Origin of the sequence: Methylomonas sp. LL1 (assembly GCF_015711015.1) — a bacterium.
Classification (GTDB): domain Bacteria; phylum Pseudomonadota; class Gammaproteobacteria; order Methylococcales; family Methylomonadaceae; genus Methylomonas.
On the sequence record NZ_CP064653.1, the window covers coordinates 2,880,532 to 2,938,202 of the forward strand.

Here is a 57,671-nt window from a genome sequence, read left to right on the forward strand (position 1 = left end):
TTGACGGCTTTATCCAAGGTTTTGACAGAACCGTTATGGAAATACGGCGCGGTCAAAGCGATATTACGCAGGGTCGGCACCTTGAACATATGCTCGTCGCTTTCTTTCTTGGTGACTTCCGCCAGACCTTTATCCTTGCCAATGTGATACTGCGCTTCGAAATAGCCGCTAGAATGAACCGGGAATTTTTGGAACGCCCCGGGACCATTGAAAGCCGGTCCGCTATGGCAACTAGTACAACCCAATTCCACCGCTTTTTGCATGCCGCGCACCTGCTGGGCCGTCATGGCATCTTTATCGCCTTCGACATATTTGTCGTAAGGGCTGTTGGGGGTAATCAGAGTTCTTTCGTAAGCGGCAATGGCTTTGGTGGCATTGTCCTTGGTGATGGTCTCGCTGTCGCTGCCGAAGGCCAGATCGAACGCCTGACGGTAACCCTTGATGGTTTTCAAACGAGCGACTACGTCATCCCAGCTTTTCATACCCATTTCGATCGGGTTGGTGACGGGACCGGCGGCTTGTTCTTCCAGACTGCCGGCGCGGCCGTCCCAGAACTGGACTTTATTGAAAGCGGCGTTCCAGACGGTAGGCGCGCTACGACCGCCGGTTTGGCCATTTACGCCCATCGAGTTGGGGCGATTATCTTCGCCGCCCAACATGGTGTTATGGCAGGACGCGCAAGCCACGGTACCGGTCGAAGACAAGCGGGGATCGTGATACAGCATCTTACCCAACTCCACTTTTTCCGGCGTGGTGGGATTATCGGCCGGAGCCGGTGCAGTGGTTGGCAAGGCTTCCGCCGCCATCACGGAAAGTGAACCGGTCAATGCTATCGCAGCGACCAGCATACGCAATTTAAACATGTCATCCTCCGAAGTTGTTATTATTAGTAACGAGCTTGAATTGTAAGGTAAAGCTAGTCGTCAGGTAAATTTTATTACGCGGGAACTAATTCGTTTACCTAGCATCCACCGTTAGCATTTTTTTGATGCACTCATAAAAAGCACAACCGATTCCGGCGCTGATATGGCCGGACGAGTTGCGAAAAGGCATTTGCGGCCTGTCCCACCATGCGTCGAATCCTACCTATCGTTTCAACCCAGGGGGAGTCATGAACAAGCTAACACTTTTAACCGGTAGCCTATTATTATTGTTCGGCAGTGCCGTATTGGCCGAACCGCATGCGGACGCTGCCTTGACTCATGCCAAGGAAGCCGTGGAACACGGTAAGGCCGGTCACTCGGTGGTACTGGTGGAACACGCGGAAACCGCGCTGGATCACGCTCAAAAAGCCGCCGAAGCTGCCAAGGGCGACGCCAAGCACCATATGCACGAAGCAGTCACTTCGCTGAAGGAAGCCATCGAACACGGTAAGCTGGAACATGCCGACAAGGCTACTCATTCGGCCGAAGACGCGGTAGAGCACCTGAAAGCAGGCAATAAATAATTGTCTAATTAACAAAAACGGGCTGAGGCTTGGTTAAGCATCAGCCCGTTTTTGCACCATCTCGCCCAAGGCCACGGCTAATCGGGCATCGGATTAGGATCTCGCTACAAATAGCGCCCCCTTCTACGGCTTGCCAAGCGCCAACCTTGCATAACTCCAACCATAGTATGCAATATAGACATAACATAACGCCGGGATAAAGAAGGCATGCTGTATGCCTAAACGGTCGGCAAATGCGCCTTGTATCACGGGCAAAACCGCTCCTCCGACAATGGCCGCGCACAAAATACCCGAGCCTTGGCCGGTATGCCGGCCCAGACCACCGACCGCCAGCGAAAAAATGGTGGGGAACATGATCGAATTGCATAAACCGACCGCCAGTATGCTCCACATAGCCAGCTGGCCGCTGCCGAGCATGGTCAGCACCACCAACGATGCCGCGCTAACGGCGTTAAACGCCAAGGCCTTTGCCGGGCGAACCTTTTGCATCACCAGCGAACCGGCGAATCGGCCCAGCATGGCTCCGCCCCAATAAAACGACACATATTTGCCGGCATCCTGCTCGGCCAGTCCGGCGATGGCCGGCTCGCCGAGGAAATTGACCAAAAAACTGCCGATGGATACTTCACCACCGACATAGACAAAAATCGCCACCGCACCCAGTACCAGATGCGGATAATGCCAAGCGCTGCCTCTATCCTGTTCGGCATTTATTGCGGTTTCCCGCGTTTCCGGATTGATTTTCGGCAGTTTCAGCAGCGCAAACACCGCCGCCATCAAAAACAACACCGCCGCCAAAAACAAATAGGGATTCTGCACCGCCGCCGCTTCCGCCGCCTGATATGCCGACAATGCTTCGGGATTCAGCAGCTTGAGTTCATCTACACTTTTCACCGCCGTGGACAGTATCAACAGCGCCCCGAAATACGGCGCCAGCGTGGTGCCCAGCGAATTGAAGGCCTGGGTCAGCGTCAACCGGCTGGATGCGGTTTCCGGGGCGCCGAGTACGGTCACATAGGGATTGGCGGCTACCTGTAATAGAGTAATGCCGGAAGCCAGCACGAAAAACGCCGTCAGAAACAGCGGATAGGAATGTAGGCCAGCAGACGGATAAAACAGCAGGCAGCCGCAACCCGCTATCGCCAAACCAACGACAATACCGCCCTTGTAACCAATCTTCTCGACCAGATAGCCGCTGGGTAGCGACACCACGAAATAGGCGGTGAAGAAACAAAATTGAATCAACATCGCCTGGGTATAGCTCAAGGTAAATACCGCTTTCAGATGCGGAATCAAAATGTCGTTCAGACAGGTGATAAAACCCCAGATGAAAAACAGCGAGGTAAGAATGGTCAACGAGCCCAAGTAATACTGTTGACCGGCATCATTTCGATAAACCATAACTTACCTCGCAATCGGTTTAATTTGGCATGACATTGAAAGGAACGCTCTCGTTACCCACCATCACCTTGAACTCGCCCGGCTCCACGATACGCTTCATGTCCAGCCCGATGAACGACATGTCTTGCGCCGTCAACGTGAAGTGCAGAGTTTCCTGTTGACCGGGTTTAAGTTCAACCTTCTTAAAGGCCTTCAGTTGCTTGACCGGACGTGTCACCGAGGCGGCCACATCGTTCAAATACACCAGCACGGCTTCCTTGCCGGTTAAAGTCCCGCTATTTTTGAGGTTGACGCTGACTTCGACGGATTCGCCCAAGGCGATTTTGTCCTTATTCAAACGTAAACCGCTGGTTTCGAATGACGTGTAACTCAAGCCGTGGCCGAACGTATATAAGGGCCGATATTGATTGCTTTCAAAAGCCTCGATCGGTTTATGGTCGTACAGGGTCACATCGTTGCTGTTGCGCGGATAGGAAATCGGCAATTTGCCGCTGGGATTGACGTCGCCGAACAAAATGTCCGCCATCGCTAAACCGCCTTCCATGCCCGGCAAAAAGCCCAACACCACCGCATTAGCCTTGTCGGCGATTTCGGTGATGATGCGTGGCCGACCGCCGAAAGTGACCAGCACCACCGGTTTGCCGATCTCGAATAGCGCTCTGGCCAATTGCAGTTGGACCGGGTCAAGATTCAGTGACTCGATATTGCCCATGGTTTCGGTATAGGGTTTTTCGCCCAAGGCCAAAACCACCAGGTCGTGGTTGCGGGCTTCCGTTACCGCCTGTTCGATGTTGATTTCTTCGTTAAAGGATTTTCCACCGACATAAGTCACCTTGCCGCTGGTTTTTTGCCGGATGGCGTCCAGCAAGGTCAATTTGTCTTTTGGATACAACTGTTCGCTGTCGCCCTGCCAGGTAATAGTCCAACCGCCATTCATCACGTTTAGGGTATTGGCGACCGGCCCGGTCACCAGGATGCTGGCTTTTTTGCTTAACGGCAGGATGCGATTATCGTTCTTGGCCAACACGATCGCCTCGCGCGCCGCCTGTTTATTGACCTCGACCGCGGCCTCGGTAACGAAATTACCGGCTACCGGCAAGTCCGGCTCGCGGCGTTCAAACAAACCGCTCTGATATTTGACCCGTAGAATCCGAGCCACCGCCTCGTCGATCCGCGTCATCGGCACTTCGCCGCTTTTGACCAAATCCAACAGTAGATCGTAAAACGAAAAATTAAACGGCACCATGCTCATATCGACGCCGGCCATCACCGCGATTTTTACCGCCTCGCGCGGCGATGCGGCCAATTTATCGCGGCTATACAGGCGGATGATGTCTTCCCAATCCGATACCGTAAAGCCCCTGAATCCCATTTCTCCACGCAGGATTTCGGTCAGGTAGTGATAATTGGCATGACCGGGAATGCCGTCGACTTCGGCGGAATTGATCATCACCGTCGGCGCGCCGGCCATGACACCGGCCTCAAAGCTAGGCAAAAAATACTCACGCAGCGCCCGCTCGCCGATCCAGGCCGGGGTACGGTCCTTACCGTTCAACGGATAGCTGTAGCCGACATAATGTTTCAGGCAAGTCGGTGCCTTGTCGGCGGCGGAAAAATCGCCGCCCTGATGGCCTTGAATATAGGCACTGCCCATCGCGCTAGCCAAATGCACGTCCTCGCCGTAAGTTTCCCACAGTCGCGGCCACAGCGGTTGGCGACCGATGTCCATCACCGGCGAGAAATTCCAATCCAAGCCGGAGGCTTTGACTTCGCGGGCGGTGATTTCGCCTTCCTTAAACGACAACTCGGTATTGAAGGTCGCCGCCATGCTGATCGCTTGCGGAAACAACACCGAATTTTGGGTATAAGTCGCGCCGTGAATCGCATCGATACCGTATATCACCGGGATTTTCAGCCGGCTTTTGGCGGCCGTTTCGCGGACCGCTTGCGTCATCCGCCGCCATTTTTCAATCGGCTGGGCCTTGTTGTTGGGCGTGGTCGGTGTGTTAAGTATCGAGCCGACATGATGATTTAGTATCGCATCGTCCAGCTTGGCCGAGTCGATCGGATTTTCCGCATCCTGGCCGTTTTCAACTGAAATCACGCTAAAGTCGATCTGGGTCATCTGCCCGATTTTTTCCTCCAGCGTCATTTGCGCCAGCAGAGACTGGACTTGGTTTTCAATGGTCTGGTTTGCTTCTAGTGCACTCACGGCAGACTCCGACATCATAAACAGGGAAAGGATTAGAAAATGAGCTTTTGTGTTCAAGGCGTTTGGCTTAGGTATAAAAGTAGTGCCGATCCCCCGATTTGTAAGCGGCGCTCCGATGAATCGGGGGATAATTGGTAGTTAAGAGTAACTGGTTTTCGATTCGGATCGCCGTAATTTTTGCGCGGCCCAGAATCTACTCAAAAGCCGCGACGAGCACCGCCGGATGATTAGGGCAAAGCCTGAAGTGTAACCAAGCGAATCGGTACGGCCAAAATTCGCTTGCTGTTAGACATCAACCGGGAAGGCAGTTCTCAAAACTGGGCATCATGAAATACGTTTTGCACATCATCCAATTCGTTCAACAAATCCAAGAACTTTTCAAACAGCACCACATCTTCGCCGCTAATCTGGGTAGCGCTTTTCGGCAAAAATTGAATCTCGTCCACCTCGAAGTCGATCTCGCCCAATAAATCGTTCAAGGCTTGCTTAGCCTTGAAATAATCGGCCTGCGGCGTGAACACGGTGATTTTACCGTCTTCGCTTTCGACGTCACTGACATCCACATCCGCCGCCAATAAGGCTTCAAGCACGGCGTCCTCGTCATCATGCTTGAACGCCAGAATAGCGGAATGATCGAACATGTGACTGACGGTACCCTGTGTGCCGATTTTGCATTTGGTTTTGGTGAAACACAGGCGCACATCGCCGAAAGTCCGGTTCGGATTGTCGGTCAGGCAATCGACGATCACCATGCAACCGCCGGGGCCGAAGCCCTCATAGCGGGCCGGGGCAAAATCTTCGCCGCCGCCGCCCTTGGCCTTATCGATGGCTTTTTCGATCACATGGGAGGGCACCTGGTCCTTCTTGGCTCGATCGATCAATCCCCGTAATGCCAGGTTTCCGGATGGGTCTATCCCCCCGGCTTTGGCAGCCATATAGATCTCACGGCCATACTTGCTGTAAACCTTGGTTTTAGCATCGGCCGTTTTGGCCATGGACACTTTACGGTTTTGATAGGCTCTACCCATGGGTTTGTTGCTCCATTAACAACGAAGAAAAATCGGGAAATTCTACAGATAAGTTTTTTTAGAGGGAATCACAAGTTGCGTTATTAAGTCCATTGTTAGAAGCCTTTACCCTGCACATTTAAAAAAATTAAACCATTTTGATAAAACCATGGTAATCCGTCACCTGAATAGGGGGACAAACCAACCGCTACTTTTGTGGTTAATGGTTATTCGAACCGTTCACCAAGTTGGCTAAACCTAGCATCGGCACAATCCATTCCGACCCAGGCACCGTCAGGTGGCCGCCGTCCTTATAAATAGAAATCCCATTCGCCAGCAAAGTTTGACAGCGTCCATTGCTACAGATAATGTCATCAAACCAAACGACATCTACATTGGTGCGGTTGCGTACCTCATTTAGTCCATCGATAATTCCACGTTGGTACGTGCGATACTCTTCAGTCTGAAAATTACAATCGGATCGTCCCATAACGATTAATCCCGCATTTTTTCGCTCCCAACACTCCCCAATATTGAAACCGGCTTTGGGCGGTGGTGCAATCAAGATAGGACGTTTGCCGTTGTCCTTCAGTCGATTTATCGTCGTTATCATTTGTTCTACGGCAATTGACCTGTCTCCGGTCATTTTTTTGCCGTCGTAGAATAGTGTCAGTTCACCATAATTCAAATAACCCGAGTAGGGTGAACCCATGATGACATATTTGATGGAGTTACTATTTATAATAAAGTTAACAGCGTTTTCATTAAATTCCAAACACCCTTTTGCCCAAGTTTCGTTATAATTCGAATCTATAGATGCAACCCCCAAGATGGGCGCGCAAGCTGCTTTCGTAATCTGAATTATTGAATTACCTATTTCTTTTTGCTGCTTAAGACCTGGAATTAAATGCATGGTGTAACTATCGCCCCAGGCAGCATAAACCGGATGCTCCGTGGTTTTGCATTCATCTTGATTGATAAAGACTTTTCCTTCAGCGCAAAACTGCTTAAGCCCATAATTTGGCATATTCAGATAATCGAAATTTACTGAATCATTTAAACCTCTGATAACCGTTGCCGATATTGGAGCAATAACCACAACGAGAGATGCCGCTACAAGCCACTTAAATGTTTTAACTTTATTTGCATGCCAGCCATATCGAAAGCGTTGCTCGATATATTCATATTGCAAATATGCCAATAAAATAGACACGAACACTAATAAAAACTTAACATTTTCCGGAGTTTCGCCTAAATAAGCATTTCTTGCCAATGCAAAAATAGGCCAATGAATCAAATAAAGCGAATACGACCAGTCTCCAATTTTTTCAACCGTTTTAGTTAGCCTGTTTTGAGGAAGCCACCCACTGTTTCCCGCTATCATGACTGCGGTAGCGAAGACTACCAAAATCGCATTTTCTCTAGGATGAACGGTATCCATCGGAAATACGCATAAATAACACACCAAAATAAAAGCCAAATACTTGGCAACATTTGGAGCTCTAAAATTGGCGATATTGATAACAAACCAAGCTAACGCCGAGCCTACTAACAACTCCCAAGCGCGAGTAGGTAACAGAAAGAATGCGGCCGTTTGCGAGTCTATCGTTGGGAATCTCCAATAGGTAAAAGGATAACTAACGAACCCAATACAGATTAATAGGCTAAACAAAATACCAATAGCAAGTGCGGGTAAATGCCATCGAGGCCGAATCAAATAAAGTACCAGCGGTATGCATAAATAATATTGCTCTTCAACAGATAAAGACCAAGCATGGAGCAGGGGCTTACCTTCCGCAGTGGTTTCAAAATAACCGGTTTGAAAAGGCAAGACGATGTTGGCCGTAAACGTAACAGTGCCAATCAACTGTTTGATAAAGTCATCCCACTGCGCATCAGTAAGTATTTTAAAACCGAGAACTGTCGAAAAAATTAATGTGCAATAAGCTGCCGGCAAGAGCCGCTTGGCCCTTCTAGAATAGAACTGAACAAAATAAAATCGATTGTCGTAAATATCTCTTAGTATGATAGAAGTTATTAGGTAACCGGAAATAACAAAAAATACATCTACTCCTAAATATCCGCCCGAAAAGGGAATGATTTCGGCGTGATAAATCAGGACTGCAAGTATTGCAATACCTCGAAGAAACTGAATATCTGGACGCATCGCGGTGTGTTTCATGTCTACCGTGCCTTATATAAACAATGTTTTCGATGAAATTTCAGTCAATTTAGCTGGATAAGTCACGGTTCGCGATAGTGTTACGCACAATTGGCTTCGGGACGCCACATAACCGTTATCGTGGCGACATAATCTCCAATGTTAATCACGGAAACCAGACAATCGCGCTGTGATTCCGACAAGAGTTGGGGCTAAAATTTGGTGACAAACAAAGCGCCCCCCCCTGTTTACCCCTGCAAAGCATCCAACTCATCCCAGCGCCGATAAGCCTCGGCCAATTGGTCTTCGGCGGCTTTCAGCTCTGCCAATGTTGCCGCGACGGCTTCCTGGGACTGCTTGTAAAACTCGGTGCTTCCGATTTTCGCGGTCAAATCGGCTTGCAGGGTTTCCAATTGTTCGATGCATTCCGGCAGTTGCTCCAGTTCGCGTTGATCCTTAAAGCTGAGTTTTTTGGGCGCGGCCGTTTTCGGTTTGTCTTTTTTGGCCGCTTGTTCGGCTATTTTGACGGCGTCGGCTTCGGCTTTTTTGGTTTGCTCCGACAGAGCCAACCAGTCGGCGTAGCCGCCGATGTACTCACCAACCCTACCTTCGCCTTCGAATACCAGCACGCTGGTAACGACGTTATCCAGAAACTCGCGGTCATGGCTGACCAACAATAAAGTGCCTTGATAATCGACCAGTTTTTCCTCCAGGATTTCCAGGGTTTCCAGATCCAGATCGTTGGTCGGTTCGTCCATCACGATCAGATTGGCGGGCTTGGTGAACAAACGCGCCAGCAGCAAGCGATTTTTCTCGCCGCCGGACAAACTTTTGACCGGCGAACGGGCACGAGCCGGCGCAAACAAGAAGTCGGCCAGATAGCTCATCACGTGCCGCCGGCCGCCGGGCAGATCGATGAACTCGCCGCCGTCCAACACACTGTCGGCCACCGTGATGTCGGGGTCGAGCTGCTCGCGCAATTGATCGAAATAGGCAATTTGCAGATTGGTGCCCAATTCGATAGTACCGCTGGTCGGTTGCAACTGGCCCAGCAGTAGCTTCAGCAAGGTGGATTTGCCGGCGCCGTTATTGCCGATCAAACCAATCTTGTCGCCGCGATCGATGCGGATCGAGAAATCACGGACGATGGTTTTGTCGCCGTAACTGAAATTGACATCGACCGCCTCGACCACTTTCTTGCCGGAGATGTCGCCCTTGTTCAGGCTGAGTTTGGCGGTGCCTTGGGTATTGCGGCGTTCGGCCCGTTCGGCTCGCAGTTTTTTCAGCGCCCGCACTCGGCCTTCATTGCGGGTACGGCGGGCCTTGATGCCTTGTCTGATCCAGACCTCTTCCTTGGCCAATTTCTTATCGAATTCGGCATTTTGGTTGGCTTCGTCTTCCAGCGCCGCCGCCTTGCGGGTTAAATAATCCTGATAATTACCAGCCCAAGAAGTCAATTGGCCTCTATCCAGATCGACGATGCGGGTCGCCAGTTTTTGCAAAAAGGCCCGATCGTGAGTGACGAACAACACCGCGCCTTGAAATGCCAGGATTTGCTCTTCCAGCCAACTGATGCTTTCAAAATCCAGATGGTTAGTCGGCTCGTCCAGCAGCAACACTTCCGGATCGATCACCAAGGCTCGCGCCAAGGCTACCCGCCGTTTCCAACCGCCGGACAAACTGCCGACCTTGATGTCGGCCGGCAGCTGTAATTTGCTCAACACTGCCTCGACTCGGGTCTGAAACGCCCAGCCGTTGCCGGCTTCCAGTTTATGCTGCACATCGCCCAAGGCTTGCAGCGATTGTTCGCTGCCGTCCATGTGGGTCAGCAACTCGTGATAGCGGGCGATCAGATGCCCCAAGTCCCCCAGGCCGCCGGCCACCGCCTCATAAATCGTGTCGTTTTCATCCAGATTGGGCGATTGCTCCAGCCAGGCCAGACGCAACTCCGGCTGTCTCCAGATTTCGCCGTGATCGGCATGAATGTCGCCGGCGATGATTTTCATCAAGGTGGACTTGCCCTCGCCGTTGCGGCCCAGCAGGCCCACCCTTTCACCGGCATCGAGTTGAAAATCGGCGTTATCGAGCAAGGCATGAGTGCCGAAGGCGATGGAAACATTAGTTAAGCGGATTAAAGGCATCTGTTTTGTAGTCTGCGTCTGAGTAAGTCCAGGCTCAACAAAGCGGCCTGGTTTTGTTTGGTTTGAGCGGCTCCGGCCAAAGTCTGTTGGCTTTGATAGCTGCCGGTGCCGGTTTGCAGACAATTATAAAGGACTATGCGGCCGTCCTTGCGCCGATAATCGTCTTGCGAACCGACATAAAGCTGTACCAGCGCCAAATCGGTGTTTTGTCGCTGTTTTAATTGGGTTGCCAGAGTTTGAGCGATGGCGGACGGATCGTCTCCGGCGTCGATCTGTAATTGCTGGATGGCATCGGCCATATCCTTGGCGATATAAGCTGTTTCCAGCCAGTCCCGGCCCTGGCATTTGGCCGCCAGCAAGCCGCCGCTGGCCGTTTCCAGCACAGCCAGGCGATAGTTTTTTGCACTGACCAGCCTATCGGTCACGGCCAATAAATCACCGCCCGCCCGGCCTTCCAGACCATCAATGCCGAACACGTAATCGCCGATCAGCTCCTGCGCTTGCCTGGCACAGGCAGCCATTTCGATTGGATCAAAGCCAGCCGGAAACAACAACTTGGTTTGTACTTCATCGACGGCCGCTCGAAAACCCAGCCGCACCCCTTCCGGCAGTTGCAAATCGTCCAGGGATTGCTGGATAGCCGATTCGCCGATGCCGATGCTGCGCAATGTCACCAATTTGCCGGGCTGCAAACTAAAACGCGCCGGCAGTTGTTCGCGCACGCTGCCGAACATGGTTTTCATTTCCGACGGCACGCCGGGCAAAAACACGAACCAGCAGCGTTGGATTAACATTGCAAACCCCGGCGCGGTGCCGCCCGGATTATCGATACGCACGGATTGATCCGGGAAATAAGCTTGTTTGCGATTGATCGCCGGCATCGGCCGTTGCCGCTTGGCGAAATAGGCTTCGATCCGCTCCATGGCATCCGCGTCGAATGTCAGCGGCTGGCCGGCTGCGATAGCGGCAGCCTCGGCGGTCAAGTCGTCGATGGTCGGCCCCAAGCCGCCGCTGCAAATGCAACAATCGGCGCGAACGGCGATTTCCGCTATCAAGCCCACCAGATCGTCGAGCCGGTCGCCGACCGCCGTATGCCGGCTGACCGTAAACCCCAAGTCGGTCAACTGCCCGGACAACCAGGCCGCGTTGCTGTCGACGATCTGCCCGCTGACCACCTCGTCGCCCTGGGAAAAAATTTCCGCGATGATTTTCATAAAACGCCAAACCAGAATGGCAGGCTCAACAAACTCAGCGCGGTAGTCACGGTCACGGCCGTTGCATACAAGGAACTATCCAGGCGGTAGCGATCGCACAACACCACGCCCAGCACCATGCTGGGCATGGCCAGATCCATCACGGCCGCCGCTTTAAATTGGCCTTGCAATTGCACCGCATCGGCAAGATGCAGCGCCAGCCATGGCAACAATAACAGTTTCAGCACAATCACCGGCACGATGTAAGGCAGATTACGGAACCGGATCGCCCGCCAACTCAAGGCCAATCCCAGCGAAAAAATCATCAGCGGCGCCACCGCCGCCGAGAGTTTTTGCAGTAAACCCGCCAGCCAGACCGGTGCCGGAATATGGTTCAGATTTAGCAGCACCGCCAGAAAAGCCGCCCAAAACGGCGGCGCGTTAAAAAAACCCAACCAGGATTTGGGCTTTTCTTCCTGGTCGACGCCATAATAACGAGCCAGCGCGATGCCGACGGTAAACACCATCGGCGCCGCGGCAAACAAATCGATCTGTATCACCACCGACCGCGCCCAGCCGCCAAACGCTTGTTCCAACACCGGCAAGCCCAGATAAGTCACATTGGGGAATGCCGCCGCCAATATCACGGCACCGGTCTGCGAATTCTTGAAGCGTAGCAACTTGGCCAGCAGCCAGCTGAAGAGAATGCCCAATGCAATGGTGGCACATCCCAGCGCGCTATATTGCAAGGATTGCCAGCCGATGTCGGCTTTCCACAGCACATCCAGCACCATGGCCGGCAGAAAAAAGTAGTACACCACGCTGGTCAAAGCCAGCCGGGTCTGATCGGCGGACAGACCTTGCAGCGAAAACAAGCGCCAACCGGCTCCGCACAACATCAGCACGGTCATCTGAATTAGAGTGGTATTCATTTAATTGGCGAAATGCGGTTGATTGGGTAGACGGAATTATACGTTGAGTCGGGTTGGCAACGGATGGTTTTGATGCCGGATTGGCTAGTGGCGACTCGAATAGGGATGCCGAGCGCAATGACTTATCGCTTCGAGCCTATATCGCCCAGTCTAAAGCGCTAGAGACAACGCTGCGCAACATAGGCAAACCAATTACATCCGCATCCTTAACTACTGCCGAAAACCTCCGGTTTGCTATATGATGCCGTCATCAATTAACGAACCATGGGGGCATTATGGATAAGCTACGGGCATTGGGTCTTGGGTCGGAACATCAGGATCAGCATGGCATCAGGCAGCAACTGCATCTCTATATCAACCTGAAGCTGGCGTCCTGCGGCCAACCGACTTGCATCGACACCGAATCCGCCGTGTTCATGGATACCGCGCAGGATTTGCTGAACAGTTATCTGGAAAAAAACCGCCAACTAGCCAGTTCCTCGTTGTACCCGGCCGACCGCAGGATTCAAAATTTCCTGGACCGCTATCTGGCCGATCTGGGCTTGGCAAAAATCCCCACCCTGCCCACCATGACTTTCGAATTGGACAGACACGGCGTCGCCCGCGAGCTGTCACTACCGCTGGGCGCCAACGAGTTCCGTTCCGAAATCGTTTCCAGCTTCCGCGTCAAACAAGGTGTACTGCATAATCCGGCCAGCGACCGGCGCACCACCGAAGGCTCGTTTCATATTGCCGATGGCGGGCTACCGGTACCCGGCGACAAAAAGCAGGTTCCCAAACTGACCTTCGCCAAAATGCTGGAGCAGGCCCTGAAGCCGCCGGCCGACATGATGATCGTGCCGTTTACCGCCAATCAACCGCAACCGGCCCGGATGTTTGCCTCCCTGTTGTTACGGCCTATCGTCTGCCCGGAAATCCCCGGCATCGAAGCCGAAAAATCCATGGAAATCCGTTTTTTTGCACCCGGCAATCTGGTCAGCAACCTGGATTTCGTCGAGAGTATTTTCGGCAACGGCGGCAACCCGGCCCTGCCGGAATGCGACGCCGCTCTGGATGTCGATCACTGGAGCGGCCATAGCGGCTGCGTGATCTTGGCCCCGCATCTGACCAAACTGACAAAAGTCGAGGTAGGCCTGCCGCACTGGAACGATGCGAGCGAACGGCAACGGGCGGACGGCATGTGCTGGCAACAGGAGGACGAACTCTACAATAACGGCCAGGCCTTTAAACTCTGCGCCCGCGATGCGTCGGGCGTGATCATCACGTTGCTGGCCGACAATTATTACGGTTATTGTAAAAAAGAAGTCAAAACCCAAATCAGCTACGCCGCCAACTTGTTCGGTCTGGCCGAAGAGGAACACGCCGGCGGTGCCCTGGCCTTTAGACGCTTCAATCACGGCGACGAATTCGGCGTCGGCAGCCTGACCCGCGAACCCGGCTACGATTTCGACGAAATGGCCTATCACTACGGCCAAATCATGACCGTACAGCCTGAAGGCTACGCTATCGACAACCGTTTTCCGGAAATCGTCTATGTCCCGCAAGACTTGCGGATGAATCTGAACACCCAGAAAATCACCTGGGTCAAAAACGGCCAAAGCCACGGCATCCGCTTGCAACCGGGCAAAATCTATATTCAGCCCAACGGCTATAAAATCGAAATGTGCAAACATCCGGGCGCGCCCTCCTGGCGCCTGGTCGGCACGATGGCCGAAGGCACGTTTTGCCATAAACCTTGCACGGTTTCCGGCGGCGGCAAATCGGAGATTTCCAAGTCGATCGAGGATGCGGTGATTTATGGCCCGCTGTTTGTCGACGATTTGCAACGCGACCTGGATCGGGTGCAAGCCATTTTCGACAAAGACTATACCGACCGTTTCCTGACCCAGCATACCACCGGCACAAGCCGCACCTTGTTGAGCGCCGAACGCAGCCTGGGATCGGTGATCAAGCTGCTGACCCCTTCACCGACTTACAAGCCCGAATTCAACCAATGGCTCAAATCGATTCCGCCCAACATCCTGGCCTTGGTGTTCTTGATCAAACGGTTTTACCGTAGCGAATGGGGCGACCAATGGCGCGACCACTTATCGGTCGACATCATTGACGGCGCGCCGGGGCATGAGCTCAAGCTACATCATCGCAAAATCGTCGCCACCTATTTACGGGTGGGCTTCGATCTGGACGGCGGCTGGCGCACGTTTAAAGTGCGCCAGGATTATCTGGCCTGCGAGAAGGTACAGATGGAAGACGACATTACCGCCTCGGTGGTGGTACCTGCCGCCGCGATAAGGCCTTGGCTGGCCGACAACAGCCATCCGCACAGCGTCAAACTGGTCAGCAACTGCGAATACCGCCTGTTTCAACGGCCCGATGACGCCATCATCCCCGGTTACGACAAACAAACCGAAGCCAACATGGCCGCGCCCGGCAATTTCATGGCCAACTTCGAACCCTTGGACCACGAAAAACTGTCCGACATCGTCGAGGATGTGCTGACGTTTTCCAAGTTCAGCCAACCGATGCATCAGTTGCTGGACCGGGCTTATCGGCAAGGTGAACCTTATGTCGTGTCCTCGGCCCATCCGCGCCTGGTAAACGGCAAACCGTCGAAAAACCCGCGTTACCTGGAAACACGCGTCGACATGGTCAAACCCTTGCGCAAATATGTAGCCGAAATCGGCGCGCGCTTGCATCGAAAAATTCCGTTAAACGATCCGCTGTGCCATCCGGTCGACGCCGTGCTGACCGGCCGCCGCAACAACCCGCCCGACGGCAAAATCCGGGCGCTGGCGGTCTACAATCCAATCCATTATCAGGAGCTGCCGGAACTGTTCATGGACTTTGTCTGCTCATTGACCGGTAAATCGCCTTCGACCACCGGCGCCGGCAGCGAAGGCGCGCTGACCAAGGGACCGTTCAACGCCCTGCGTCCGACCGCCGACCTCAACAACGCCTTGGTATCGTTTATCCTGACCGGTTATCCCGGTTTTTCCAGCTCGGCGGGTTACATCGGCCCCGACATTCGTATCGATCACGATGTCAGCCTGCTGATTCCGGAAATCTGGGCGCGTTTATCTCCTCAAGAACGCCAGCCGGAATTCCTGTTGAAACAAGGCTATCTGGAACCTTTGGCCGACTTTGAACATAACGGCGAAATCGTGTTGGCCAGCCGTCTGGGCTACCGCATCACCAGCCATTTTGTACATGGTTTGATGGGAAAAATCTTCGACAATCCCTATGCGGTGTTTACCGACGAAATTTTGCAGCCGGAGCGGCAAAACCTGGATGTGTTCGTCGACGGCGTCAATAACATCGTCGAAACCCAACAACGGGTAGCCCAACAATATTTGGACGACGGCAGCATAAACGATGCCTGTCCACCGCTGTATGCACTGCTGCATATCATGGCCCAGGGCCATTATCGGGGCATGGACGCGCACCATACTGAAATTCGGGCCATGTTCACCCGCGATTACCTGCTGAGTTCCGATTGGTACCGCGAGCGGCTCGCCATCAAACAACAGCGCGACCTAGCCTTGTGGCAACAGCATCTGGATTATTTGGACAGCCTGTTGCAAGACAGCCGCCATACCACCCGTATCGCCAATATGGACCTACAAAAACGCCGGCAACAAGCCATGCACAAACTGAACAAATTGAAAACGGACGACTATTTAGAATCCTTGGCCGGCACGCTGGGCGCCGATCCGCTGGGACCCTATCAGTCCGTGCGGCAATAAAGATGATGGTAATTGGAACTAACCGCTAAAATGAAAATCACCAGTATGTTGATAGGTTTCTCTGCTCTGCGTGGCGCCGGCGAAGGAACTCCGTGCCGCTTTTCGACTTTCACGCCAACTTTTTAATCAACCCCGCGAGGCTGGATCATGGCTATCGATATTCAAGGTGACAAGAAGTTTGAAGTGGGTCATCCCCGCCTAGACCACGACCATCATATTTTTCTGGATTTGATCAGAAATGTCTCGCAAGCCTCCGAGCGGCAAGAGCCGAAAGAATGGTGCATGCGCTTGCTAAGGGAAGTGAAAAAATTCGCCGACTTTCACTTCTTCAGCGAAGAGAACATCATGCTCAGAACCGGTTATCCCGATTACGCCGAACACCAGCAAAAGCATGTGGAACTGTTAGTCCGACTCGAAGACCGCATGGATGCCTATGCCAGCGACCGCATCAATCTGGATGCGGTGGTGGTATTCATGTTCGACTGGTTTGCCATGCATACTACCCAATCCGATAAAAAGCTGGGCAAATACCTGGAAAAGGAAATGTCCTAGTTTTTTGTCAACTATCCGCGAGCGCATCATATCCGCCGAAAAGCGGGTATCCAAGATCATGGATGGGCAAGCTTAGAGGTCATCCGGCAATCCTGGACCGCAATACCAACATAACTTCACCTTACGACTCGGCGGGATAAGCCTGTCTTCGCATCGAAACCCCATTGCGCGGCGCTTACCCTATGTGGCCTACCGTACATACTTCCACGCGCAACAACAGGATACTATCCACTTTGTTTCGGCACTAGGCGACAACATGTCTGAAAGCCATGCTCATTCCGGTATCGACATACTCCGCGGACGCTGAAATCGACTTATTTCGAACCGGTACTCTAGCACCCCGGCCATCCACCCTGTAATGGGCCAGACGTTATCCAGTCGGCTTAGACAATGGCGGACATTCGCCGACAATGCATTGGATCAGCCGCGCGACGCCTGTATCAATGCCCACTTTTAGAGGACGACAATGAAACCGGCTCAATCTTCCCTAGCCAAGTCACCAGCCAAAGCGCCGAGCGGAATCTCCGGCTTCGACGACATCACCGGCGGAGGCCTGCCGCATGGACGCACGACGCTGCTGGTCGGCGGCCCCGGCTCGGGCAAGACTATCTTCGCGCTGCAATTTTTAGAGCATGGGGCACAGGATTGCCGGGAACCAGGCATCTTTGTGGCTTTCGAGGAGTCATCTCAGCGCATCGTCGCCAATGCCGAAAGCTTCGGCTGGCAGCTGGATGAGTTGCAGAAAAAAAGCCTGTTTTTCGTGGATGCCCAGCCTTCGCCCGACTTGGTCCAGTCGGGCGATTTCGATCTGGGCGGCATGTTGGCGGCATTGGAAGTCCGGATCGGCGAAATGGGCGCGCGGCGCATCGTCTTCGATGCGCTGGATATTTTGTTGGTGCTGCTACCCGATCCGGCGGCCATCAGGCGGGAAATCTACCGCTTACATGAATGGTTATTGGCGCACGAAATGACCGGCCTGATCACCTTGAAGGCCGACGGCGATCAGAGCAGTAGCATAAACCAGCAGCCGTTCGGCTTCATGCAGTTCATGGTGGATTGCGCGGTGATACTCAGCCACAACGTTGAGCTGGGGGTGTCGCAACGTAGTCTGCGGGTGCAGAAATATCGCGGCTCCAGCTTCGATGAAAACGAATCGCCGTTCCTGATCGGCAAAAAAGGTTTCGAGGTGGCCGTCGCCCGCACTCTGGATAGGATGGATGCCAATGTCACCAACGAACGGGTGTCCAGCGGCGTGATACGGCTCGATACCATGTTGGGCGGCGGCTACTACCGTGGCGCCAGCGTGCTGATTACCGGTTTCTCCGGCACCGCCAAAACCACCTTGAGCGGCGCCTTCGCCGAGGCAGCCTGCCGGCGTGGCGAGCGCACGCTGTTCGTCAGTTTCGACTCGGATGGTCCGGAGGTGATCCGCAATCTAGCCTCGGTCGGCATCCGCTTGGACGATTACGTCAAAAACGGCAGTTTGCGGATGGTCTCGGCCCGCGCCATCACCGGCAGTGCCGAAACCTATCTGGTGCGCATCAAAACCCTGGCGCAGGAACATGAGGCGGTTTGCCTGGTCATCGACCCGGTATCCACCTGGTCCAAGTCCGGCAATGACTTGAGCGTGCAAAGCGTGGCGGAACGCCTGATCGACTGGTCGAAGGCCGAAGGCACCACGCTGGTCTGCACCCGCTTGCTCGACGAGATGTCCAGCCTGGTGGAGGCGGGTTCGCCTTTACAGATCTCGTCCATCGTCGACACCTGGATTCACCTTAACTATCTGGTGCAAGCCGGAGAACGCAACCGCGGCTTGTCCATCGTCAAGTCGCGCGGCATGGCGCATTCGAACCAGGTGCGCGAGTTAATTCTCAGCGATGCCGGGGTGACCCTGGCCGACACCTACACCGCCGGCGGCGAGGTGTTGATGGGAACCTTGCGCTGGGAAAAGGAAAGTGCCGAGCGCATTGCCCACGAGGCCCACGACGCCGCCGTCAAGCTGAAGCGCGTCAAACTGGATGCCGAGGAAGCCGATCTTGAGGTGCGCTTGAAGTCTCTACAGGCCGAACTGACGGCAAAACAGACCGAAAAAGCCTTGTTGGTCCGCGCCAACCTCAGTCACGAGGGCGAGTTATCGCAAAGCCGCACCCGGATGCAAGAATTGCGCGGCGCCGATGGCGAAACCGTAACGGGAGTAAAACCGCAATGAGCCAACACCTTATCTTCAATTTCCGGCTCTATGTCGCCGGCGACGCGCTCAACTCCGCACAGGCACTGGCCAACCTGACCAGCCTTTGCCGGGCCCGCCTGCCGGATCGGCACCGGATCGAAGTCGTTGATGTGTATCAGGAGCCGAAACGGGCGCTGGCGGATGGTATTTTCATGACACCGACCCTAATCAAACTCACACCCACCCCTACCCGAAAGATCGTCGGCAGCCTTAACCGGATGCAACCCTTGTTGCTGATTTTGGGACTGGAAACCCCTGCCGCATGAACAGCGGACCTCCAGCGGAGGACGCCAATGAAGAAATTATCGCCTTAATCGAATCGCTACACCGCACAGGCCAACGTCTGGAGGAACTGACCGCGGGCGAGGTGGATACGGTGTCGGACAGTACGGGCCGGACCTTCTTGCTGCAAAGCGCCCAGGAGCACTTGCGACTCAGCGAGGCCGCCAAGCAGGCCGCCATCCTCAATGCATTGCCGGCGAATATCGCTTTGCTCAACACCCAGGGCATTATCATCTCGGTAAACCAAGCCTGGCGGCAATTTGCCAGCCAGAACGCCTTCCCATACATCGGCTTTGGCATCGGCCTCAATTATCTGCAAATTTGCGACAGTGCTCGGGATGACGGCGCGTCCGAGGCTCATCAGGCGGCCGATGCGATTCGCTCGGTGTTGAGTGGCAGCATAAAACAGCTATCGATGGAATATCCTTGTCATTCGCCCACGGAACAACGCTGGTTTCTGATGACGGTGACGCCGATGGGCGACGATCATCCCCTGGGCGCGGTGGTGATGCATTTGGATGTGACGGCACAACGGCAGATCAAGGAAGAGCTGCGTGCCAGCGAATTGCGCTTTCGCCAGATGGCGGAAAACATCGGCGACGCCTTCTTTCTACTGGATGTCGATGTCGGCCGCATGCTGTACGTCAGCCCGGCTTATGAAACAATCTGGGGGCGTAGCTGCGAAAGTCTATATCAAAATCCGCAATCATGGACCGAAGCCGTTCACCCGGACGACCGGGCAGCGACTTACAAGACTTATCGGAAAGCACTGGTGGCGGGCGATGCCGATTTTCAATTCCGAATCGTGCGCCAAGACGGCTCGATTCGCTGGATCGAAGTGAAAGGTTATCCGGTCCGCGACGAGGCAGGCAAGCTGGTTCGCATCGCCGGCCTGGCCAAGGACATCACCCGACGCATGCGGGCCGCGCAAGACTTGCGGGAAAGCGAGCGACGCTTCAGAGACCTGCTGGAAAATGTAGAGCTGGTTTCAATGATGCTAGGCCGAGACGGCTGCATCACCTACTGCAACGACTACCTGCTGCGCCTGAGCGGCTGGCATCGCGACGAACTGCTTGGCCGAAACTGGTTCGAGACATTTATACCGCCCGAGCTTAGCGAGCTAAAAGGTGCCTTTTTTTCGGCTCTGCTCGCCAACCTACCGGAAACCTGGCATCACGAAAACGAGATTCTGACCCGTGCCGGCCAGCGTCGTTTGATTCGCTGGAACAATTCGGTGTTGCGCTCCGGCACCGGCGAGGTGATCGGCACGGCCAGCATCGGCGAAGACATTACCGAACGCAAGGCAGCCGAAGCCAGGGTCGCTTACCTGAACCGGGTCTATGCCATGCTCAGCAGCATCAATATGCTGATTGTGCGGGTGCATGACCGCGACGAACTGTTCCAGGAAGCCTGCCGGATTGCGGTCGAGGTAGGCGGATTCCGCAAGTCTTTGCTGGTCCTCGTGGATCGGGATCTGATGCAGTTTATCCCGGTTGCCTCGGCGGGTGGCGATCAAGCACTCCTGTCCGCCATCAAAAGCATTTTGTCATCGCCGGAGCATGCCCGAAATAGTATGGTGGCGCGGGCGATCCGCGAAAAGGCCGCCGTCGTCTCCAACGACTCGCAAAACGATCCCAAGGTACTGTTGGGCGGGAAGTACGCGGAACTCGGCGTCCGCTCGATGGCTATCCTTCCGTTACTGGTTGCTGGCGAAGCAGTCGGCGTGCTCACGCTGTACGCCAATGAAATTGCCTTCTTCCGGGAAGAAGAGATGACGCTGTTAACGGAACTGGTCGGCGATATCGCCTTCGCCATCGATCACATCGCCAAGCGGGAACGGCTGGATTATCTGGCCTACTACGATGAACTCACGGGGCTGGCGAACCGCAGGCTATTTCTGGAGCGGGTGGCTCAGTACATGAGTAGCGCCGTCAGCGGCGAACACAAACTGGCCGTGCTGCTGATCGATCTTGAGCGCTTCAAGAACATCAACGACAGTCTGGGCCAGTTGGGCGGCGATGAGCTGTTGAAGCAGGTGGCGGCGTGGCTGACCCAAAACGCCGGCGAGGCCAACCTGATTGCCCGGATGGGTGCGGATCACTTTGCGGTGGTGTTGCCTAAAGTGACGCAGGAAGTCGATGTAGCCCGGCTGATCGAGAAAACCATGGCAACCTTTCTGGAGCATCCGTTCCACCTGCATGAGGCCAGTTTCCGGATTGCCATCAAGATTGGCGCGACCTTATTCCCGGACGACGGCGCCAATGCCGACACCTTACTGAGGAACGCCGAGGCCGCGCTGAAAAAAGCCCAGGCCAGCGGCGAACGCTACTTGTTTTACACCCAGAAAATGACCGAGGCCATGGCCCATAAGCTGTCGCTGGAGAATCAGCTGCGCCAGGCACTGGACAACGAAGAATTCGTGCTGCATTACCAACCCAAGGTGAATCTGGCCAGCGGCAAGCTGACCAGTGCCGAGGCGCTAATACGCTGGAACGATCCGCGCACCGGCCTGGTGCCGCCGGCCCGGTTTATCCCTATCCTAGAAGAAACCGGATTGATCAACGAAGTCGGCCGCTGGGCGCTCCACAAAGCCATCGACGACTATCTGCGCTGGCACAACGCGGGGCTGGCCGCCGTGCGCGTCGCGGTCAACGTCTCGCCGTTGCAACTGCGCGATCGCGGTTTTAGCGGTCAAATCCTGCGAGCCATCGACATTCATGCACAGGCCCCGTCCGGCCTGGAACTGGAGATTACCGAAAGCCTGATCATGGCCGATGTCAAACACAGTATCGCCAGCCTGCAAACCATACGCGCCATGGGCATCAGTATCGCCATCGACGACTTCGGCACCGGCTTTTCGTCGCTCAGTTACCTGTCCAAATTACCGGTGGATACCCTGAAAATCGACCGCTCGTTCGTGATCGAGATGACCGAATCGAGCGAGGGACTGTCGCTGGTATCGACCATTATCAATCTGGCGCATTCAATGAAGCTCAAGGTGGTGGCGGAAGGCGTCGAAACCGAAGAGCAGGCCAATCTACTGCGGACGCTGAACTGCGACGAGATGCAGGGCTATTTATTCAGTAAACCGGTGCCTGGCGAGATTTTCGAAACAAGATACCTGTCGCCACTAATGCCGGCTTATCGGGGAGCATGATCATGTTCAAACTGGATGAAGCAAAGTTACAAGCGGTACTGAAGCAATTGCATCAGGCGATTTATAATCATGAGCGTTGGCATAACGACCTGATTCGCACCATCATCTGTCAGCAACCCCACGACCATCACGACATGGCCAAGGATGCCCATCGCCGATGCCGCTTCGGTCAATGGTATTACAACGACGTGCCAACGGAAGTTCGCGATCATCAGGCTTTTCTGGCGATACGCACCGAGCACAAGCACATGCATCAACTAGCCACTCAATTGCTGGCAACCGCGGCGACGAAAGCGGCTATAGCTCCGCACGATTATGATGCCTTCGCCAACGCCCTCGACCGCTTGCGTCTGGAAATACAGACGCTGTCACGCGAGATCGAGGAATCGCTGTATAACCACGACCCGCTGACCGGCGCCTTAAACCGGATCGGCATGTTGACCTCGCTACGCGCGCTGCACGAACTGGTCAAACGCCAGGTTCAACAATGTTGCATCGCCATCATGGATTTGGACCACTTCAAGGTTATCAACGACAGCTATGGCCATGCCGTTGGGGACAAAGTGCTTTCCGCTTCGGTACGCTACCTGATGGATCACCTGCGCCCCTACGACAAGGTGTTTCGCTACGGTGGCGAAGAATTTCTGATCTCGTTGCCGAGTACCGACCTAAAGGCGGGTCACACAATGATCGAGCGCATCCGCGAAGAACTAGGCAAACCCCCTCTGGCTTTCCACGGCAGCAAGCCAATTCCGCTCACCGTATCGTTCGGGCTGGCCATGCTCGATCCAGAGGTTAACGTTGAAGAGACCATCCGTCGAGCCGATAAGGCGTTGTATGCGGCCAAGAGCGCCGGGCGCAACTGTTCCCGGAAATGGGATGCCGTCAATTCCACTCCCTTGGCATAGGATAATCTCGGATAAGCTTGGGTGCGCTAGCGAACAGACCGGAAAGCGATTCGGCGCATCTTTCCGGTAAAGCTCTCAGTCACGAACGGGTCGCATCGCATACCAATTGTCCAACGCCAAACAAGTTCGACCGTATCGATATAAGGTACGCGATGCGTACCCTACCTGGCTGATGATTCAATGTTGAAGCAGACACGGGACGTGTGGTTTCATTATCCGCCAACAGCCATTCCCGATAACCATCAAAATCATGAACGCCTCCCCTCTTGTACTCGAAGCAAAAAACTTGGTCGTCAACTATAAACAACATCGCGCCATCGATTCATTGAATCTCAGTGTGCCCAAAGGCTGTGTCTACGCCTTATTGGGCGGAAATGGCGCCGGCAAATCCACCACCATCAGTACCTTTTTAACCTTTAACCGGCCGAGTGGTGGACAAGTGTTGATAGAAGGTCAATCACCGCATGATCATCCCGATCTGGTGCGTGCCAAAGTCGCTTATCTACCGGAAAACGTGGCGCTGTATGAATTGATGAGCGGCCTGGAAAATTTAAACTTTTTTTGTACGCTGGCCGGCATTCATATTAGTCGCGCCCAAGCCGGCCAATTATTATCCGATAGCGGCCTGCAAGCCGACGCCCACGGCAAACGGGTTGCCACCTATTCCAAGGGTATGCGCCAAAAAGTCGGTTTGGCGATTGCGTCGGCTAAACATGCCACGGCCATGCTGCTGGACGAACCTACTTCGGGCCTGGACCCCAGCGCCGCCAATGACTTCGCTCAACGTATCCGCGCCGCAGCCGACTCCGGCATAGCGGTATTGATGGCCACCCACGACTTGTTTAACGCCAAGCAAGTAGCCGACCGCATAGGCATCATGAAGAATGGGCGTCTGGTGGAGGAATTCGATGCACATACGGTGCAGCATGATGAGCTCGAACAAAAATATCTGGCCCACGCGCGGGGGTTGGCATGATAACGGCCATTATCCGGAAGGAATTCATTTCAACCTTGCGCGATGGCAGGCTGTTGACCCTCGGGGTTTCGGTATTGGCAATCTTTATCGGTTTTTTCCTGACCTCAACCCACGAACTACAACAATTGCGTCTGGAAAAACATAGCGTCGGCATCACCGCCAAGGAGCAATGGAATAGTCAAAGCGTCAAAAATCCGCATTCGGCCGCTCACTACGGCATTTATGTGTTCAAACCCGATTCGCCTGCCGCCGCTTTAGATCCCGGATTAAGGCCTTTTATCGGCCAATCGCTGTGGCTGGAACCGCACAAACGTAATCTGACGCGTTTCAACCCCAGCGCCGATCAAATCGTCGCCAACCGTTTCGGACAGGCCAGCACCAGTTTTGTGCTATACGCTTTGCTGCCTTTAATGATCGTGGCATTAAGCTTTACCTCGATCAGCCAGGAACGGGAGCGCGGAACCTTGCGCATGCTGCATAGCTTGGGAATTGCCGCCAGACAGCTGGTATTCGGAAAGCTGTTGGGGTTGCTCGGCGCATTCATGCTGGTGTTGTCGCCCGCTCTGCTGGTGGCTGTGCCGCTGTTGGGCCAAAATTTCAGCCTCGGCTTGGACGATGTGTTGCGACTGTTCGCATTGTTGCTGCTGTTTTTGATTTATTACGCAATCTTCGCGGCCTTGGCCATCGCCGCTTCGGCCTATTTTCGAACCAGCCGCATCACCCTGTTCTGCCTGTTGGCGTTTTGGCTGGCCAGTGTGTTTGTGGCGCCGCGACTAGGCGCGGTAACCGCCGAAGCGCTCTCCCCCAATCCATCCGCCGGTCAATTTTGGCAAGCGATCAAAACCGATATTGACCAAGGTCTCGAAGGCGACGGCAACCATGAGCAACGTGCCCAGGCTTTTGAAGCAAAAATCCTGGCTCAATATGGTGTCAGCCGTAAGGAAGATTTACCGGTCGGTTTTGTCTCGCTCAACCGCCAGCATAACGATAGCTACTCGGTCCGTGTGCATGCGCTGCATTTTGATCGCCTGCGCGACAATTTTGCTAGGCAGCAGCGTTTGACTCACATTGCCTCGTGGCTGGGCCCCAGTCTTTCCATCCGTTCCTTGTCGATGGCGCTGGCCGGCATGGATTTGGCTCATCAACGAAATTTTGAAGATGCCGCCGAAGATTACCGCCATTACTTTATAGATTTAACCGAAGATTGGGACCGCGAGCGTAGCCACGGTACGGAACGCAGCGCCAAGGGCAAAGAAAGCGATTGGCGTAGTGTCAAGGCCTTTGAATATCAGGCGCCAGACATTGTGTTTGCCTTGAAATCGGCGCGACTCGATTTTATCGTGCTGATGGGCTGGCTGGCTTTCGCGCTCGCTCTATTAACACTTTCGGCAAAGAGATTAAACCCATGATGAAACTGCTGTCCGTTGAATGGATCCGTTTTAGCCGCAACCCGCTGAATATCCGGATCATCGGTTTGTTTTTCTTGTTGATGACTATCAGCGCCGTTTGGTCGGGGCTTGCCGCTCGCGAATTCAGGGCCATGGCCGGAGCGCCGGCAACCCGGCAACCGACGACTAATAAGGCGGAAATGCATGATGCTGCCAAGCCCCCGGAAACCGCCGACAATGCCACGGCATTCTCCGCCAGTTTCGCAGCGCAACCGTTACGCTTACCCGCTTTGGGCGGATTGGCGCTGAATGTCAGCCGGATGGATTTATTGAGTACCGCCATCAAAATCTCGATCCGTAGTCGCCATACCGACGGCCGCGCCGGCGACCAGTTGTTCAATCCCTTGATGCATGAATTGGGTTTGCTGGATTTTGCCACCGTGCTGGCGTTGTTAACGCCGCTGGTTATCATCGCCTTGACCTACGGTCTAGTCCAAGAAGATCGAGAGTCGGGCGTATGGCGGCTGGTTTGCACGCAAACATCCCGGCCGTGGCGATTGGTACACACCGCATTGAGCCTGCGTTATGGATTGTTGCTACTGATCGTAATCATGACATCCCTGCTCGCTTTCGCGCTCGATCCGGGCTCCAGCGCTAGCGCAATCTGGCAATGGTTGCTGATAATATCCCTCTACAACTTGGTATGGTTCAGTATTGCCGGCTTGTTCATGCTGTTGCCGATTTCCTCGGGCGCGGCGGCGATCGCGATGCTCGGCACCTGGCTGGTGATTACTTTTGCAGTCCCCGCCGGCATTAGTTGGGCGGCCGACCGGACCTCGCATATGCCGTCACGCATGAGCGCCATTATCGATATCCGCCAGTTTCAGGAGCAAACCAATCAACAACGTGAAGCCTTGCTTGCCGACTGGTATCAGGCTCATCCCGAGGTCAAACCGGCCGCGCCGCTAAAAAGTCTGCCTCGGGAAATCAATGGCCTACCGGCTACTTTGCAACTCGACAGCCGTGTCCGGCCGCTGATGGTTCAATTCGACGAAGCGCGTAAAAAACAGTTTGAGTTTATGGAACGCTGGTCGGGCTTGTCGCCGGCATTAGGATTGATTCTTATGGCGGATCGACTGGCTGGTATCGATGCGCCACGTTATGCGAATTTTATCCAAACGGTTAATCAATTCGAAGATCAATGGCGTGGTTATTTTGTGCCACTGATCATGGGCAACGCCCCTTGGTCTGAAGAACAGCAAAAATCCGTACCTCAGTTTAATTTTGCCGCGTCCGACAATCCATCAGCATGCTTACGCTTATCGATGACGCAAGCGGCAGCCGCGGTGATTTTACTGGCACTGCTGTTTGCCTTGCGCCGCCGCTTCGCCAAAACGTAATGCCGAAATCCGCATATTCAACCAACTTGCAATACCTTGGCGCCACGAATTTTGCCAGCTTTCAGTTCCAGCAAGGCTTGATTAGCCTGTTCCAATGCAAATACCTGCACGTTAGGCATTAGCCGCATCTCCGCCGCCAACGCCAAAAAATCAATCACGTCGCATCGGGTAATGTTGGCTACGCTCTTTAATTCCTTTTCCAGCCATAGATGCAGAGGATAGTCCAAATCCAGCAGGCAGCTTCGGTCGCTTTGCTTGCGGATGGCGTTGATCACCAGCCTGCCGCCGGCTTCCAGATTGGCCAAGGCTTCGACCACGGGTTCCCAGGCCGGCGTGGTATCGATGATGCAGTCCAATTTGCGCGGTGCCCTGGCCACGGTTTCCCCCGCCCACACCGCGCCCAGTTCCATCGCAAACGCCCTTTCCTCGGCGCTACGGGCAAACACATAAATTTCACTGTCCGGAAATCGGTGCCGCGCCATTTTCAACACCAGATGCGCCGATGCGCCGAAACCGGTCAATCCCAGCCTTTGGCCATTTTGCAGGCCAGTCAGGCGCAGTGAACGGTAACCGATGGCTCCGGCGCATAGCAATGGCGCTGCCTGCACATCGGAAAAAACCTCGGGTATCGCGTAGACGAAATCCGCTCTAACCGTCATGTATTCGGCATAACCGCCATGCGCGTCACGGCCCGTCGCTTGGAAAGCCGGACACAGGTTTTCATGTCCGGCCAGACAAAATTTGCATGTCCCGCAAGCCGCAAAAATCCAGGCCACGCCTACCCTGTCGCCGATTCGCAACGTATCGACTCGGCTACCGATGGCTTCGATACGGCCTATGACCTGATGCCCAAGTATGACCGGCAAATGTGGCGGCGGCGTTCGGCCCTCGATTTCATCCAGCTCGGTATGGCAAACCCCGCAAGCGGATACTTTCAACAACACCTGATTTTCCGCCGGCACCGGCACCGGTAATGCCATCGGCGTCAACGGCGACGGGTTTTCCTGTAGATTACAAAGCCTTTCCAATACCATTGCCTTCATTGCATCCACCTGTTTGGGTTAGCGCTATACTGATTTCGATGAGCCGTTCGGGAAAACTTTTCATAAATCATGAATGGCTCGGAGTCAATCCGCTAGCCAACATTTATCGAGCTTAAACCATGAACGATACGGACAGCATGATAAAGGACATTGAAAACGAAACCCGGTTGACCCGCGATTTTATCGGCAAGGATACTCTGGATGCACGAGTCATGGCGGCGATGAAACAAGTGCCTCGCCATGAATTTTTGCCGGAGGACTTGCGTTACCGGGCCTACCAAAACGGCCCCGCCCCCATCGGTTCCGGGCAAACTATTTCCCAGCCCTATATCGTGGCCTTGATGACAGACTTGCTGCAGACCAAGCCCACGGATGTGGTGCTGGAAATCGGCACCGGTTCTGGCTATCAGTCGGCTATCTTAGCGCAATTGGTTAGCCAGGTTTATTCGATCGAAATCATTGAATGTCTGGCGCTCAATGCCGGCAAGCGCCTCGCCGGCCTTGGCTATCGCAATATCGAGGTTCGTTATGGCAACGGCTGTTTCGGCTGGCCGGAACATGCGCCCTTTGACGGCATCATCGTCACGGCCGCCGCGCCGCATATCCCGCAAGCCTTGATCGATCAACTGCGCGTCGGCGCCCGCTTGGTGATACCGGTCGGCTTACCCTATTGCTATCAGGAACTGATGCTGCTGGAAAAACAGGCCGACGGCCAAATCGATAGCAGCACCATTCTCGGGGTCAGTTTTGTGCCGCTGACCGGCATCCACAACAAACCTCAAACCTGAATCACATGCTATGCTGCTTGCATGAAAATCCATATTGCAACGGAGCAAGCCATGCGTAGACTCACCAGCGTTTTTTTTCTATTGGCCACCCTGCTTTTGCCGGGTTGCGGCTATAACACCTTTCAAAGCCAGGACGAGCAGATCAACGCCGCCTGGGCCGAAGTGCTGAACCAATATCAGCGCCGCGCCGATCTGGTGCCGAATCTGGTCAATACCGTCAAAGGCTATGCCGGACACGAAAAAGAAGTGCTGGAAGCCGTGACCGCTTCCCGCGCCCGAGTCGGCGGGATTCAGGCCACGCCGGAACTGGTCAACGACGAACAGGCTTTCGCCAAATTTCAAGCCGCCCAGGGCGATTTGACTTCGTCCTTGTCGCGCTTGCTGGTGGTAGCGGAAAATTATCCGCAACTGAAGGCCGATGCCAATTTCCGCGATTTACAGGCGCAATTGGAAGGCACCGAGAACCGTATCACCGTGGCTCGCAACCGCTATATCGCCGCCGTAAAAGATTACAACATTACAGTACGTACCTTCCCCAGCAACCTGACCGCGATGCTGTTTAGCTACACGACCAAACCGTCGTTCACCGTCGAGAATGAAAAGGCCATTTCGACCGCGCCCGTGGTCGACTTCGGGAAATAACATGCCGGCTCAACGCCTTAGCTACCGTGGATTGCCGGCCGCATTGTTCATCGTTCTTTTTTGGGGCATGGCCGCGTTTGCCCAGGTGCCGATACCCCAGCTTGAACGGCGCGTCACCGACCTGACCGCCACCTTGAGCAGCGATCAACTGAACGCGTTGGAACAGCGCCTGGCCGCATTCGAGCAACAAAAAGGCAGCCAGATCGCGGTGTTACTGGTACCAACCACTCAACCCGAGGACATCGCTCAATATTCGATTCGAGTGGTTGAACAATGGAAACTGGGCCGCAAGAATGTCGATGACGGCGTGCTATTGCTGCTGGCCAAAAATGACCGCGCCACCCGCATCGAAGTGGGTTATGGGCTAGAAGGCGCCATTACCGACGCGCAGTCCAAACGCATCATCGAGGACATCATGATCCCGTATTTTCGCCAGAGCGACTTTGCCGGCGGGATTAACGCCGGCGTCGATAGCTTGATCGGCCTGATTCAGGGCGAACCGTTACCTGAAGCCGAACCCTCCGCAATCGGTTCCCTACCGGATCAATATTTTTCGTTGCTGCTGTTCCTGGCTGTTATCAGCGGCGGCATTTTGCGCGCGCTGTTGGGCAAATTTCTGGGCGGCTTGGTCACAGGCGGCCTGGTCGGGATAGTGGTTTGGCTATTGGGTGGCGGCTTGATTTTCGCGATTTTTCTAGCGTTAATGGCCTTTGTGATCGCTCAAGGCAATAGCCGTGGCTACCGGGGAGGTGGCGGAGGCGGTTTCGGTGGCGGCGGATTCAGCAGCGGCGGCGGTTTTTCCGGCGGCGGTGGTGGATTTGGCGGCGGCGGCGCGTCAGGGAGATGGTAAGACATGCAAATCGCTAGATACTTCAAACATATCTTCAGCGGCCCCTGGCGAGTCCGGCGGTTTTTTCCCAAGAGTAGCCTGAAAGCCATCGAAGCCGCGATTGCCGCCGGCGAGCGCACCCATCTGGGTGAATTACTGTTTGTCGTGGAAAGCTCCTTGGACATTGGCGATGTCTGGCGCGGAATCGCGCCACGGCAACGCGCGGTCGAGGTATTTTCGCAAAGCCGGGTCTGGGACACCGAACATAATTCCGGCGTACTGATTTATCTGTTATTGGCCGAGCGCCGGGTGGAAATCCTCGCCGATCGTGGCATACATGCCAAAGTCGGCAATGCGGCCTGGGCCGATATTTGCCGCGACATGGAAACCCGATTTCGGGCCGGTGAATTCGAGCGCGGCGCCATCGAAGGTATTACTGCCATCAACCAATTGTTGCAACGGCACTTCCCGGCCCGAAACCGCGAAAACCTCAACGAAATAGCCGACGCGCCCATCATGCGGTAGCACTGGACCCGCCGAAACCGATGAGGCCGGAGACTTTAACCGCCCGGTTTTAACAACATCTTGCGTACATCGCCGACATGAGTTTCCTCCAAGGCGCACATGCGCCGCGCATATTCCTCCAGTAATACGTTGCGGCCGTTCACCAGTTCCAGCAAACGGTAATATTCGGCCAGCGCTTGGGTTTCATGTTCCAGGGACTCGCGCAAAATATCGCCAATATCGTGGCGATGAGTTTCCAGCAAGGGGCCGATCCCCAGCGATGGATGGCCGCCCAGATGAGTGATCATTTCCCCGGCCTGGTTGGCGTGCTGCAAGGACTCGTTGGCTTGGGCGCGCATCCAGGACACGATGGGAATCCGATTGTAACCAAACACCATCAACGCATAGTGAGTGTAACGAACAACGCCGGCCAGTTCGGCTTCCAAAATATTATTCAAAACCGTGATGACCGCATCATGATCTATCTCGTTATTAGCCATGACAGCCTCCTGTTTCAGAATGAAGGGAAGCCCACTATAGGCCTTTTAGCATATCAAGCAAACCGATTGAATCGCTCCAACACATAAAGTCGGCGGCCTGCTTGTTTTCGACACCCAGCCAAAGCCGCCGCCAGCCGGCCGGCAATGCCCACTAAAGTAAATACATCCGATTTATCACGTATTTACGAACAAGCCGCCATGATCAAACACGGTATAATCCGACCCAAATCAAATTTACATAACCAAAGCTGTCAACCATGCAAACCGCCAGAATTCCGCTCTTCGCCATTTTGATCATCATCGTCCATGGCGCGCTCGGATGGTTTGCCAACCAACCTCGGGATGTCGGTGCCGATGTACCCGCCGGGAAATTGAACAGCCTGTCATTTGCGCCCTATCGGGAAGGATTCAGCCCGATCCTGCAAAAATTTCCGCTGCCGGAGCATATCGACCAAGACCTGGGACTGCTGGCGGACAAAACCCACAGCATCCGAACCTATTCCATACTTGGCGGCATGCAACCCACGCCCGATTTCGCCCGTAAACATGGGGTGGATATAATCATGGGCGGCTGGCTGGGCAACGGCCACCAGCAAAACAAAATTGAAGTCGAAGCCTTGATCCAGGCCGCTAATGCCAACCAGGATCAGGTGAAACGGGTGATCGTCGGCAACGAGGTATTGCTGCGCAAGGATATGGATGTCGACAGCCTTATCGGCTATATCCGCCAAGTCAAACAGGCTATCAAACAGCCAGTTACCTACGCCGATGTTTGGTCCAGCTATATCAAATACCCGCAACTCTTCAATGAAGTGGATTTTATTACCATCCACATTTTGCCTTACTGGGAAGACGAGCCGGTTGCGATCGAACACGCCGCCGAGCATGTCGAGAAAATCATACGGCAAATCGAAGACAAGGCCCGCGGCATGGGGGTCAACAAACCGATTCTAATCGGCGAGTCCGGCTGGCCGGCCGCCGGCCGTCAACGCGGCTTGGCGGTGCCGAGCGTCATCAATGAAGCCCGTTACATCCGCGACCTGATCCAGGTCGCCAATCGGCACGGCCTTGATTACAACATCGTCGAAGCCTTCAATCAGCCCTGGAAAAGTAACCACGAAGGCGTGGTGGGCGCCAACTGGGGGCTGCTGACCATAGACCGTCAACCGGTTTTCCCGCTGACCGGCCCCGTCAGCGAAAATCCCGACTGGCCGTTACATTTTGGCTGGGCAACGCTGTTGTACCTATTAGTGACCGCCTGTTATTTCAACAAACTGCGATCGCTTTCAGCACTGCGTATGTTGCTGTTTTTATCACTGTCGCAAGCGCTCTGTGTTTGCCTGATTACGCTGGCGGATTTTCAGTGGCACACCAGTTATAGCCCATGGCAGCAAGCCTATACGGTGATAATAGTCATCGCCAATGCCGTACTGGGCGGCTTGCTGATCCAGCGTTTTTACACGGTGTTAGCCGACAAAGCCACGGCGCCGGCACTGGCAAACCGGCTAAAACGGGCTTACCAGTTTTTTATGCTGCTGGCGGTTTATAAAACCTATCAGCTGGCCTACGATGGCCGTTACTTGAGCTTTCCGAATGAGCAATTCGCCATTCCGGCGCTGGGGGTATTGGGCCTGATCCTCTGTCTGATAGTCAGTCGGCACGGGATCAATCGGCAAACCTTATCTTTCGACCGGCCAATCGACGGCAAACCACAGGCCGGTCGCGCTAGGTTTATCGCTTACCTGTTAAGCCTTGGCCTGCTGGCATTGGTGTCGGCCGAAACCTATTCCTTTCTGACGGCCTATGATTTTATTCAGGCTCATCCCAGCTTGAGCGAAGGCCTACCCATCGCCTTGAGCTATACCCTGAAAAACCAGCAATTGACCACCTGGCTAATTTCCATACAGATTTTAGCCTTGCCATTCTGGCGCCGCCCTCCTGCCTACAACGGGAAGACCTAAAAGCTCGGAATTCCGTCAACAATAAGTTCCTAATATCGAATGGCGTTGGCGTCCAGAGTATTTTGGCAACTAGCATCCGATCCAAGCACTTACACCTCTTTGGGCAATAGTTTGCGTTCCGGATCGGCTGTTCCAGGCGTTACAGTCAAAAGATGTGATGCCGCTCATGATCGATTGCGACACTTTCGGGGATTACCAGTCGGTTGTTCGTGCTAGACTTTTGTCCTGACATTCATTATTTCGTCAGGATCGCACTATGGCAGCCGCGCGGACCAGCCACACACACCCTCTTCAGATCGCGGAAGTCCGTGCCAGCCCATCACAGGGACGGATCGGAATCACCTTCTGCCCAGGCAAGCATGACCATTTTGCGCACACGGGCGCCTGGGAGCGCGACCTCGGTATCGATTTGGACGCCATCGCCGCCTGGGGCGCCAAGCTGGTGCTGACACTGGTAGAACCCGCGGAGCTCAAGGCACTCAAGGTACCGCTGCTAGGGCATGAAATTCGCGGACGGGGCATAGCGTGGCTTCATCTGCCCATCGCCGACTATTCCGTTCCTACTCAGGCTTTCGAACAGCAGTGGGCCACGCAAGGCCGCGAGATCCGCGAGATGTTGCGCAATGGTGATGATGTGCTGGTGCATTGCAAAGGTGGCCTGGGTCGGGCCGGCATGATCGCGGCGCGGCTACTGGTGGAATTGGGCATGAATCCCGATGAGGCGATCCATGCCGTTCGCCGCGTGCGCAAGGGCGCCATCGAAACGCCAGGGCAACTGGCGCTGGTGCGTCGAACCAAGCCCATTGCCTAAGCAAACCGATGAACGCTGACAGGCCTCTGATCGATACCAGCACTATGCAGCGAGTTGGCGGGCAATTGGGCACCAACCCGGCGGGCATTTTTCAGGACAACAACGGACGGCGCTACTACGTGAAGACGCTGGAGTCTCCGGCCCATGCACGCAATGAAATGATCGCGGCCAAGCTCTATCATCTGGCCGGCGCGCCGACTTTGACCTATGTGAGCACAACAGCGCCTGACCAGATCGCGACCGAGTGGATCGAACTCGACAAGAAGTGTATTGCACATCTCAACGAAAGCGAACGTAAAAAGGCTCAGCGCTGGTTCGGTGTTCATGCCTGGACGGCCAACTGGGACGCCGCCGGCTACAATGGCGACAATCAGGGCGTCGTCAACGGCAAAGTGCTGACGCTCGACGTGGGTGGGGCGCTGGCATTCCGGGCTCAGGGTGACCCCAAGGGCAAAGCGTTCGGCACTCGGGTGGACGAACTCGATGTGCTGCGAACTGACGAAGGCAACCCTCACGCAGTCAGGCTCTTCAGTGACATGAGTCCAGACGAAATCGAACAGGCCATCATGGTGGTGCTACGGATTGCCGACCAACAGATTCACCAGGTCATCATTGACAGCGGCGGCGGTGACGCCCTGGCCGAGAAGATGATTGCACGCAAAGCCGATATGGCTAGGCGCTAGAAGCAATTTAGGTTCTATTTCGCCTTAGGAGCTGGCAGCGACCTTGACATCGTTAAAGCTAAACAGAATTGAACTTCAGCTATCGAGAACGACATTTTAAAATATGCTAATTTACAGTTTCGGCCAGAAGCGGACTGCTGGGTTACATTGTGAATGGCAATATTTGAAGGTATACCTGTCTGTCGCTCTTGCTAAATGCTTGATTGCAAAAACTGAACACAGTGATGGATGAGACTATATCGTACTCAGAAAAGGTCGCTTTCGCTTATACTGTTGACTTTTCTGGCAAAGTCTCAAGCAACTTTTCCGTTTGCTTGATCGATGTTTCCTTATCTTGAACAGACACCATTGCCGACAATCTGTAGTCCGCTACGATTCTAAGCCCTTTTAGCTGCTGAAGAATGAAACCGATTTTTCTATCGTTAACGTCGGTGCTTTTTGTCAGACCGGAAATCAGCTTTGCATGAACGCCGCCCTCGGCGGAACCGTCCATTTTGTAGACTTCAAGGCAAGCATGATAAGCCGCGTAATACGCTCTGCTTACAGAGTTTCGTATTTGAATTTCGGTATCTTCTGGCAACGATTTTGCGAATTGCAAAAACGCTTGTTGGTCGACAGGCATTAGTGTTGGCAGGCCCTGAAAGCAACGGTCATATTACCGAGATCGATATCGGGCTGGCTGGCTAGTATTTCGCACAATTCCATATTCATCTCGACCGTAATATCGACGTTCGATGTTGTCTCGATCCAATTGAACAATTCTTGTGTTTCTTCCGTCGGAATCAACGATAGATTGATCGTTTTTATATCGGCGCCATGCTTTAAACGAATGGACTCTAAAATATCGGACAACTGATGCAAACTGGGCTCCGGAATACCCAAACTTAAAACGATCTTGGCGTTTTGAACAAAACCTTCCGCTTTTTCGTCAATAACAGCCAATTGCAGAGGAATCAGTGCTTGATAGTGCTCAACGACTTTATCGAACAATCCCAAAAAATAAGCCGATTTAACTGCCGACACAAGAAGAACCGGCGCATGCGGGAACACATTTAAACCTTTTTTAGCCCATTTATAGGCATCCTTAATATGGCCCAGATTATAAAGAGACGTGCAATACGAATCGTAAAGCTCGACCGAACCTTCCAAACGAATTGCTAACTCATGCTGCTTTTTACATTCCGCTACGTCGTTATCTAGACATGCAATCATCCCCAAGATGGCAGCATAAACGGCACGGTTACCGTTTTTCAGTTTGGCCGCTTCCCGTTTTAGTTTGGCAACTTCGAATTGCGAAGGAGCCCTATCCTCGGAGATATAGCGGCAAATCTCCTCAATCAGCTGGTTTTCGATTGTATTGGGCTTTAACGTCATCTAAATGGTCCGAAAAACAGCATAAAGCAAACAATGACAAAAAGGTTTGCAAGTATTATTTTACTAGAAAGTGTAACCATTATTTACCGGCAAGTAAAACAAACCTTGTGGTAAATTGAGCCTGTACGTCGACCATAAGTTCCTACATTACAGGGATGATCAGGCTTGCAATCCAGAGCAACAGACAGGTATACCTTCAAATATTGCCATTCACAATGCAACCCAGCAGTCCGCTTTGGGTCGATTTTGCTCCGTTAGTTCCGGCAGAGCAATCGAACCGGTAAGCCAAGGTAGGCGAGCGTTTTCTGACAACTCGGAAGCTGCTGCTTCGTGGTTGCCACGTAACCGCATTGCGGCAATCCGTTCCGGAAAAACAGACGCCGGCTGCGAATTGACATTACCGCCCCGCTTCGGACAGAAACGAAAGGCTCATGACGCGTATCCCCCGCCGCTGACGATAACCGATCACAGGCACGATGCCCAGCGACAACAAGTTATTTGCCTGGGATTCGCTCAATACAACTTGGGTTCCGGGCTGTAAAACCTGCTCGCCATTCTGCTCGAAGCTGAAAGCCGGAATTTCGCCGAAGAAAAATTGATCGTCCGCGCCGGTTGTTTGACCGGTTCTGACCAGAGCACGGGCGAAGATAAAGGCCGGATTGCCCCACAGTAATTCTTCCGCCAATGGCATAGCCGAGCATTCTTCAAACGCCAAGGACTCGATCGGATCACGGTTGGCTCCGTACGGCAGCCTGAGTAAATATCGCGGATAGGCCAGCATCACCCTGTCCGCCTGGATTTGCTTCAGGTATTGCCGCCAGTTTTCGGCCTGTTCGGGAGCACCGATGATATTTTCGACCCATGCCTGCTCGACGCCGCCCAGAAAACTTGCGCCGCAAGCTTGCGCCAACCGGCCGCAACAGGCCAGCAATTCCTTGTCGTCCGTACCGCCGGAAAAACCGTAATCGCCGATCAACAGCACATCCTGTTCGCCGTCACCGGGCTGGATATGCTGCAGCAATTTTTGTTCGAATGCGCAGCTGCCGTTTCCGAGTTCGGCCAATAATTCGGCTTGAGCGATGTCCACCAGAAAAAAGTTTTGCTGGTCGGCCGCTTCTTCCCGCACCAGTAATTCGGTTGCCCGCCAAAGCGCTTCCAGAGTCTGAAACTCCGTGCAATGCAACAGGGTGCGCAAAAACTGGCTAATGGTCGAGTCGATCAGCTTGATCAAATCCCGATGTTGGGGTTCTATAGCCTTGGTCACATGCGGCGAGACTATATGATCAATCAATTTATTGACACTATCGGCCGTGCCGACTGGCGTATCAGGTTTTTTACCCAGCAGCCGTTCCAACAGTTCGTCCTGGCTTTCGGCTTCGGCCTGGACCGGAACGGCCGTGTCGGCTTGAGCCTCGACTTGAAAATAAGTCTGAATTTTAGCCGCTGCCTGCGCCGCGGTATTCGGGTTGCTTAACTCTTGTTTTAATTTTTGTAAATCCGCCAATATCCCGACTTTTTCCAGCCAGTTGTCGGGATGAAAGTCTTCCAAACTTTCGAACCGCAAACTTAGGCCGGACTCGAATTCAAGCGTCGGCCGGATTTGGCTCATCACCTGCTCGAAGTTGTCCATATCGAGTCTGCTGATTTTTCGCTGTTCCCATGGCAATCGGGCTAAACCGGAAAAATTTCCCAGGATATAAATCCGATAACCGGCATCGCCATCACGCTGATGAGCCGCTCCGTGAGTATTAAAACCCATCGTAAAATCAATTCTGCCCGGCATAAAGCCTCCCCTTGCCATTGAAGTTTTTTGAAACAGTAGCAGACCCCACCCGGTCCAACAAGCGCCAAATTACCGAGCGGAGCCGAAATCAAAGCCGGCCTGGGCTCCACTCCGTCAGTGATCATTTTGCCGATTGGCTCGAGGCCAATATACAATCGGACTTGTTTGCTCAAACCACTAACCGGGTGACTAAAATGAGTAACACCAACCGATTGCACCAGCTTCGCGCCATGATCAACCTGGCATTTATCAAGCCGGAATCAGCGCTACTGGCTGACCTGGAACGGCATATCGGCGACTACGACCGGCGCTGGATCAGCGACTTTGCCAGTCAATTAATTTTGGCGGTCCGCAACCAGCCAAGCCGAAAAGCCCCGTTCGAGGCGTTTTTACAGGAATATAGCCTAAACAGCGAGGAAGGTATCGTGTTGATGGGCATGGCCGAAGCCTTGTTGCGCATCCCGGATATCCCCACCCAAAACCGCTTCTTGCGCGAAAGACTGGCCGATGCCGATTGGTATAGCCACCTGCTGCATAGCGATTCGTTGCTGGTCAACCTGGCGAGTAGTGCACTGCTGTTGAGCGGAAAAATTGAAGACAGAGTTCGGCACCGATTGCATATTTTCGATGATCTGCTGGCGCGTTACGGAGAGCCCTTGATTCGCCAAGCCCTGATACAGGCCATGCGGCAACTGGCCAAACATTTTGTGATCGCCGAAGACATCGGCCAAGCCCTGGAACATGCGGCCCAAAACCCGGCCTACCGTTATTCTTTCGATATGCTGGGCGAGGCCGCCTTGACCGGGGACGATGCCGAGCGTTATTTTGCGGCCTACTTGCAAGCCATCGACACGCTGGCGGCCTCGGCCGGCCAAGACCTGTTCGCCAATCCGGGCATTTCCATCAAATTATCGGCGCTGTATCCGCGCTACGAACCCTTACAGCGGCGTCTCGCGGTTGAGGCCTTGGCTGAAAAACTATCGGCCCTGGCCAGACGCGCTCGCGCCGCCAATATCGGCATGACCATTGATGCCGAGGAAGCCGAACGCCTGGACATGTCGCTGGATATTTTTGCCAAGGTATCCGGCGATCCGGCCTTGAGCAACTGGCCGGGCCTGGGTGTGGCGGTGCAAGCCTATCAAAAGCGCGCCATTCCGCTGATCCATTGGCTGGCGGCGCTAGCCGAGTCTCGACAACGCAGGATCCCTATTCGATTGGTCAAAGGCGCCTACTGGGACAGCGAGATCAAGCGCGCCCAGGAAAACGGCTGGGACGATTACCCGGTCTTTACCCGCAAAGCCGCCACCGATGTGTCCTATCTAGCTTGTGCTCGGCTGATATTGTCGCACCCACGGGCGTTTTATCCGCAATTCGCCACCCATAATGCGCATAGCGTGGCCGCCATTTGCAACTTTGCCCAAAATCATCCCGGCTTCGAGTTCCAGCGTTTGTATGGTATGGGCGCGGCCTTGTACGACGATCTACTTTCGCGCGATCCGGAAAGATTCCATTGCCGCGTGTATGCGCCGGTTGGCGGCTATCGGGACTTATTACCCTATCTGGTCAGACGTTTATTGGAAAACGGCGCCAACAGCTCGTTTATTCATCAAATCGAAAACCCGGCGATCGGCGTGGAAATACTGAGCCGTGATCCATTGGCGGAATTGCAACAAAACCAGTGCCACCCTATCGCACCGCCGCCGGATTTATTCGGCAAACAGCGCAGAAATTCCCACGGAATCAATTTTAGCGATCCGGATTTGCTTAACCAGGCAATGCGAGAGCTGGACCGGCTTTCCACTCGAATCTGGCAGGCATCACCGCTGGTCTCCGGCCAAGCCTTCTTGGGCGAAGCGCAGCCGGTCTACAGCCCGTTCGACCGAAACGCGTTAGTCGGCGAGCTGGTTTCCAGTCAACCTGACTCGATAGCGCAAGCATTGGAACAAGCTTCCCTAGCTTTTTCCGGCTGGCGATTATGCCCGGTACAAACCCGAGCAAAGTGTTTGCAAAACGCGGCCGACTTGCTGGAGCGCCAGCGCCTGGAGTTGGTGTCGCTATGCATGCGCGAGGGCGGCCGCTGCTTACGCGACGCCTTCGCGGAAGTTCGCGAGGCGGTCGATTTGTGCCGCTACTACGCCGCCGGAGCAATAGAGCTGTTCGGCAAGCCGCAATCCTTGCCGGGACCAACCGGCGAGCACAATCAATTATTTCATTATGGGCGCGGAGTATTCGTCTGCATCAGTCCCTGGAATTTCCCGATTGCGATTTTCATCGGGCAAATCGCCGCCGCGCTGGTATCCGGCAACACGGTGATCGCCAAACCAGCCCTGCAAACTTCGTTGACGGCCATGGCCTGCGTGCGCCTGCTGCATCAAGCCGGTATACCGGATAACGTGTTGCATTTCTTACCGGGCGACGGCGCCGAAATCGGCCGCCTGTTATTGAGCGATCCCCGCGTGGCCGGGGTCGCATTTACCGGCTCCAGCGCCACCGCGCAAGTCATCAACCGGCAAATGGCCAGCCGCCCAGGCGCCATCGCGGCGCTAATCGCCGAAACCGGCGGCCAAAACGTGATGATCGCCGACAGCTCGGCTCACCAGGAACAACTGATAGTCGATGTATTGCAATCGGCCTTCAACAGCGCCGGCCAGCGCTGCTCGGCTTTGCGTGTGCTGTTTTTACAAGCGGAAATCGCCGATGACATCATCGCTCGCTTGATCGGCGCGATGCGGTTGCTGCGCGTGGGCGATCCGAGCGACCTCACCAGCGACATCGGACCGGTGATCGATCAACCGGCCGCCGACTCGCTATCCCTTCACGTCGAATTTCTGAAAAGCCATGCCAAGCTGCTCTATCAATCAGCGTTGGAACAAAGTCCGTCGAACAACGGTTTGTTTCCGCCCACCTTGGCGGAAATCCCCAGCATATCGCTGCTGGAACGGGAGGTGTTCGGCCCCATCCTGCATATCGTCCGCTATGCGTCCGACGAACTGGCAAACGTAGTCGATGCGATCAACGCCACCGGTTACGGCTTGACGCTGGGCCTGCACACTCGAATCAACGCGACCATGCACTATGTAAGACAGCATGCCCGCGTCGGCAACATCTACATCAACCGTAACATGATAGGCGCCGTGGTCGGCGTACAGCCGTTCGGCGGCATGGGACTGTCGGGCACCGGACCGAAAGCGGGCGGCCCTAATTATTTACATCGGTTTACCACCGAGCAAACCGTGACTACGAATATCGCGGCCATGGGCGGCAATCCGGAATTATTGTCCGAAAATAGGTGTTAAATTGTGCTGGAATGAAATTTCCGTAATTTATTTAACTGGACCGCTCCGACCTGAATGCATTTAACCTACTAATTTACCTAGACAATTTATATCATTCCAAATTATTTTAGTAATTAGTCAGGATTAAATTGACAAACCGATTAATAGGCCTAGAATGGCTAACAGCTAGAAAATATGTGTTACCCTTTGTTTACCGATTCGACGTCTCTTCTGTAGCTCTTCGTCCTGTTTATCATTTAGTAATCTCCGCATTTACCAGCTATATCCGCCTTAATTTAAGGCTTTATCTAAAAATTTTTATAGGACTTATCATGTCTACTACAATGACTACCGGCATCGTCAAATGGTTTAACGCAGACAAAGGCTTTGGCTTTATCGAACAAAAATCAGGCCCCGATGTTTTCGTACATTTCAGAAACATCCTCAGCACCAACAATAACTACAAAACACTGGATGAAGGCCAACACGTTCAATTCAAACTTGGCCGCGGCCCTAAAGGCCCGCAAGCCGAAGAAGTGACCATCGTTTAAGTTTTCGACCAGCGACGGCCATCAACTGGTGGCCGTCGCTGATAGATCAGGCGCAACCACCGACTGCCTGGCAACCCATAAATTTAGTTAGCCATATTCCGGTAATTACGCCAAATCCAGCCAGTCGCTTCTCGACTCGCTTATGTAGCATAAGTTTACTTCCCCACATTGATCATCAGCCGGCTTAAATAATAAGCCGAATTACTCAAATGTGGAGTCTCTCAAACCCAATCCAATAACCGACATGAAACATTCAATGACTACCCCCCGCACACCGCCGCCACCTCGCATAGGCTGGCACTACGACACATACTTTCTCGAGCAGTTGGCCAAACTCAAAATAAAAGTCAATACTCACTAAGATATTGATCCGGTCGATAGCCGTAAACTAGCCAAAAAGCGTTAAACGGCCAAACGATAAATCTTCCGTGATCGCATCATGTTGCACTGCCTATGGCCGTAACAGGATTTTTCTAACACCGGCTTGAGCCGCATGCTCAACAGCGGCAAGTCCGTCTTTCAACGAATAAACAGCGTTTATCATCGTTTCCACCGGTACGGTTTTTTGCCGCAAAATCGTCAAAGCCTCGGCAAATGGTCCGCAACGGGAACCCAAAATAGTAACCTCGCGAACAACCACTTGGGCTAAGTCGATGGGCTTGGTCGCGGTAAAGGTGCTCTTCAGAACCAGAAAGCCTCGCGGCTTAACGATACGCAAGGCTTGTTCAAAGCCAGAAGCCTGACCGCTGGCATCCACCACGCAGTCATACGGCGCATCCGGAACACCATCAATCAAGGCCGTCTCAAGCTTCCATTGTTCAGGTAAATCCAGCGATGTTTCCGACCGCCCCAGAACCACGACCCGATAGCCGGCCAAAACCAAAACCTTGGCAATCAAAAGCCCCAGACGCCCTGGGCCGACCACCGCCACGCGGTTAACCGGTAAATCTTGCAATTGCCTGACCACCCGCATCGCGGCCGCCAAGGGTTCGGCAAACACTGCCGCCCGATCCGAAACGGAATCCGGAACCGCATACAAATTGGCAACCGGAAGGGAAAAGTAATCGGCAAAGACGCCGTTTTTTGCCCTAATCCCCAACACCTTGCGATTGCGGCAATGCTCCGGCCCGTCATGACGGCAAGTCTCGCAATGATTGCAGCCGATATTAATGGAGCCAACCACCCGCCGGCCGAGCCAAGGCTGATGTTCCGGGTTGGCAACGGACTCGACCACGCCGACGAATTCATGCCCGATCACACCGGAAAATCCGGCATAACCCTTGAGCAACTCCAAATCCGTCGCGCAAATTCCGGCCAAACCCAGCCTGATCAAGGCCTCGTCGGTGGCCAATACCGGTTCGGGCACATCCTGGCGATAGCTTAATTGGCCGTCTAATACTAAGGCTTGCATGATCGGTGATGGAGTAAATGTTTAAAATTAGCTAGGCCAGCGGCTTGTCGAAGCAGGCCGAAACGATGCAGAATGCATCTTCCCCGTTCGTTTTGTCTACATAAAATAGTTACATCCTTACGCCATATTGTCAGGAAGAATGCCATGTCCAACGCGCTTGTTGTTCCACCGTCCACAGCCATTTTCGAGCATTTTACCGCCACGCCGTTGGACACTGTGTTAGCGGAGCACCGGGCCATCGACCCGAAACTCAAGTATCTTTCCTTGTTTCAGCGCTGCGCCGAGGAAGTGCCCGCCTATCGCCGTTTTCTGCAATCACGCCGGATTAATCCGGCCGAAATTACCAGTTATCAAGCCTTTCAACAATTACCGTTGATGGGGAAAGCCGATTACATGCAGGCTTATCCGCTGCCGGAACGTTGCTTCGGCGGCAGCCTGAGCGGGGCCGACAGAGTGGCGGTATCGTCCGGCTCCACCGGCCAACCGACCTTCTGGCCTCGCTCCGCCGGCTATGAACTGGATGTTGCGCTACGCTTCGAACAAGTATTCCGCGATAGTTTTCTAGCCCATCAACGCAACACCCTGGCCATAGTCTGCTTTGCACTGGGAAACTGGGTGGGCGGTTTATTCACCACTTCCTGCTGCTGGCATCTGGCCCGCAAGGGTTATCCGCTGATGGTGGCGACACCGGGTAACAACAAGGCCGAAATCTTCCGCGTCGTGCGCGAATTGGCGCCGCATTTCGAACAAACGGTGCTATTGGGCTATCCGCCGTTCATTAAAGACGTGATCGATGCCGGTAGTGCCGAAGGCATAAGCTGGGCCGATTATAAGCTCAAGCTGGTGTTTGCCGGCGAGGTATTTAGCGAGGAATGGCGCGGCCTGATCGGGCAGCGTATAGGCTCAACAGCACCCTGTTTCGACTCGGCATCGTTATATGGCACGGCGGACGGCGGAGTATTGGGCAATGAAACTCCATTCAGCATCGCGATTCGGCGCTGGTTGGCGAACCACCCCGATGCCGCCCGCGACCTGTTCGGCGAATCTCGGTTGCCGACACTGGTGCAATACGATCCCATCAGCCGCTTCTTCGAAATGCATGAAGACACTCTGGTCGTATCCGGCGAGAACACGGTTCCCCTGCTGCGCTATCACATCGCCGACAAGGGCGGCCTGATCAGCTTCGATCAAATGTGGGATTTCCTCGGACGTTATGGCGTGAAGTCTGCCTGCGATCTGGGATTAAAGGATGATTTCAGGCTGCGTGATTTGCCGTTTGTCTATGTCTTTGGCCGGGCCGATTTCACCGTATCCTATTATGGCGCCAATATTTACCCGGAAAACGTCGCGGTCGGTCTGGAACAACCGGACGTCAGCGCCTGGGTCACAGGTAAATTCGTGCTGGAAACCCAAGAAAACGAAGACGGCGACAAATATTTGCAAATTGCCGTGGAACTGGCGCCCGGCGTCGCGGCCGATGACGTCAGGAAGCCAGTGATAGCCACTTCCATTCGATCTCAGTTGCTGCGTTTGAATAGCGAATTTGCCAACTACACACCCGTAGAGCGGCAAACGCCCCTGATTACTCTGCATAATTTTGCCAGCCCGGATTATTTCCCGGCCGGTGTCAAACACCGTTATACCCGTAAATGATCCCCCCTCCTTCCAACGCCAAGTAATTGGTAGCGCTCGGTCTGCCGCAACTATGTTTGTAATCGCTTTACCGTTATCCTATTGGCCCATACCCATACCCTTGTAGTCGACATGAAATCAAAATTAACACACAAAAAATCGCCGGCATTGCCAGCAAGCCTACTTTTGGCGCTAAATCTTCTGTGTTCGTTCAACCAGGGCGTGGCCGACGACAATCTGGCGGGAAACTATTACGAGGAAGCCTTGGCCGCCTATAGAAAACACGATAACGCCGACGCCATCATCCATCTGAAAAACGCCATTCAGCAAAATCAAAACTTCGTTGCAGCCCATATTTTGTTGGGCGAAATTTATCTGCAACAAAAATCGCTGTCCGAAGCGGAAGTCCAACTGGGCCTAGCCAATCAGATGGGCGCCGACAAATCTCTGACCATAAAATCCCTGGCCCAGCTTTATCTATACCAGATCAAATACGAGCAACTACTGAAAGATATCGATCCCGGCCAATATGACCGCCAACTACAACCTGAATTGTATATCTTTCGGGGCCATGCTTATCTGCAACTAAACCAAGTCGACGAAGCACTCAATGCATACGAGATGGCCGCGAAGATCGACCCAGGCAGAGTCGATGCGCTTATCGGCCGGGCCAATGCTTTATTGAGACGCAGCGACTTGGCCGGCGCCGACCAAGCCGCCGACCAAGCGCTGCAAATGCAGCCCGACAATGCCGGCACCTGGTATGTCAAAGGCTCAATTAAGCATACACAAGCGCAACTGGAAGAGGCGATTAAAGACTACGACAAGGCACTAGAGTTAATGCCGGATCATCAAGATGCCCGCATCTCCAGAGCCGGCTTATTGATGGACTTGCATCGAAACGAACAAGCCATGCAAGACCTTGAATATTTGCGGCAAAATTATCCGTTCGATCCCAAGGCGGCTTATCTGCACGCGGTTTTATTGGGGCGCATCGGTCAACAGGAAGCCTCGATCAAGGAACTGGAAGCCGCGGCCGACATCATCGTTTCGGTTAAACCCGAATATTTGACCCAACACAGTCAAACCCTGATGCTGTCCGGCTTGATCAACTACAGCCTGAAACGCTTCGATCCGGCCGCCGAATACCTACGCCTTTACATTAAAAAATATCCTGAACAAACCGGCCCCTACAAATTGCTGGCTTCGATCTTGTTATCGAAAAACGAACCCGAGCAAGTAATCTCTTTGCTCAGGCCGCTCATGAGCAGTAATCCGCATGACCGCCGCTTAATGTTTTTGCTCGGAACCGCCTATATGAACGCCGGCAAGCATGACCAGGCCAACACCCTATTGGAAAAGGCCTCGGTGCAGGAAACGGGCGGGGAAAATATTCAAACCGAAATCGGCCTAACCCGCCTTTCAATGGGACAAGAACAACTCGCTATTCAGGAACTGGAATCCGCGATCCAAGCCAATCCGGGAAATAGCCAAGCCGGCATTCCGCTGGTGGCCATTTATGTCAACAACGGCGAAGCCAAAAAAGCTTTGCGGGTCGCCGAAGGCTTGTATAACAAGGCGTCGAAAAATCTTACACTTTTAAACTTGCTCGGCACGGCTCAAGTCGCCACTCAAGATCTGAAACAAGCCCGGCGTAGTTTCGAAAAAGCCGTCGAGCTTGATCCGGCCTTTATCACGGCCCATATCAACCTGAGCAAACTGGATGTTGCCGAGAAAAAAATCGATTCGGCCCAACAACGCCTACAAAAGCTCAATCAACAGTTCCCGGAAAATATTGCCGTACTGCTCGAACTATCAACTGTGGAGCAGGCCAAGGGCGATAACGGCGCCGCCACTCGATGGCTGGAAAAAGCCCGTGGCATCGATCAAAAATCGATGCAGGTTTTACTGGCCCAAATCGAACTCAAGCTAAAAATGGGCCAGGCAATCGATGCGCTCAACATAGCTCAAGCCGCCGAATTAATCGACAAATACGACCCGCAACTAATGGAAGCCCTGGCACGTTGCTATTTGGCTACAGACAGCCGGGGTAAAGCGCTCGATGTGTATCGGCGCATGGCCGAGCAAGCCCGATTGAATGTCAAAAAACTTTACAGGGTGGCCGGTTACCAAATGGCCGTGCAAGATTATTCGGAAGCCATCAACACATTGAAAAAAGCGGTGCTGACCGACGGAAAGCATATCCCATCCCAAATCGCACTGACGGAACTGGAGCTGAACTACGGAAAACCAGTTTTTGCCATGAGCCGCGCCAATAATCTACTGAAAGACTATCCGAAAAGCGCATTTCCACATCAATTGCTGGGCGATATTGCCGTACATGAGAAAAACGCCAGCTTGGCGGCTAGTCATTACCAAAATGCTTTTGACCTGGAACCGAATACACAGCTATTAATGAAACTGTATCAAAGCCTTAAGCAAACCGAGCAACACGACAAGGCCTTTGAATTACTGCAACAATGGGTCAAAAAACACCCCAAGGACAGCGTGCCGCTAGCCGCATTGGCCGAGGAGCAACTACAAAAAGGTAAAATTGCCGAAGCGCAGAAGTATTATGAGTTTTTACTCTCGCAATATCCCAACGAACCGCTGTTTTTGAACAACTTGGCCTATATCTACTTCAACAACGGTAACGGCAAGGCACTGGCTTATGCCGAAAAAGCTCAGAAACTGGCACCGGATCAGGCATCCGGCAACGATACACTGGGCTGGATTCTGGTCAACAACGGCAAAGCCGAGGAAGGCCTACATTATCTACGCAACGCCCACTCCAGAATGTCCCAGAATCCGGAAATCCGCTATCACATCGCCGTCGCGTTGGATCAACTGCAACGCAAGGAAGAAGCCAGACAGGAATTGGAACAAGCCTTAAAACTGAATATCCCGTTTACAGGAATTGAACAAGCCAGAGCGTTGCTGGAAAAGCTGAGAAATTAATGTAATGCGAGACTGTCGGATTATTTTACAAAGTGAACAATTGAGAACTTTTATATAGACAAAAGATTAACGCAACATTAACAATCCGAACAACTAATGATAACAGGCATAAGAAATGCTTTTAGAATTCCAATCCGTGTTGATGTAAGCTTAGGACTGCAATTAAGTAATCGCTCTGCACTTCCGTACAATGGCGATTTATTGTCAGACTGCGAAAATACGGTCAGTTATTAATGACTTACCCTGAAATTCTAAGAGGGACTCTTCATGTTTAAATTTTACATGTTATTACCAGCATTAGTGCTAGCCCCCTTGCCGGCGCAAGCAACACTTAACTGGAGTTTCACAACAGCATCTCAAACCAATTATGGAACCCAAGGAACCTTTCAAGGCTCTCCCGGTTCAGGCTCAGTGATCGTAAAAGCTTATTCAACCACTGACGATGCTACCAATCCCGATAGATTTGAAACCGGCACACTGGGGTCTTGGAGCGGCGGCATAGGCGTAACCAGCCTCGAAGACGGAGACTTTGGCAGCGCACCTAATCACGCCTTTGACAACGACGGCAATTCAACTGACGAGAAGCCCGCGGGTGATGTCGATGCGGCGGTATTTGCCTTTAACCAGAGCATAACCTTAACATCTCTATCGATCGGCTGGAAATACACCGATGCCGACATTTCAGTACTGGCTTATACCGGTCAAAATGGCAGCATGACTACCCCTGATAACATTACTGGCAAATCGATTACCGACCTACTAAGCAGCGGCTGGCAATTTATCGGTCACTATATGGACTTAAACACAACAGCCAACCCAAGCATTTCACCTTCTGCGCTGATCAATCCGACAAACGTATCGTCCAGCTATTGGTTAGTCAGTGCTTACACTAGCTGCGCTTCATCTTGTAATTCCTACGACGGTAATTTCGGTAATGATTACTTCAAAATCTCCGGCTTGACCGGCAAAACAGCCCCTCCCCCACCTAGCGGCAGTGTCCCAGAACCCTCCAGCCTAATACTATTGACTGGCGGCCTACTAGGCTGGCGGATAACTCGCAAAAACCAACTTGTCGAGTCTGATTGCAAAATCAGCGCTTAATTCGGTTCTGTCCAAATCCAAAACCGCCTACCCGGAAAACCGGAAGGCGGTTTTTTTATCCCTACACCTTACAAAAACCTCATCCATCACTCGCCCAATAGAACAAGACGACGAATCATGGGCTATCCACCACCTTGGTCGCCAACGCAATTTCGCGAAGAAAGCACAATAATCCGCATATCAATGCCAGCATCGCAGCGATAAACAATAAGGACACCACACTGGATAAATCGACACCCAGCTGCACGGCCACAAACAGCGAGGCTATCGACAGACAAACACATAACGCGGACAGCGTGCACAAACTGATGGCACGCCGAATCCAGCGCGTCCGCTTCGACAAAGTCCGAATTTCCTCATGACTGCTTGTCCGCATCCGTTCCGCCGTCATTTCGTTCAAGCGCCTACCGCGATCAATCGCACGCCCCAAACGACTGGTAAGTACCCCCAGAATGGAACCAATGCCGGTCAATAGAAACACTGGCGCCACGGCCTGTTGTATCGCCAGTGAAACGGTTGGAATATCGGTGATAGGAGTCATGATCAGATGAGTTTACGGGGATATGGCTATCATTACGGTATCGATACCGCGCGGAGTATTTTAAGCCAAGCATGCCAGGATTTTTGACTACCCCAGGTCTTTTAGCTCGCCAACCTGCGCGCCGAAAATTATCTGGGAATCAGAGACTTGCGGGATAACTCCATCAACCCGATAAGCGGTTTTTATTCCCAAGAAGCGGAGCCCACAAATACAGGATTATTTTTTGATGCGCTTCAGCTTGATGGAAACCAAGCCACCGCCCTGAATCAGAGTATCGTTATCTTCGATCTTCCATGCTTCTTCGGTATCATCGTCCTTTTTAAAAACCAGATATTTCTGGCTACCCGACTCACGGACAAAAATATCCTTGAAGTCGGTGCGGATGCCGTCCGCATCAATGTAATCGGGGCCTATGAACAGAGTTCTGCCGCCCGCCACTTGGGCAAAAGCGTTCAAAATTTCAACGGATGAACCAACCTGTTCATTGTATTCACCCTCGAAGCCATGCCCGCAACCGGCCAAAACCAGCGCAAGCCCCAATAACCACGTTTTTTTCAGTTTCATAGCCACTCCTTTATTTGGGATTCTCGTCAATTCCGGCTGGAAGCGCAATGCCTAATCGATTGCGCGGATGCCGACAAGTAGAAAACGGTGCGCAAAATACCCGAGACAGCAAACACATATCTGCGCACATTTCCCTTTACGGCCTCGGTATGCGGCTTGGAAGCTTTAATTTCCAGCCTGGAGAGATTGGGAGCCAGTATAAATATGCGTGACTCACAATGTTCAGGCCGCTAAAAAGGCTTTTACCACTTGTTTGACATAATCGCGAACCGGCGTGCCACGGTTTTGAAACTCGTTGAACATCCGATGAATATCGACCGGATTCAAGTAAACATAGGCGCCGCAACCGGTGCGGGCAATAAATTCACCGCTCAATGCATCCAAAAATGCGGCGTGAACGATTTGATTTTCATGTCTATGATTTGAGGTTTTCATGGCGGCTCTCCTCGTTCCATGTTCTATATGCTTTCGAACATGATCAAGCAAGCGGCATGCATAAGTTGTTTTTCTATTTTAATTCATACAGTTACCCCCTAAAAGCAGTTGGGCGATATTTTTTTGACGGGGAGTTGTGAGTTGTCGCCATGGCGACAACTCTGTAAAGCCGGTTCTCGCACCGGCGGGCTAGTAACTTGTCTTCGTTGGCCAAAACACGATGCATCCCTGCATCGCCCCTGTCGAGCTAAACCGTGCAAAAGCTCCGGTGCTCGGTGCGGCATAACGGGAGAAAAACCATCGCAAATTCAAAAACATTCTAAAAACGTAGGTCCGATTAGCGAAGCGTAATCGGACGGATGTTTAGTATTCCAAACAGTTCGATAAACACCACCCCACAATATTTCCTCTCCGAAATTTCGGAAATAGAGATTCTATTAATTCAATTCATTCGTCCGATTACGCTTCGCTAATCGGACCTACGCGAGCTGCATCGCCCCTGTCGGGCTAAACCGTTCAAAGACTCCGGTGCTCGGTGCGGCATTACGGGAGAAAAACCATCGCAAATTCAAAAACATTCTAAAAACGTAGGTCCGATTAGCGAAGCGTAATCGGACGGATGTTTAGTATTCCAAACAGTTCGATAAACACCACCCCACAATATTTCCTCTCCGAAATTTCGGAAATAGAGATTCTATTAATTCAATTCATTCGTCCGATTACGCTTCGCTAATCGGACCTACGCGGCTATATTAACGGATTGAAATGAGCGGGGTAGATGGGGTTTATGGATCGCTTACGTCGAGACTTTGAATTAGGTATGCGATGCATACCCTACATGACTTCCCGGCCCCGTCGTCAACGCGATACATCCCTGCATCGCCCCTGCCGGGCTGAACCGTTCAAAAGCTCCGGTGCTCAGCGCGACATACGGGAGAAAACCATCCCGAAATTCGTGGTGAATCGATGTAGGGTACGCATCGCGTACCTTGTTGAAATTATTATATTGTCGAGGCTTGGAATTATGTATGCGATGCATACTCTACCTGGCTGATTTTTATACAGAGCAAGATTAAAATGCTTTGCCTTGAGATATTTCTAGATAATATCGATATAAAAATGGAATCTTATATAGTTTTTCTGTTTTTGCAGGTTTGAGTTCAAAGAATCCTATTTCAGATAAAGCATTAGCGATTTCTTCGCACTTTTTTTCATCAATGCTCCATATGCTCGATAATGTTTGTATATTATGCTCAGCTTTAGAGTTTTCCAAAGCCATAACATAACCTCTTAATTCTGGATGTTCCGCGAATATGGTCTGTTCTGTCCGTACTTTTGAAACTTCATTAGTTGCATTCTTGATAGCCTGTCGGCTTATTAGATTAGGCGCCTCTACGTAATGATTTCCTATATTCTGCTCCTTTCTCTCATTTGCTATAGCTTCGTTATAAAAGTGAATTAGCTCGCGAGGAGCCACATTATTCAAACCATCTTTAACTCTGCTCTTAATCCAGTTAAATGTATCTGATTGTCTCTCTCCGGTATCAACTTGCCTAGGAAATAGTTTGTAATAGAATTCTTCCTGTTGATTGTAGTCGCTTAATATTTCGTTTCTATCAACCTTGTAATATTCTAATATTTTATTATTATCTAAGCTTCGAGAAATAATAAGGTTTTTTAAGTTCCTATCTGACCATGAAATTGTGGTTGTTCTAGTGATGTGGCTAGCCTCACGAAAACCCTCATTAGTAATTCTTTTCCATATGTCATCTCGTAGAAATATTTTGAGCCTAATATTTGTATGCTCTTCAACGTCTCTATATGCTTTAAATAATGCTCTTAGTGCATTTTTTTCAAGATCTAACGACTGATCAAAGGCAACGTCAAGCCTGTCAAATAAAATCCATGTATTTAGTTGAACCTTTTTAAGGTAGTGGTTTAGCTTCTCTATAAGTTCGTCAACTGAGGCGTAGCCTTTCTTCTCAAGTTCATCCGAGGGGGTGCGAAAAGTAATTTTTCCAGTAAGGCCTTCTGTGTTTGCTCCTCCTTCAATCGATTCTATATCTAAAAGTCGTTTTGCGAAACGTAAGGCTTTGTTAACCAATTTTTGTAAAGTATTTTGATCGTCAATGAGTCCGGCTTCCCTTAGTTTATCTGCAACATATTTGGCTTCATCGGTGCACAGATTTTTTTCAAGTAATTTGCTAGTGATTAACTGGCAGATGTAAATTTTCCAAAGAGTTACAAACTCATTTTCACTGGTCGGAGGTTCGCTCGTTATGTCTGAAAAAACTGGTTTTCCAGTTGGTTTTTCAGCAGAAATTAAAATAATATTTTGATCAGGGAACAAGTTATCTTGATTTAAAAGTAAAGTATAAAGCGCACTTTTCCCAGAACCTTTAGGGCCAAATACCACATCTACTTCACCATTCTTTAGCGACTCCCATTGTTCTGTTTTTACAAAGTAAGTAGATAATTTATCTGCTTCATTTTCAGCAACGCGGTCACCAAAAGATATTCCTTGTAAATCCATTATTGCCCCTTAAAAATCTTATGAATAGTAATGAATGCTGTATGGTACGGTAATATGCTTTATGTTGTAAAACGATCAATCACAAAAAATGTGGTCAATAACTTTGTGTTCCTACAAGCAAGCGCAATTCGTCTGTTTTACAATTAAACCAGTTTCAAATCCGGGATGGTTTTTGTCCCGTTTGCCGCGCCGAGCACCGGAGCTTTTGTAGAGAATAGCCCGCAGGGGTGCGGAATGGATGCCGCACGTCGGCAGAGGGGCAGGGAGCCCCTTCTGTCGACCCTTTACAAAAGCGAGGAGCGCAGGGAATAAGCGGCATCCGGGTGTCTTTTCTTTTGGATACTTTTCTTTGGACAAGCAAAGAAAAGTATCTCGCCTGTCGGTGCGAGAACCGACTTCAATATAGCCGATTCCAATTTTTCTAATTTATCTCTCGCAGCAGGCTCGGTAGGATGTACTGAACGGAGTGAAACGCATCAATCGCGACCGATGCGCCTCCTTACGTCGGCTGCATCCTATAGGCAAGCATGATTCGTCCAATTTACAACTAAACCAGTTTTAACTCCGGGACAGTTTGGGTCCCGTTTGCCGCGCCGAGCATCGGAGCTCTTGCGCCCTGTGGGTATTCGACGGGACAAATCGGCAGGATTGCCGATTTGCATGCGCTGCACCCTCAGTACGAAAAACAAGGATGTTTTTCGTGAAACCGACTTAAAAAATCAATCCGTCGCGATAGCGACACAAGTTAAGCCGCCTCCGACCCAGCATGCAATCTACCTTGTTCTTGCAATTTCCTGCAAAGACTGCCCGGACTCAACTCCAAACCGTTTTTCCAGCACAGAGCGCCCAATTCCAGAAAAAACTGCGAAAAATATGTATTGTCCTGTAGCGGGATGACCAATTCGGTTCGTTTGTCGATCAAGGGCTGAAGATCGTAATCGCCCCAGGAATGATCTGAAAATTGCAGACGTATGATTTTGTTACCAATATGTTCGGCGTGAACGATTTTAATCATTGTCGGCTCCGGCGATGCGTTGCAAGGTTTTAGCTGGACTGCAAGTTGCCAATCGTTCATGAGTTCCTGTTGGTGCTCCTTAACCCAATCTCGAACCAGTTTAACGGCCTTGTTTGGCAGACTGCCTTCCGTTTTCGATACCAATCAGCGCTTCGTGGCCCTGATATTCGACATGGAAATGTGGTGGATTATGATCGTCATGATGTAAATGCCGAAAAAATACGAGATTACAGGCATGATCGGCAAATTTAGACAGACCGGAAAAACGTAGGTTTATCGGTCACAATCATTACCCCTTCACCTTCTCAATCAGCATCTTATTCACTTCCCCAGGATTGGCCTTGCCTTGGGTTTCCTTCATGACTTGGCCGACCAGCGCCATCAGCGCCTTGTCTTTACCTGCCCGATATTGCTCGACCGGACCAGGGTTTGCGGCAATCACTTTGTCGACGATGGCTTCGATCGCGCCGGTGTCGGTGATTTGCTTCAGGCCTTCCTGCTCGATGATTTCATCCGCGGTTGCCGTGCCGTTCCACAGTTTTTCAAACACCTGCTTGGCGATCTTGCCGGAGATGGTGTTGTCGGCGATGCGTTTTAACAGGCCTGCCAAACGTTCGGCGCTGACCGGGCAATCGGCGATTTCAAGGCTTGCTTTGTTCAAAGCGCCCAGCACGTCCCCGGTTAGCCAGTTGCCTGCCAATTTGGCTTCGCCGCCGGATTGTTCCACTACGGCTTCGTAAAAGTCAGCCAGTTCGCGCGACGAAGTCAGCGTGGAGGCGCTTTCGTTGTCCAGGCCGTATTGATCGAGAAAACGCTGTTTCTTGGCGGCCGGCAATTCCGGCAGCGTGGCGCGGATTTCGGTTTTCAAGGATTCTTCGATCAATACCGGCAACAGGTCGGGATCGGGGAAGTAGCGGTAGTCGTTGGCTTCTTCCTTGCTGCGCATGGAGCGGGTTTCGTCCTTGTTGGCATCGTAAAGCCGGGTTTCCTGGACAACTTTGCCGCCGCCCTCGATCAAGTCGATTTGGCGTTCGATTTCGTAGTTGATGGCTTTTTCGACGAAACGGAAGGAGTTGATGTTCTTGATTTCGGCGCGGGTACCGAATTCTTTTTGGCCTTTGGGGCGCACCGAGACGTTGGCGTCGCAGCGGAACGAGCCTTCCTGCATGTTGCCGTCGCAGATTTCCAGATAACGTACCAGTTCGTGCAGCTTGCGCATGTAGGCCACGGCTTCCTTGGCGGAACGCATATCCGGTTCGGAGACGATTTCCAGCAGCGGCGTGCCGGCGCGGTTGAGGTCGATACCGGTCAGGCCATGGAAGTCTTCGTGCAAGGATTTGCCGGCGTCCTCTTCCAAGTGAGCGCGGGTGATGCCGATGCGTTTAGTCTCGCCGTCGACGTCGATGTCCAGATGGCCGTTGCCGACGATGGGCAATTCGAACTGGCTGATCTGGTAGCCTTTCGGTAAATCCGGGTAGAAGTAGTTTTTACGGGCAAACACCGAGTGCGGGGCGATTTCGGCGTCGATGGCCAGGCCGAAGGTCACGGCCTTGCGCACTGCATCTTTATTCAACACCGGCAATACGCCGGGCAAACCCAGATCGACCGCGCAAGCTTGGGTGTTGGGTTCGGCGCCGTAAGTGGTAGCGGCGCCGGAGAAGATTTTGGATTTGGTGGAGAGTTGGGTGTGGATTTCCAGGCCGATGACGGCTTCCCATTGTGAGTTCATTCTTGGTTTCCTTTATAGCTTATTCGGCAAAAACGTCGTTCAGGTCGATTTGCAGGTCGGGGAATAAATGCGGAATGGCGATTTCGTTGCCGGGGTACAGTGCGCGCAATTGGTATTTACCGTGCTCGTCCAGCACGAATTGCTGCACGATTTGTTCGTAGGGAAATACCAACCAATATTCACTGACGCCGCTTTCTTCGTATAAATCGAATTTCAGGCGGACTTCTTTGCGGCTATTGCCGGGCGACAAGACTTCGATGATCCAGTCCGGCGCGCCATCGCAGCCTTGTTCAGTCAGTTTGTCCTTGTCGCAGATCACGCACAGATCGGGCTGCACGACGCTAAAGGCTTCGCCATTTTTCAGTAGCGATTTGCGGCGGTCGTAAAGTTTGACGTCGAAGGGGGCAATAAAGACTTCACAGCTTTTGCGCAAGAAGTAGTTGTCAATCGGCCGCAGTAACTTAAGCGCGATCCTTTGATGCTTGACATTTGGTGCCGGCGACATCGCCATGATCTTGCCCTTGATCAGCTCGACCGATTCTTCGAGCTGCCAAGTCAAATAATCGGCATAGCTGTAGGTACCGTTGGGGTCGAGTTGCGATAATTGCGTGATAGGCGCCATGTTGCCTCCCGTGCTATTCGTAGCCTTTTGGTATTTGCAGGTGCCAGCCGGTGACTTGCTGATAGCGGTGCCCGATATTCAACAACTTGGCTTCACTGAAGTAGTTGCCGATCACATGCAAACCCACCGGTTTGCCGTCGACGAATCCGGCCGGAATCGACATCGCCGGCAAACCGGCCAGATTGATGGCGATGGTGTAAATATCCTCCAAATACATCTGGACGGGGTCGCTGGTCTTTTCGCCGATACGGAACGCGGTGCCGGGCGAAACCGGCCCCATCAGCACATCGACTTCCGACAAAGCGCGTTTGAAATCGTCGCTGATCAGGCGGCGCACTTGTTGCGCCTTTAAATAATAGGCATCGTAATAACCGGCGGACAGCGCATAGGTGCCCATCAGAATCCGCCGTTTGACTTCGGCGCCGAAAGCTTCGCCGCGCGAACGGGTGTAGAGGTCGGTCAAATCTTCCGGATTTTGGCAGCGGTAGCCGAAGCGCACGCCGTCGTAACGCGACAGATTGGAGGAACATTCAGCCGAGGCGATCACGTAATAAGCCGGAATCGCCAGATTCAGGTTAGGCATGTCCACTTCTTTAACTTCGGCGCCCAGTTTACGGTATTCGTCCACTGCGGCGTGAATCGCCGCCGCCATTTGGCTGTCGAGTTCGGCGCTGAAAAACTGTTTCGGCAAGCCAATTTTCAAGCCTTGCAGGCTGTCGTTCAGGCCGGCGCTGTAATCCGGCACCGGCTGGTCGACGCTGGTGGAATCCTTGGGGTCGAAGCCGGCCATGACTTGCATCAACAAGGCGGCGTCTTCGGCGCTACGCGCCATCGGCCCGCCTTGATCCAGACTGGATGCATAAGCGATCATGCCGTAACGCGATACCCGGCCGTAAGTCGGTTTCAAGCCGGTGATACCGCAAAAAGCCGCCGGCTGACGAATGGAACCACCGGTATCGGTACCGGTTGCCGCCGGCGCCAAACGCGCGGCGATAGCCGCCGCCGAACCGCCCGAAGAACCACCGGGTACGCAGTCGGTGTCCCAGGGGTTGCGCACCGGGCCGTAGAAGCTGTTCTCGTTGGATGAGCCCATCGCAAACTCGTCCATGTTCAATTTGCCCAGCATCACCGCACCGGTTTGGTTGAAATGATCAACCACGGTCGCGTCGTAAGGGGCAATGAAGTTATCCAGCATTTTAGAGCCGCAGCTGGTTTTAGCACCTAGAGTACAAAAAATATCTTTTTGGGCGACAGGA

Annotated in this window: 44 protein-coding genes and 1 pseudogene (2 of these 45 only partly in view); 22 read left to right on the plus strand and 23 right to left on the minus strand. The window is 52.8% G+C overall.

Annotated elements, in window-relative coordinates:
* A protein-coding gene (locus IVG45_RS13375) for a cytochrome-c peroxidase (protein ID WP_196434306.1) crosses the window boundary here: on the minus strand, positions 1-863 show its 5' portion. It extends 145 nt beyond the left edge of the window; the window shows 863 of its 1,008 coding nt (coding positions 1-863); its start codon is at positions 861-863; its stop codon lies beyond the left edge, outside the window.
* Between the two features lie 248 nt (positions 864-1,111).
* On the opposite strand from IVG45_RS13375, the gene smbP reads away from it, so the two are divergent.
* Positions 1,112-1,447 (plus strand): small metal-binding protein SmbP, encoded by a 336-nt coding sequence (gene smbP, locus IVG45_RS13380; protein WP_196434307.1) that lies wholly within the window; start codon positions 1,112-1,114, stop codon positions 1,445-1,447.
* 123 nt (positions 1,448-1,570) lie between these two features.
* Here smbP and IVG45_RS13385 read toward each other — a convergent pair whose 3' ends face one another.
* The 7 genes from IVG45_RS13385 to IVG45_RS13415 all read right to left on the minus strand — a co-directional run bounded on the left by IVG45_RS13385 (position 1,571) and on the right by IVG45_RS13415 (position 12,494).
* Positions 1,571-2,848 carry a sugar MFS transporter gene (locus tag IVG45_RS13385; protein ID WP_196434308.1) on the minus strand — a complete coding sequence of 426 codons (1,278 nt, stop codon included), beginning with the start codon at positions 2,846-2,848 and terminating at the stop codon, positions 1,571-1,573.
* A 19-nt stretch (positions 2,849-2,867) separates the two neighbouring features.
* On the minus strand, positions 2,868-5,060 hold the full coding sequence (locus IVG45_RS13390; protein WP_230874588.1) for a glycoside hydrolase family 3 N-terminal domain-containing protein: 2,193 nt from the start codon (positions 5,058-5,060) through the stop codon (positions 2,868-2,870).
* Positions 5,061-5,371: 311 nt separating this feature from the next.
* A complete protein-coding gene (locus IVG45_RS13395) occupies positions 5,372-6,088 on the minus strand; it encodes a YebC/PmpR family DNA-binding transcriptional regulator (RefSeq protein WP_196434309.1) in 717 nt (238 codons plus the stop codon).
* A gap of 199 nt (positions 6,089-6,287) precedes the next feature.
* Positions 6,288-8,249, minus strand: coding sequence for an acyltransferase family protein (locus IVG45_RS13400; RefSeq protein WP_196434310.1), 1,962 nt, complete (start codon positions 8,247-8,249; stop codon positions 6,288-6,290).
* Between the two features lie 227 nt (positions 8,250-8,476).
* Positions 8,477-10,369, minus strand: coding sequence for an ATP-binding cassette domain-containing protein (locus IVG45_RS13405; RefSeq protein ID WP_196434311.1), 1,893 nt, complete (start codon positions 10,367-10,369; stop codon positions 8,477-8,479).
* A complete protein-coding gene (locus IVG45_RS13410) occupies positions 10,360-11,583 on the minus strand; it encodes a competence/damage-inducible protein A (RefSeq protein WP_196434312.1) in 1,224 nt (407 codons plus the stop codon). The genes IVG45_RS13405 and IVG45_RS13410 overlap by 10 nt, the downstream gene beginning before the upstream one ends.
* A complete protein-coding gene (locus IVG45_RS13415; RefSeq protein ID WP_196434313.1) occupies positions 11,580-12,494 on the minus strand; it encodes an AEC family transporter in 915 nt (304 codons plus the stop codon). Before IVG45_RS13415 ends, IVG45_RS13410 begins: the two co-directional genes overlap by 4 nt.
* A 275-nt stretch (positions 12,495-12,769) precedes the next feature.
* Here IVG45_RS13415 and IVG45_RS13420 point away from each other — a divergent pair, with 275 nt between their 5' ends.
* The 9 genes from IVG45_RS13420 to IVG45_RS13460 all read left to right on the plus strand — a co-directional run bounded on the left by IVG45_RS13420 (position 12,770) and on the right by IVG45_RS13460 (position 27,130).
* Positions 12,770-16,237 (plus strand): hypothetical protein, encoded by a 3,468-nt coding sequence (locus tag IVG45_RS13420; protein WP_196434314.1) that lies wholly within the window; start codon positions 12,770-12,772, stop codon positions 16,235-16,237.
* A gap of 147 nt (positions 16,238-16,384) precedes the next feature.
* Positions 16,385-16,789, plus strand: coding sequence for a bacteriohemerythrin (locus IVG45_RS13425; RefSeq protein WP_196434315.1), 405 nt, complete (start codon positions 16,385-16,387; stop codon positions 16,787-16,789).
* A gap of 466 nt (positions 16,790-17,255) precedes the next feature.
* Positions 17,256-18,998: a circadian clock protein KaiC gene (gene kaiC / locus IVG45_RS13430; RefSeq protein ID WP_196434316.1), complete on the plus strand. Its 1,743-nt coding sequence runs from the start codon at positions 17,256-17,258 to the stop codon at positions 18,996-18,998.
* Positions 18,995-19,285: a circadian clock KaiB family protein gene (locus IVG45_RS13435; RefSeq protein ID WP_196434317.1), complete on the plus strand. Its 291-nt coding sequence runs from the start codon at positions 18,995-18,997 to the stop codon at positions 19,283-19,285. The genes kaiC and IVG45_RS13435 overlap by 4 nt, the downstream gene beginning before the upstream one ends.
* Entirely contained in the window at positions 19,282-22,458 is a 3,177-nt protein-coding gene (locus IVG45_RS13440; protein ID WP_196434318.1) for an EAL domain-containing protein, read from the plus strand. The genes IVG45_RS13435 and IVG45_RS13440 overlap by 4 nt, the downstream gene beginning before the upstream one ends.
* Positions 22,459-22,460: 2 nt before the next feature.
* Positions 22,461-23,366, plus strand: a complete 906-nt coding sequence (locus tag IVG45_RS13445) for a diguanylate cyclase (protein WP_196434319.1) — start codon at positions 22,461-22,463, stop codon at positions 23,364-23,366.
* 250 nt (positions 23,367-23,616) lie between these two features.
* On the plus strand, positions 23,617-24,342 hold the full coding sequence (locus IVG45_RS13450) for an ABC transporter ATP-binding protein (protein WP_196434320.1): 726 nt from the start codon (positions 23,617-23,619) through the stop codon (positions 24,340-24,342).
* Positions 24,339-25,751 (plus strand): DUF3526 domain-containing protein, encoded by a 1,413-nt coding sequence (locus tag IVG45_RS13455; RefSeq protein ID WP_196434321.1) that lies wholly within the window; start codon positions 24,339-24,341, stop codon positions 25,749-25,751. Before IVG45_RS13450 ends, IVG45_RS13455 begins: the two co-directional genes overlap by 4 nt.
* A complete protein-coding gene (locus IVG45_RS13460) occupies positions 25,748-27,130 on the plus strand; it encodes a DUF3526 domain-containing protein (protein WP_196434322.1) in 1,383 nt (460 codons plus the stop codon). The genes IVG45_RS13455 and IVG45_RS13460 overlap by 4 nt, the downstream gene beginning before the upstream one ends.
* Before the next feature lie 17 nt (positions 27,131-27,147).
* On the opposite strand, the gene IVG45_RS13465 is transcribed toward IVG45_RS13460, so the two are convergent.
* A complete protein-coding gene (locus tag IVG45_RS13465) occupies positions 27,148-28,173 on the minus strand; it encodes a zinc-dependent alcohol dehydrogenase family protein (RefSeq protein WP_196434323.1) in 1,026 nt (341 codons plus the stop codon).
* A gap of 119 nt (positions 28,174-28,292) precedes the next feature.
* Between IVG45_RS13465 and IVG45_RS13470 the strand changes: the two genes are divergently transcribed.
* The 4 genes from IVG45_RS13470 to IVG45_RS13485 are packed head-to-tail and all read left to right on the plus strand — an operon-like array spanning position 28,293 to position 30,957.
* The gene (locus IVG45_RS13470; RefSeq protein WP_196434324.1) at positions 28,293-28,961 is read left to right on the plus strand and encodes a protein-L-isoaspartate(D-aspartate) O-methyltransferase; all 669 of its coding nucleotides are present in this window, start codon (positions 28,293-28,295) and stop codon (positions 28,959-28,961) included.
* 51 nt (positions 28,962-29,012) lie between these two features.
* Positions 29,013-29,603 carry a LemA family protein gene (locus IVG45_RS13475; RefSeq protein WP_196434325.1) on the plus strand — a complete coding sequence of 197 codons (591 nt, stop codon included), beginning with the start codon at positions 29,013-29,015 and terminating at the stop codon, positions 29,601-29,603.
* A gap of 1 nt (position 29,604) precedes the next feature.
* Entirely contained in the window at positions 29,605-30,453 is an 849-nt protein-coding gene (locus IVG45_RS13480) for a TPM domain-containing protein (RefSeq protein WP_196434326.1), read from the plus strand.
* A gap of 3 nt (positions 30,454-30,456) precedes the next feature.
* Positions 30,457-30,957 (plus strand): TPM domain-containing protein, encoded by a 501-nt coding sequence (locus IVG45_RS13485; RefSeq protein WP_196434327.1) that lies wholly within the window; start codon positions 30,457-30,459, stop codon positions 30,955-30,957.
* Between the two features lie 35 nt (positions 30,958-30,992).
* Here IVG45_RS13485 and IVG45_RS13490 read toward each other — a convergent pair whose 3' ends face one another.
* Positions 30,993-31,436, minus strand: coding sequence for a ferritin-like domain-containing protein (locus IVG45_RS13490; RefSeq protein ID WP_196434328.1), 444 nt, complete (start codon positions 31,434-31,436; stop codon positions 30,993-30,995).
* A 257-nt stretch (positions 31,437-31,693) separates the two neighbouring features.
* On the opposite strand from IVG45_RS13490, the gene IVG45_RS13495 reads away from it, so the two are divergent.
* The 3 genes from IVG45_RS13495 (at position 31,694) to IVG45_RS13505 (ending at position 34,891) form a co-directional block, all read left to right on the plus strand.
* Entirely contained in the window at positions 31,694-33,397 is a 1,704-nt protein-coding gene (locus tag IVG45_RS13495) for a glycoside hydrolase family 17 protein (protein ID WP_196434329.1), read from the plus strand.
* A 256-nt stretch (positions 33,398-33,653) separates the two neighbouring features.
* The gene (locus tag IVG45_RS13500; protein ID WP_196434330.1) at positions 33,654-34,208 is read left to right on the plus strand and encodes a cyclin-dependent kinase inhibitor 3 family protein; all 555 of its coding nucleotides are present in this window, start codon (positions 33,654-33,656) and stop codon (positions 34,206-34,208) included.
* An 8-nt stretch (positions 34,209-34,216) separates the two neighbouring features.
* Positions 34,217-34,891, plus strand: a complete 675-nt coding sequence (locus tag IVG45_RS13505) for a hypothetical protein (protein ID WP_196434331.1) — start codon at positions 34,217-34,219, stop codon at positions 34,889-34,891.
* A gap of 265 nt (positions 34,892-35,156) precedes the next feature.
* Here the strand turns inward: IVG45_RS13505 and IVG45_RS13510 are convergent, their stop codons facing one another.
* The 3 genes from IVG45_RS13510 to IVG45_RS13520 form a co-directional block, all read right to left on the minus strand.
* A complete protein-coding gene (locus IVG45_RS13510; protein WP_196434332.1) occupies positions 35,157-35,513 on the minus strand; it encodes a hypothetical protein in 357 nt (118 codons plus the stop codon).
* Positions 35,513-36,265 (minus strand): hypothetical protein, encoded by a 753-nt coding sequence (locus tag IVG45_RS13515; RefSeq protein ID WP_196434333.1) that lies wholly within the window; start codon positions 36,263-36,265, stop codon positions 35,513-35,515. Before IVG45_RS13515 ends, IVG45_RS13510 begins: the two co-directional genes overlap by 1 nt.
* A 397-nt stretch (positions 36,266-36,662) precedes the next feature.
* Complete coding sequence (locus IVG45_RS13520; RefSeq protein ID WP_196434334.1) at positions 36,663-38,048, minus strand: type VI secretion system contractile sheath domain-containing protein; 1,386 nt, start codon at positions 38,046-38,048, stop codon at positions 36,663-36,665.
* A gap of 194 nt (positions 38,049-38,242) precedes the next feature.
* Here IVG45_RS13520 and putA point away from each other — a divergent pair, with 194 nt between their 5' ends.
* Positions 38,243-41,344 carry a bifunctional proline dehydrogenase/L-glutamate gamma-semialdehyde dehydrogenase PutA gene (gene putA, locus IVG45_RS13525; protein ID WP_196434335.1) on the plus strand — a complete coding sequence of 1,034 codons (3,102 nt, stop codon included), beginning with the start codon at positions 38,243-38,245 and terminating at the stop codon, positions 41,342-41,344.
* A gap of 311 nt (positions 41,345-41,655) precedes the next feature.
* Positions 41,656-41,874, plus strand: coding sequence for a cold-shock protein (locus IVG45_RS13530; protein WP_330165359.1), 219 nt, complete (start codon positions 41,656-41,658; stop codon positions 41,872-41,874).
* A 451-nt stretch (positions 41,875-42,325) separates the two neighbouring features.
* On the opposite strand, the gene IVG45_RS13535 is transcribed toward IVG45_RS13530, so the two are convergent.
* Entirely contained in the window at positions 42,326-43,285 is a 960-nt protein-coding gene (locus tag IVG45_RS13535) for an MDR/zinc-dependent alcohol dehydrogenase-like family protein (protein ID WP_196434336.1), read from the minus strand.
* 144 nt (positions 43,286-43,429) lie between these two features.
* On the opposite strand from IVG45_RS13535, the gene IVG45_RS13540 reads away from it, so the two are divergent.
* From IVG45_RS13540 to xdp1, 3 genes are all read left to right on the plus strand, one after another.
* Positions 43,430-44,938: a phenylacetate--CoA ligase family protein gene (locus IVG45_RS13540; protein ID WP_196434337.1), complete on the plus strand. Its 1,509-nt coding sequence runs from the start codon at positions 43,430-43,432 to the stop codon at positions 44,936-44,938.
* A gap of 111 nt (positions 44,939-45,049) precedes the next feature.
* A complete protein-coding gene (prsT, locus tag IVG45_RS13545; RefSeq protein ID WP_196434338.1) occupies positions 45,050-47,875 on the plus strand; it encodes an XrtA/PEP-CTERM system TPR-repeat protein PrsT in 2,826 nt (941 codons plus the stop codon).
* Between the two features lie 267 nt (positions 47,876-48,142).
* Positions 48,143-48,976: an exosortase-dependent surface protein XDP1 gene (gene xdp1, locus IVG45_RS13550; protein WP_196434339.1), complete on the plus strand. Its 834-nt coding sequence runs from the start codon at positions 48,143-48,145 to the stop codon at positions 48,974-48,976.
* Positions 48,977-49,091: 115 nt separating this feature from the next.
* On the opposite strand, the gene IVG45_RS13555 is transcribed toward xdp1, so the two are convergent.
* The 9 genes and pseudogenes from IVG45_RS13555 to gatA all read right to left on the minus strand — a co-directional run.
* On the minus strand, positions 49,092-49,517 hold the full coding sequence (locus IVG45_RS13555) for a DUF2721 domain-containing protein (protein ID WP_196434340.1): 426 nt from the start codon (positions 49,515-49,517) through the stop codon (positions 49,092-49,094).
* A 216-nt stretch (positions 49,518-49,733) separates the two neighbouring features.
* A complete protein-coding gene (locus IVG45_RS13560; protein ID WP_196434341.1) occupies positions 49,734-50,081 on the minus strand; it encodes a hypothetical protein in 348 nt (115 codons plus the stop codon).
* Between the two features lie 222 nt (positions 50,082-50,303).
* On the minus strand, positions 50,304-50,516 hold the full coding sequence (locus IVG45_RS13565) for a hypothetical protein (protein ID WP_196434342.1): 213 nt from the start codon (positions 50,514-50,516) through the stop codon (positions 50,304-50,306).
* A 1,072-nt stretch (positions 50,517-51,588) separates the two neighbouring features.
* A complete protein-coding gene (locus IVG45_RS13570) occupies positions 51,589-53,049 on the minus strand; it encodes a P-loop ATPase, Sll1717 family (RefSeq protein ID WP_196434343.1) in 1,461 nt (486 codons plus the stop codon).
* 745 nt (positions 53,050-53,794) lie between these two features.
* The gene (locus tag IVG45_RS13575; RefSeq protein WP_196434344.1) at positions 53,795-54,064 is read right to left on the minus strand and encodes a DUF2442 domain-containing protein; all 270 of its coding nucleotides are present in this window, start codon (positions 54,062-54,064) and stop codon (positions 53,795-53,797) included.
* 105 nt (positions 54,065-54,169) lie between these two features.
* Positions 54,170-54,341, minus strand: a pseudogene (locus IVG45_RS22895) (DUF4160 domain-containing protein); the annotation flags it as partial.
* A 12-nt stretch (positions 54,342-54,353) separates the two neighbouring features.
* Complete coding sequence (gene gatB / locus IVG45_RS13585) at positions 54,354-55,793, minus strand: Asp-tRNA(Asn)/Glu-tRNA(Gln) amidotransferase subunit GatB (protein WP_196434345.1); 1,440 nt, start codon at positions 55,791-55,793, stop codon at positions 54,354-54,356.
* A gap of 19 nt (positions 55,794-55,812) precedes the next feature.
* A complete protein-coding gene (locus IVG45_RS13590) occupies positions 55,813-56,415 on the minus strand; it encodes a Uma2 family endonuclease (RefSeq protein WP_196434346.1) in 603 nt (200 codons plus the stop codon).
* Positions 56,416-56,428: 13 nt separating this feature from the next.
* Positions 56,429-57,671, minus strand: partial view of an Asp-tRNA(Asn)/Glu-tRNA(Gln) amidotransferase subunit GatA gene (gatA, locus tag IVG45_RS13595; protein WP_196434347.1) — the 3' portion only. Its footprint extends 209 nt past the window's final position; the window shows 1,243 of its 1,452 coding nt (coding positions 210-1,452); its start codon lies off the right edge, out of view; it ends in the stop codon at positions 56,429-56,431.

Excerpts from the sequence above, each read along its gene's own strand:
- smbP (WP_196434307.1), top strand. The coding sequence starts at position 1,112 with ATGAACAAGCTAACACTTTTAACCGGTAGCCTATTATTATTGTTCGGC.
- IVG45_RS13385 (WP_196434308.1), bottom strand. The coding sequence starts at position 2,848 with ATGGTTTATCGAAATGATGCCGGTCAACAGTATTACTTGGGCTCGTTG.
- IVG45_RS13395 (WP_196434309.1), bottom strand. The coding sequence starts at position 6,088 with ATGGGTAGAGCCTATCAAAACCGTAAAGTGTCCATGGCCAAAACGGCC.
- IVG45_RS13400 (WP_196434310.1), bottom strand. The coding sequence starts at position 8,249 with ATGAAACACACCGCGATGCGTCCAGATATTCAGTTTCTTCGAGGTATT.
- IVG45_RS13405 (WP_196434311.1), bottom strand. The coding sequence starts at position 10,369 with ATGCCTTTAATCCGCTTAACTAATGTTTCCATCGCCTTCGGCACTCAT.
- IVG45_RS13410 (WP_196434312.1), bottom strand. The coding sequence starts at position 11,583 with ATGAAAATCATCGCGGAAATTTTTTCCCAGGGCGACGAGGTGGTCAGC.
- IVG45_RS13415 (WP_196434313.1), bottom strand. The coding sequence starts at position 12,494 with ATGAATACCACTCTAATTCAGATGACCGTGCTGATGTTGTGCGGAGCC.
- IVG45_RS13420 (WP_196434314.1), top strand. The coding sequence starts at position 12,770 with ATGGATAAGCTACGGGCATTGGGTCTTGGGTCGGAACATCAGGATCAG.
- IVG45_RS13425 (WP_196434315.1), top strand. The coding sequence starts at position 16,385 with ATGGCTATCGATATTCAAGGTGACAAGAAGTTTGAAGTGGGTCATCCC.
- kaiC (WP_196434316.1), top strand. The coding sequence starts at position 17,256 with ATGAAACCGGCTCAATCTTCCCTAGCCAAGTCACCAGCCAAAGCGCCG.
- IVG45_RS13435 (WP_196434317.1), top strand. The coding sequence starts at position 18,995 with ATGAGCCAACACCTTATCTTCAATTTCCGGCTCTATGTCGCCGGCGAC.
- IVG45_RS13440 (WP_196434318.1), top strand. The coding sequence starts at position 19,282 with ATGAACAGCGGACCTCCAGCGGAGGACGCCAATGAAGAAATTATCGCC.
- IVG45_RS13445 (WP_196434319.1), top strand. The coding sequence starts at position 22,461 with ATGTTCAAACTGGATGAAGCAAAGTTACAAGCGGTACTGAAGCAATTG.
- IVG45_RS13450 (WP_196434320.1), top strand. The coding sequence starts at position 23,617 with ATGAACGCCTCCCCTCTTGTACTCGAAGCAAAAAACTTGGTCGTCAAC.
- IVG45_RS13455 (WP_196434321.1), top strand. The coding sequence starts at position 24,339 with ATGATAACGGCCATTATCCGGAAGGAATTCATTTCAACCTTGCGCGAT.
- IVG45_RS13460 (WP_196434322.1), top strand. The coding sequence starts at position 25,748 with ATGATGAAACTGCTGTCCGTTGAATGGATCCGTTTTAGCCGCAACCCG.
- IVG45_RS13465 (WP_196434323.1), bottom strand. The coding sequence starts at position 28,173 with ATGAAGGCAATGGTATTGGAAAGGCTTTGTAATCTACAGGAAAACCCG.
- IVG45_RS13470 (WP_196434324.1), top strand. The coding sequence starts at position 28,293 with ATGAACGATACGGACAGCATGATAAAGGACATTGAAAACGAAACCCGG.
- IVG45_RS13475 (WP_196434325.1), top strand. The coding sequence starts at position 29,013 with ATGCGTAGACTCACCAGCGTTTTTTTTCTATTGGCCACCCTGCTTTTG.
- IVG45_RS13480 (WP_196434326.1), top strand. The coding sequence starts at position 29,605 with ATGCCGGCTCAACGCCTTAGCTACCGTGGATTGCCGGCCGCATTGTTC.
- IVG45_RS13485 (WP_196434327.1), top strand. The coding sequence starts at position 30,457 with ATGCAAATCGCTAGATACTTCAAACATATCTTCAGCGGCCCCTGGCGA.
- IVG45_RS13490 (WP_196434328.1), bottom strand. The coding sequence starts at position 31,436 with ATGGCTAATAACGAGATAGATCATGATGCGGTCATCACGGTTTTGAAT.
- IVG45_RS13495 (WP_196434329.1), top strand. The coding sequence starts at position 31,694 with ATGCAAACCGCCAGAATTCCGCTCTTCGCCATTTTGATCATCATCGTC.
- IVG45_RS13500 (WP_196434330.1), top strand. The coding sequence starts at position 33,654 with ATGGCAGCCGCGCGGACCAGCCACACACACCCTCTTCAGATCGCGGAA.
- IVG45_RS13505 (WP_196434331.1), top strand. The coding sequence starts at position 34,217 with ATGAACGCTGACAGGCCTCTGATCGATACCAGCACTATGCAGCGAGTT.
- IVG45_RS13510 (WP_196434332.1), bottom strand. The coding sequence starts at position 35,513 with ATGCCTGTCGACCAACAAGCGTTTTTGCAATTCGCAAAATCGTTGCCA.
- IVG45_RS13515 (WP_196434333.1), bottom strand. The coding sequence starts at position 36,265 with ATGACGTTAAAGCCCAATACAATCGAAAACCAGCTGATTGAGGAGATT.
- IVG45_RS13520 (WP_196434334.1), bottom strand. The coding sequence starts at position 38,048 with ATGCCGGGCAGAATTGATTTTACGATGGGTTTTAATACTCACGGAGCG.
- putA (WP_196434335.1), top strand. The coding sequence starts at position 38,243 with ATGAGTAACACCAACCGATTGCACCAGCTTCGCGCCATGATCAACCTG.
- IVG45_RS13530 (WP_330165359.1), top strand. The coding sequence starts at position 41,656 with ATGTCTACTACAATGACTACCGGCATCGTCAAATGGTTTAACGCAGAC.
- IVG45_RS13535 (WP_196434336.1), bottom strand. The coding sequence starts at position 43,285 with ATGCAAGCCTTAGTATTAGACGGCCAATTAAGCTATCGCCAGGATGTG.
- IVG45_RS13540 (WP_196434337.1), top strand. The coding sequence starts at position 43,430 with ATGTCCAACGCGCTTGTTGTTCCACCGTCCACAGCCATTTTCGAGCAT.
- prsT (WP_196434338.1), top strand. The coding sequence starts at position 45,050 with ATGAAATCAAAATTAACACACAAAAAATCGCCGGCATTGCCAGCAAGC.
- xdp1 (WP_196434339.1), top strand. The coding sequence starts at position 48,143 with ATGTTTAAATTTTACATGTTATTACCAGCATTAGTGCTAGCCCCCTTG.
- IVG45_RS13555 (WP_196434340.1), bottom strand. The coding sequence starts at position 49,517 with ATGACTCCTATCACCGATATTCCAACCGTTTCACTGGCGATACAACAG.
- IVG45_RS13560 (WP_196434341.1), bottom strand. The coding sequence starts at position 50,081 with ATGAAACTGAAAAAAACGTGGTTATTGGGGCTTGCGCTGGTTTTGGCC.
- IVG45_RS13565 (WP_196434342.1), bottom strand. The coding sequence starts at position 50,516 with ATGAAAACCTCAAATCATAGACATGAAAATCAAATCGTTCACGCCGCA.
- IVG45_RS13570 (WP_196434343.1), bottom strand. The coding sequence starts at position 53,049 with ATGGATTTACAAGGAATATCTTTTGGTGACCGCGTTGCTGAAAATGAA.
- IVG45_RS13575 (WP_196434344.1), bottom strand. The coding sequence starts at position 54,064 with ATGATTAAAATCGTTCACGCCGAACATATTGGTAACAAAATCATACGT.
- gatB (WP_196434345.1), bottom strand. The coding sequence starts at position 55,793 with ATGAACTCACAATGGGAAGCCGTCATCGGCCTGGAAATCCACACCCAA.
- IVG45_RS13590 (WP_196434346.1), bottom strand. The coding sequence starts at position 56,415 with ATGGCGCCTATCACGCAATTATCGCAACTCGACCCCAACGGTACCTAC.